We start from the raw sequence: 55770 nt of genomic DNA, 5'->3' as shown, positions 1-55770 counted from the left end.
GGCTCGAGTTTTCGCAGTTGGGCCAAAAATTGATAGCCATCCATGCCCGGCATCATGATGTCGGAGATGATCAACTGAGGCTGGGCCGTGCTGAGCAGTTGCAGAGCCTGCTGGGCGTTGGCCGCCGGGATCACCTCAAAGCCGCTGTCCTCGAGGTAGGCTTGCACCGCTTCCCGTAAGCCGGGTTCATCATCTACTAGCAGAATGCGGGCTGCTGGACTGGCAGCAGGGGGTTCGGGTTTGGCTGGGGGAGAAGAGGCCATCTGCAGCTCCTGGGTAGCGTTCAAGCGTTTGGCGGCACCTGCCATCCCATATCTCTACAATCTTCCTACTAACCTGTGGGCAATCTCAGGCGAAAACAGGAGCCTTGGGGGGAGCTTTCCACCTGGAGATCTCCGCCCATCCGGGTGGCCAGGTCGCGGCTAATGGCCAACCCCAGCCCCTGCCCTGGCTTAGAAAGATCTGCCCGAAAAAAGGGATCGAAGATCCGCTCCAGGTTCTCAGGGTGGATGCCGGGGCCATTGTCACAGACGGCAACGAACACTTCCCGTTGCGAAGCAGTTGAGGGATCTTCACCCAACTCCACCCTCAGCCGGATCTCACCTGGGGGCGGGGTGTACTTGCAAGCGTTGTCGATCAAGTTATCAAGCACCTGCCGCAGGGCACGCGGATCGGCTTGTACAGGGGGTAGGGAAGGGGGCAGGACGGCTTGAAAGTGGTGTCCCTGGGTTTCGGCCAAGGCTTGATAGATGGGAATCCACTCCCGCAGCAGGTCGGCCAAGGAGAGGGGCTGAAGCTGGAGGGGGGCCGGGATCCCGTCCAAACGCTCGAACTCCGCCAGCAGCTCCTGCAAATGCTTGCATTCCTGTTCAATGCTCAGGCCAATCCAGTGGTTGCGATCCTCGGGGGGCAAGCGTTTTTGCAATAACTTGGCCAGCGTGCTCAGGGCGGTGAGAGGATTGCGCATTTCGTGAAGCAAAGTGGAAAGCTGCTGGGCAGAAAGAGTGACCCCCTTGACCTTGGGTTCTCCGGCTCCGCAGACGGGTTCAGGCTCTGGATGGTGTTCAGCAACTTTTCTGGCTCTCGGCATGGATCCAATCTCTAGACTCTCCCGGCGCTGGCAGATCGATCCTAGCCCTACCTCCCCTGCAATCCGCCATATCAATCCTGAGACGCTATCGGGATCCCAACCGGGTGGCTTATAGCTGGCGGGGCAGGTAGATGTTGAGAATTTCCCCCCGACGGGCGCGATGGCGCACGGTGAGGTAGCCCCCCAAGGCGCGGAACAGAGTTTGGGTGACGGGAAGGCTGAGGCTTACTGCACCTGTGTCCGGCTGCACGACCAACAACTGCCCAATGGCCTGAGGGGATTTGGGCTCTGCGGCAGCAGCGACGTTGTTGTCCTCAGGGGTGTTGACCTGAAACTGGAGTTTGACCAGTTCCCCTGCGCTGACCAACTGGGCGCGAATGTGGCTGCCAGCCGGGGTGCTGCGGGCAATGCGGTCGACCATGCCGAACAGCACCGCTTCCAGCGCCTTGGGATCGCTGACCACATCCGGCAGCTCATCGGGAATCTCCAGCTCCAGTTGGGATCCCCGCCGTTCCACCTGCTCCTGCCAGCGAGGCAGATTTTGCCGCACCAAGTCCACCAACGCAATGGGCTCTAGCTGAAGCCGACGCCCCTCCTGTGGGGTAGCAGCGGGCATCACCGTTTCTGTAGCCTGGAAAAACAGCCCGAAGCGGTTGATTTGCTCAGTACATTCGCGGTCAATTTTCTCCACGTATTCCCGTACCCGCGACGGCAGATCGTGCCGCTTCAGGATGAGACTAACCAAGGTGCGGATGGTGCTGAGGGGCGTCTGGATCTCGTGGATGAGAGCCCGCAACAGTTCTGCCTCCGAAAGGCTGTTCTGTTGGCCTTGACCGGCAGGCTGGCCATGGGAAGGAGGAGACCGCCGCTTCTGCCAATCTTCTGGCCGGGTTGTGGGCGCAGGGGAGTTCTCGGCTCTGGCGGGGGGTAAGCGAGCGGGCGGGGATCCCGACTCGGCCAGGTTTCCCAGCAGAAGAAGGCTGCTGAAGCGGGCCAGCACCCGCACATGAGGCTCCATGAGGGGATGGTGCTTGATCAGCTCCTGCCAGAAGGGCAAGCGATCCGGCCTACCCTGTTGAACCCGCTGCTCTAGGATCTGCCAAGCCCGATGCACCACTTCCGGCTCAAAAGACACCATCATCCCCCTCTGCCGCGTGTGGGGGTGATGCCCTTGGGCGGCCACCACCGAAAAAACAGGGGTGAGCACCAGCAAAAAAGGCTCCTCCACCAGGGGATCCCGCGGCAGGAGAGGGATCACCGTCTGGCCAGGGGTCAGGATTGACTCAGGGGACAGATCGGGGGTAAACAGCCAGGGGGCTTCACGGGCCGGCTCCCGCAGCTTCAGGTTTGGCTCTGGAGCGTCGATGGGCGACGGCAGTTGGGGCAGCGGCTCCCGAACCACCCAGGGGGGCCACCAAGACACCGGCCCACCGATCACCACTCCAAACTGTCCAACCTCTTGCCAGAGCTGGAGCAGAGCTGCCACTGTCTGCTGCCACGAGCGCTCTCCTGCCCCCGGCAACCATTCCGGCAAGGGCAGATCGGCCCACAAAGCTTCCATCAAAGACAGAAATCGGCGGCTGTTCACGGATCCTGCTGACCCATCCTTCCCCTGTAGGGTAACGGCTGTGGCTCCTCTGCGGCAGGGGAAAACCTCACCTTTTCCAGGGCGGATCCCCGTCTTAGCCAGTGATAAGAATCCTCGTCTTGTGAGGCGGCGAGCCGGTCAAATCAGCCTATCCGTCCATCCAGCAGGGTTGCCCCGCGCAAATTGGCCCCGCTGAGGTTGGCTGTGCTCAGATCGGCTCGGGTTAGGATCGCGCTGCCGAGATCGGCATTTTCCAGATTGGTGCGGCCCAAATAGGCGTCCACCAGGTTGGCATACCGCAAATCGGCCCCGGCCAGATTGGCCCGACTGAGATCCGTCCGCGCCAGTTTGGCCGAGCACAAAGAACTCGCGGAAAGATCGGCCCCGGCCAGATCCGCCTCGCTTAAGTTGGCCTCTGTCAAATTCACCTGGCGAAGTATCGCCTCCTTCAAGTTGGCCCGCGCCATCTGCGCCCCTTGCAGGTCTGCCCCCAAAAAAGAAACCCCCCTCAGGTCGGTCTCGCTCAGGATGGCCCCTTGCAAACGGGCTTGCTGCAGATTGGCCCCTTGCAAGTTGGCTTTGATCAGACTGGCCTCTTTCAGGTTGGCCCCGCTCAGGTCGGCCCGCGTCAAATCCGCTCCCGACAGGTTGGCTCCGCTGAGATCGGCGCGGCTGAGGTTGGCGTTGCGCAGTACCGCTCCCCGGCGGCTATCGAAACGGAGATTGGCCCCCCGCAGGCAAGCCCCTCCCAAGTTGGCACTGGTGAGGTTGGCCCAACGCAAATCCGCATCCAGCAGGTTGGCATCGATCAACAGAGCCAGCGTCAGGTTGGCCCCATGCAAATCTGCCCCTTGTAGGGTGGTGCCGTGCAACTGGGCATCCCTGAGATCCGCCTCGCTCAAGTCCGCCTGGCTGAGGTTGGCCCCCCCGAGGTTAGCCCCGACGAGGTTGGCCTTCTGCAGCTTGGCCCGCCCCAAGAAGGCGAAGATCAAGTTGGCGCTGTGCAGGTCTGCTTGGGAGAGATCCACCCCGATCAAATCGGCCCGGCTCAGGTCGAGGGCGGCCAGGTTTTCGCCCGCAAAGTTGGTTCGTCCTGCCCGGTAAAGCCGGAGCAGATCCTTGGCGTCCATAGATGGAGGGGGGAGAGCTCAGAGAAGCGAGAGGGGATCCAAACTAGCGGCCATTCTAGAAGAAAATCAAGGCGTTTCCCCAACACTCGGCGCGGCTGATCGTGAGTGTTGAACGGGATCCCCGAACAGCGGGTTTGAGCTTCAAACCAGCCCGAACAGACGGCGCTCTGCCTCCTCCATGCGATCCAAGAAAGCAGCAAATTTGGTGGAGATCTCCCCCACTTCCTGCAAAAAGGCGCGTAGTGTTTGGTACTTGAGAACCAAGGCTTCCTCTAGGGTGCAGGTTTGGAACTGCTCATCCAACGCCTTGCCCAACTCGCTCAGGGCCTGTTCGATAGCAGCTTTGACAGAGCCGACGCTGCGCCGCACCAAGCGCATCACCTCCTGCTCCAACTGCGGCTTTTGCCGGGCCAGCTCGCTGCTGGCCAAGACTTGTCTCAGGGAAGCATAGGGATCCGCAAGGTTGGTGGGCACCTCAGTGATCGCCTCCGGCAAAGCGTATTCCCCACTGCTGACGTGAGGGGGCTGCACCAAGCGCCACTCCGATTGTTCTAGCTTTTTCAAGATCCCCATGAACATCGCAGCGGATCCCTCGACATCCCTCAAGAAGCCGCGCAGCACCTGATGTTTGAGCGTCAGATATTGGGCGGGATCCTCATCCTGTAGCCCTTCGTCCAGGGCATTGCCCAACTCGCTCAGGGTATTCTCGATGGCAACCATCAGGGATCCGGCGCTGCGATGGAGCAGTTGGCAGCAGGGCTCTGGGAGCTCCTGTTGCAGGTCAGAAGAGGGGGCGGGTGGTGTTGCCGGGGTCGCAAAAGCCGAAAGCTCTGCAGGCTCTTCCTCATCCTCTGGGATCCCAGCGTCAATCCAAGTCATGGAACCGGACAAGGACTCTGTCCTGCCGGCACGAACGGCATCTTCCGTATTCAGCCAATCCAGATCGGCAGAGGGGAGCTCGGCAGCCAACCCTCCAGCGGCGACCGTTTCCGGGGGCACCTCAACGTAAAGAGGCTTCAGCATCTGCAGCACGGCGTTGGCGGCTTGGCCATCCTGATCCGGCTCCTGCAACTGCTGCACCGCCTCCTTCAGCCGGGTTTCCAGTTCTTGGGGGGAGTGGCAGGCATCGTAAAGGGCTCTGAGCAGTTCGTCCAGGCTGTGGCGTCGCAGGGCGGCCAACCCTTGCAGGGTGGGCTCTATTTTGTGGTACAAAGCCGTGAACAGAACCAGCTTGGCCCGCAAAGGACTGGTTTGCCGCATCACCCCTGCCCGCAACTCGAAGGGATCATAGTCTTGCTTTTGCAGTTGCAGACCGCCATATTCCAAGGACAAAACAGGCGAGGGCGTAGCCCAAACTGAGGGATCCGCTTGAGGCTGTTGATACAGAGGCTGTAGCTTGTTCAGCAGCATCTTGGCGACGCGGGCATACTCGGCTTTTTTGTTGATGCGGCTGATGGCCTCTCGAAAGCGTTGGCCCAAAGCATCAAGGGTAGCGTGCTCACGGCAAAGCTGCTCCAGCAGGGCTTTCAGATCTATCTGGCTCAACTTGCTGACATCGCCTTCCCATGTGCTGGTGCAGGCAAAGTAAACCAGCTTTTTCACTCGGTCTGCGTACCCGCCCTGCTGCACTTCTTGCACAACAAGGCCAAAGGGATCCGAGACTACCATAGGGAGCTGCCAAGCAGGAGTAGGTGAATTTAAGAGGAACTTTGCGGTTTTTGAACAGGGACGGGTACCTTGCTGGGCAGAATAGCATATCCTTCCCAGGCAGAACCCACCTGATGTTTGCCCAGGGATCCCCCAGCCATCAAGTGGGATTTGGCGGATTTTGCGCCTTTCTTGATCCGGATTGAAGAGTAAGTGGGCTCGCCTTCACCCAAAAGATAGGTCTGTGTTGGCTGCAGTCGGTGTTGCCGGAAAAAGGCAGAGAGGTTGGAAGATCAGCAGCCTATTTTCTGCAGGGCTTTTTCCACCTGCACCACATGGCGGTTCAGTCCCAAGTTTTTCGCCGGGATCCCCAGGGCCAGGCCCACCAATTGTGGCAAATGCAGGATCGGGATCCCCAGCTTGCGCCCGATCACCTCTTCCACCTCCGGCTGCCGAGAGTCCAAGTTGAGGTGACACAGGGGACAGGGGGTGACCAAACAATCCGCTCCCGCCTCTATGGCCTCCAGAAGATGCCGGCCTGCCATCGAGAAAGACTGCTGCGGGGCATAGCTGGAAATGGGCCAGCCGCAACACTGGGTGCGCCCGCGATACCAAACAGGGGTGGCCCCCAAACGCTCGAAGAGATCCTCCATCAAACGGGGATCCCGTGCCACATCAAAGCGGGAGATGTCGTAGGCCCGCAACAGATAACACCCGTAGAAGGCAGCGCAGCGCAGCCCCAAGAGGGGCCGCTTGACCTGTTGGGCCAATCGCTCCAGGCCGTAGTCATGAACCAGCACCCACAGCAAATGGCGCACATCGCCTGTGCCCTGGTAACGGCTCTCACAGCCCCCTTTCTGGCACAGGGCTTGCACCTGGTGAAAGTACTCTGGATTCGCGGTTTTCGCAGCTTTTAACTTTTCATTCACGCGGCCCAACACCCCCTGACAGGTGCTGCAGTGGGTGAGCATCGGCAACCCCAGCGCCTCGGCCAAAGCCAGGTTGCGGGCATTTACCGTATCTTCCAGCAGCTCCGATTCTTCTTTGAAGGTGCCAGAACCACAGCAAGAAGCAGCCTCCAGCTCCACCAGTTCAATGCCCAGATGCCGCGCAATCTGGTCGGTGGAGTCGTACAGCTCACGACAGGCCCCTTGGGCCACACAGCCGGGGTAGTAGGCGTAGCGCAAAGGTGAAGGAACAACAGCGCCGACATTCTCCCTGCCCTAAATGGCAAGGATTCTTTCCCAGGTTGCAGGATGACTCCTACTTCCTGGGCTACACCACCTTTGCAAGTGGTGAGGGATGCTATGACCCCAACTACTGGGATGAACTCCCAGATACTTTCCCTGTTGACACTGCGCCATATTCAAGTTGGCGGAGTTCATTCAACACCATAGCACAAAGCCGACCTGGTTGCGTCAGCGGGCCGTAGGCCTTAGGGCGGGGCTGGCAACCCAGTTTTCTTGGTCAGCAGTGCAGTTTTTGACAGGGTGCCGTAGGCATAACGCTTTAGACAGCAGGGCTAGGCGCTGGCCGCCTTCTTCGGAGTGGGCTGGAGCTTCACCCCGTTGGGAATGCAGATTAAGTTTTGATCCAGCACCTGCACAAACCCTTTCGAGCGCAGGGATCCCAGAAGGCGAGTCACCGTCACACGAGTGGCCCCAATGGCATCCCCAATCTGGGCGTGGGTAAGGGGCCAGGGAAGATACATCCCCTGTTCACAGGGCTGCCCATACTCCTCGATCAACAGGCTCAAAAAGCCCTTGAGGCGGTCGATGGCGCGCCGTTGGCCCAAGTTTCCCAACCACAGCAGCTTCCGTTGCAGTTGCTGGCGAAAGTTTTCCTGGACTTTCTGGTGCAAGTAGGGCCACTGCTCCAGGTCTTGCCAGTAGAACCACATCACCGTGGTGCGGTCGGCGTGGGTGCAGGCTTTTAACTCAAAGCGCTCTGGGTTGCTCAGCTCAAAGGGAAACCCAGCCGTGATAAACCCAACAAAGACCTCCCGCCGCTCTGGAGTTTGGCTGACCAAGCGCACCACCCCCTCTTGGGTGATGTACACCAATCCCGGACGGGTGGGGATGCGCACGTCTTTGGGAAAGGTGCGACAGCGGTAGTGCTCCTCGGCCCACTGGCAAAGCTCACGCCATTCCTGAGCCTCTGTTGCCGATGTGATGGAAACAAGTGACATGAGATCAACTTCCTGTCGCTCGAGCGACCTGATGGGTTTTACAGACTCCCCAGCTTTGCCCCGCTGTTCGCTTTAGCGGGAAGGAGTCTCAAGGGGATATGGATGAGGAAACAGCAAGATGCAAACAAGAAGGCACAACAAAGAGGAAGGAAACCGCAGGGTTTACTTTACCTTAGCTTCATAATGGCACTTGACCTCATGGGGTGACATTGTGTTCCTACTGATATTGTTCGAAAGGCTACGTCCAATAATAACCTCAAGAGGCCGTGAATTTTCAGATTTCGTCGCTGAACTTGGCTACCTGAGGGATCAGAGCGGATCGTTGGGTCAGACTGGTGTATGTCTAAGGGCGGGTGTGGGGTGGCTGCGATGAACATTCTCATCAGCAACGATGATGGCATCCAGGCGGCGGGGGTACGTTGTCTGGCCGCTGCTCTGGCTCGGCTGGGCGCACATCGGATCACGGTGGTCTGTCCGGATCGGGAGCGCTCGGCCACCGGCCATGCCTTGACGTTGCACAAGCCGCTGCGGGTGGATCCGGTGCGGGAAGGATTTCCCCCAGGAGTGCAGGCCTGGGCCTGTTCGGGCACACCTTCCGACTGTGTCAAGTTAGGTCTGGACGGGCTATTGGATCATCCTCCCGATTGGGTGATTTCCGGCATCAATCAGGGAGCCAATCTGGGCACCGACGTGCTCTACTCCGGCACCGTATCGGCAGCGATGGAAGGGCTGCTGGAAGGGATCCCCAGTTTGGCGGTGAGCCTGGCCAGCTTTACCCATCAGGATTTTCAGCCGGCAGCGCAAGTGGTGCTGACGTTGCTGGAGAAACTGAGCTTGAAGCCCTTGGGGGAGCCCATGCTGTTGAATGTGAATGTGCCGCCATTGTCGGCTGCCGAGATGCGCGGCATGGTTCTAGCTCCTCTGGGCTGGCGCAAATACACCGATATCTACGAGAAGCGGGTGGATCCGCGCGGCAAGGCCTACTACTGGCTGGCAGGAGAGGTGGTGGAAGAGGGGGTGGATCCCCGCTCGGATGTGCGGGCCGTTGCGGAAGGCTATGTATCGATTACGCCCCTGCAGCCGGATCTGACGGCCTACGCGGCCTTTGATAGCTTACAGCGCTGGGGGCTCTCAGCTTTTGGCTCATGAATTGTGACATCCTCCCGACGCTGACCCTACGGGTACAGTGCGGGCTTCCTAACCTCGCGGTTAGGCATTCCTGCCCCACGCCACTTATCTAGGTCATAGACCCCCGACAGACCGACTTGGCAGGCGGTTTCCGTTCCCCAGAGTCCCTGGGTACTATACTGCATTGTTGCACAGGCCATGGCTGATGGTAAATACTTGTCTTATCCCATCGAGAGAATCGACAAGTGCGGGGAGTCCATGTATCCCGACGCTGATGCTTTGCATACAGCGCGGGACTTATAGCTCCCCGCGCCCCTCCTTTGTTAAGCCGGTGAGCTGGAGTCAGCGCCGAACAATGTCATCCCCTCCAAATTTTGGGTCGAACTCGGCGGGAAAGCGGGTGTTGGCACTGTAGATTGCCCCTTCCAGAAAAGCGCTCTTTAGGTTGTCCATCGACAGATTGGCCCCTCGCAAATCCGCCCCCGTTAGATCCGCCCCACTTAGGTCGGCGCCACGCAAATTGGCCCCACTCAGGTTGGCCTCGCCCATCATAGAGGAGACTGCGTAGAAACTCCCATCAGCGCCAGCAATCGTTTCGCCACCCCTTCGGCAACCGGCATGACCGACAGTCGCGTGCCCCGTCGTACTACTTCCAGCTCCTCTGGGGTGAAGGTGTCTCGCAATTCAGCCAAAGGGATCAATCGCCCAAAGGCTGAGACAAACCGCACTCGCACCGTATGCCAGCGGGGATCCTCGCGGGTAGATTTGGGATCATAGTAGGGGCTGGCAGGGTCGAATTGGCTGGGATCCACCACGTGGGTTTCCAGGATCTCCATCAAACCGGCAATTCCGGGTGGCTCGGCATTGGAATGGTAGAAAAAGGCGCGATCCCCAGGCTGCATTGCCTTCAGATAGTTGCGGGCTTGGTAGTTGCGCACGCCATCCCAAAGGGTTTGGCCCTCCCGCTGCAAATCCCAGATGCTATAGATGCTGGGCTCAGATTTCATCAGCCAATAGTTCATGGGGCACTAGGCTCTGGGAGCAGATAAGGGGGAACAACGGGCAACAAACTCGACAAAGTTGCGCAGCATCTTCAAGCCGTAGGGGCCGGACTTTTCTGGGTGAAATTGGGTAGCAAACAAGGTGCCGCGGGCAATAGCGGCTACACAGGTTTGGCTGCCGTGTTGGGTGGTAGCAGCCACCCAGGCTGGATCGCTGGGCACACCGTGATAGGAATGGACAAAATAGGCCCAGGTTTGATCGGGGATCCCTGCCCAGAGGGGAGAGTGGGCTTGGGTGAGTTGCAGTTGATTCCAGCCCATGTGAGGGATGCGCAGGCCCGCCTCTGGCCGAAAGCGCTGCACCCGTCCGGGCACGATGCCCAGCCCCGGTTCCACCCCCTCTTCGCTGCTCTCAAACAAAACCTGCAAACCAATGCAAATGCCCAAGAAGGGCTGCTGCCGCTGCACCGCCTCCCGGATGGGATCCACAAAGCCTCGCTCTCGCAACTGCTGCATGGCCGGATCAAAAGCCCCATCTCCCGGCAGGATGATCCCGTCGAAACGCTCCAGCCCGACCGGCTCTGTTACCAGATGCACCTCTGCCCCGGCACGCTCCAAGCCTTTGCAAGCCGAATGCAAGTTTCCGGCATCATAGTCGATTACCGCCAGGCGCACAGCTCCCATGGGATCCCTCCTCGTGAGGAGTTTCGGAGTCTATCAGTATAGTGGTTCTATCCCGTTTGAGCTGACCCATGGCTGTGGCAACGGCTTTGCACAATCCCACTCCGACCGATACTGCTCTGCAACCCTGTCGCGACCAGGTTGATTGGCCTGAAGCAGCTTACCTGCACATCCCTTTTTGTCGGCAGCGCTGCCACTACTGTGATTTTGCCACGGGCTTGGGCACCCGAGAGTTGATAGAAACTTACGTGCAAATGCTCTGCCGAGAGATCGGCAGCTCCTACCGCTACCGCCATCTGGCCGGGGATCCCAGACCGTTGACCAGCATTTTTTTCGGGGGTGGCACCCCTTCTCTGCTGACGGTGGAGCAAGTGGGGCGGATCTTGACTCAATTGAGGGAGAGGATCCCGTTTCATCCCGACTGCGAGATTTCTCTGGAGGCCAACCCCGGCACCCTGACGCGGGAGCAGTTGGCGGGCTACCGGGAGCTGGGGGTCAACCGCATCAGCCTAGGGGTACAGGCATTTCAGCCAGAGCTGCTGGCCGCTTGTGGTCGCCTGCATGGAGTGGAGGAAGTTTACGAAGCCGTGGCCGACTTGCAGGCGGCGGGCTTTGAGAATTTCAACCTGGATTTGATCTTTGGGCTGCCCTACCAGACTTTGGAACACTGGCAGCAGTCTCTACGAGCTGTTCTTGAGATTAACCCCACCCATGTCTCCGTCTATGATCTGACGATTGAGCCGGGAACCCGATTTGGCCGGATGTACCGACCGGGAGATGCGCCTTTGCCCACCGAGGAAACCACAGTTGCCATGTACCTAATGGCGCGGGAGCTGCTCACCGAAGCGGGCTACATCCACTACGAAATCTCCAATTTTGCCCGCCCCGGCTACGCCTGTCGCCACAACCGAGTGTACTGGGAAAATCGCCCTTACTTTGGCTTTGGCATGGGATCCGTCGGCTACGAGGGGGGACGGCGCATTCAGCAGCCCAAAACCCTTTACCACTACTTCGAGCAGGTGAAAGTCGGAGTCCACCCTCTCCCTCCTGAAGCATCCCCAGAGGAAGTTTGGATGGATACTTTGATGTTGGGGCTGCGTTTACAGGAAGGTCTGGATTTGGGCCATTTGCAAGAGCGTTTTGGCCACCCAAAGGTCGAGCAAGCTTTGGAGAAGCTGGATCCCTATTTTGAGAAGGGATGGGCCAGTTGTGAGGCAGGCCGGCTACGGCTGATTCCGCCCGATGGCTGGCTATTTTCCAATGAGATTCTCAGAGACTTGCTGGCTTGATTCCGACGGTTACTTTCACAAGATTTCTCACCAGAGCCCCCTATCCCAATTGGCCGAAAACTCAAGCTTTGAGGAGCGTAGGCCATCACCATTTCCAGCAGCCATTAAACCCAACATTTCACAGATCCTGAGATCTCTAATCTTGCAAGAGAGGTTGAGGGGAAAGATACGGAAGCCCAGAGGATCCCTATCGATAGTTGACAAATTGCAGCGCCACCGGGTAGTCCTGCTGCCTAAGCATTTGAATGACCGCCTGTAGCTCGTCTTTATCCTTGCCGGAAACGCGCACCAGATCCCCTTGAATGGCAGGCTGCACTTTCTTAAAGTTGTCGCGGATTTGCTTGGCAATCTGTTTGGCCAGTGTGGCATCAATGCCCTTTTTCAGGTGAACCACCTGGCGCACTCGGTTGCCGCCGGCGCTCTCTGGGGGTTGGAAGTCGAAGATCTTCAGGGATAGACCCCGCTTGGCCGCTTTGGTAAGAAGCAGATCCCGAATGGAGTTGAGGGCCATGTCGTTGGCGGTGGTGATGGTCAGGGATCCCTCCTCCAGCTCAATTTCCGTCTGAGTATCCTTGAGGTCGTAGCGCTGTTTGATCTCCCGCCGGGCTTGATCTACAGCGTTCACCAGTTCCTGCCGATCGAAATCGCTGACGATGTCAAATGAGTAGGTAGAGGCCATAAACCTTATCTTCGCTATCGTTCAGTATCTTAAGCCCTCAGCCAAGCAGGGATCCCTAACTCTCGGAGAAGCTACAACAGGTAGAGGGATCCCAGTCCAGATTTGCGGAGAAGCAGGATGGCCGATGTTGTTTTAATTACAGGCGCCTCTGAAGGCATCGGCAGAGCTACTGCCTTTACCTTTGCCCGTGGGGGTTACCGATTGGCGCTGGCTGCCCGCACTGCCGAAACCCTGAAGCAAACGGCCATCGACCTAGAGCAAAGCCTAAATGCCGAGGTCTTGGCCGTTCCCACCGATGTCACGCAGCCAGAACAGGTGCAAAACCTGGTGGAGAGAACCCTAGAACGCTATGGCCGCATCGACTGCCTGATCAACAACGCCGGCATCTGCATGAGTGGCCCTTTTTTGCAAACCACCCCGGAGCACTGGCAGGCTTTGATGGCGGTCAACTTTTGGGGCTACCTCCACACCATCCGAGCCGTGCTCCCCGACATGTTGAAGCGCAAAAAAGGTCAGATCATCAACGTGGGATCCATTGGCGGCAAAATGCCCCTGCCCCAGATGAGCGCCTATTGTGCCAGCAAGTACGCGGTCAGTGGGCTGACAGAAGCGCTGCGTCTGGAACTGCAACCCCAAGGGATCCAGGTGATCGGCGTCCATCCGGGCATCGTCAGCAGCAATTTCCTCAAGCGAGCCATTTTTCTGGATGAGGTGGGGCCAGCGTCCTCTCCCGACAGCCAAGCCCAAACCTCAGGTGGCAAAGCCCGTGAGCAAATGCAACAGGCGCTGGAGAGTTTTTGGGTCAGCCAGCCGGAAGAAGTTGCCGAAGCCATTTGGGATGCCGCTCGCCAGTCCAAGTCAGAGGTGGTGGTGGGCATGGCCCAATGGGCGGTAGGAGCTTACACCCTCTTCCCCGGATGGGTCGGCTCATTGCTCCAGAATGTTCCTCGCTAGCCCACTGGATCGGTCGAGAGTTCTGGGGCGCTGGATGAGCGATTCTGCAGACCCAGCGATAGCAGGAAGAAGGCTAAACTTCGGTATAGTTTGAGGTACGGTTAAACACTGGTATTGACAGCGGAAGTATGGTTGAATCTGTGCCTTCTCCTTCCGGTACCCACCAGCACATCTTGATCGTGGAAGACCGAGATGGCCGCCGTACCCAGGTGCTGGGATCCGCCAAATACTTCATCGGTCGGGACTTGGCGAACGACATCTGTCTCAACTCTCAGTATGCCTCCCGCTACCACGCCATGCTGCTGCGGATTCCCGCCGAGCGAGAGGGAGAATATTGCTACCGCATTTTGGATGGGGATCTGGAAGGTCGCCCCAGCACCAATGGCTTGTTGATCAACGGCCAGAAATTGACTACCCACCAGCTCAAGTCGGGGGATGTGATCACCTTTGGCCCCGATGCCAAAGCCACCTACAAAATTGTTAAGGCTCCCTAGGCCCAGATCTCTGCAGAGCGTGCAATCGCCCCCCAATCAACAGCAGCAAAGCCAGCACCAAGGCCATCTCCGACAGCAAGGTCGCTAGGGCCGCCCCCTGCCAACCCCACCTTGGGATCCAAACCGCATTCAAAAGCCCATTCAGCCCCAGAGCCATCAGTTGCAGACGGCTGCGGGGCTTTTGCAACCCTGCCCCGGTGAGCAGGTGAGACAGCAAAAGGTGGATCCCTTCCAGCAAAATGACCGGGCTGAGCCAGCGCAGGATGAGGGCCGTTTCCCGGTAAGCCGATCCCAGCACCCAAGGGATTCCGTAGGATCCCAGGGCCAGCCCCAGAGCAGCCAAACTGCCGTAGCCCACCACCCAAGGGGAAAGGTGACAGGCGTAGCGCCAGCCTTGCGGAAGGCCCTTCTGCCCTTGGCGGCACAGCTCGGCAAAATGGCTGGTGAGCAGGGCGATCATCGGCGTTTGCGAGAAGTTGATCACCCGATAGGCAGCGCTGTAAAGACCCCCCGCCGCTGCTGAGGCCAAACGGGGCAAGAGCAGCTTATCCAAATCGGTGAAGGTTTTCACCGCGGCCAGCCCCACCGCAAAGTCCCAGCCCGCTATCAGCCGTTCCCGCAGATCTCGCCAGCTCAGGGCCAAGGGGGGAGAAGGCTCGCTCCACCGCCCCATCCCCCTCGCGATCAGCAGCAGCACGACCAACACCATCAGGCCGTACAGAACAGCCCATTGCACCAGGGATCCCCAGCCCAAGGCCACCGCCAACAACACTGCCCCCAATCGCCCCAGCGCCATGCCCGTGTCGATGAGGGCTACCCCAGCAGCCTGCTCTCTCCCGATCAGGATCCCCCTGTACACCTCTGGCACCGCGATGAACAGCAGATCGCTCAAAAGCAATACCCCCACCACCGCTGCTGGCGTCCCGGCCAGCCAAACGCTCAAGAGGGGCCACAACACCAGCGCCATCCCCCCACAGCCCAATCCCGCCAACCATAAGCTGGGGCCAATCCCCTGGGTGCAAGTCGGGGATCCCTGCCGGCTGAGGCGCTGGATCAGCAGTTCCGATTGGCCCAAATAGCCAAACGGGGCGGCCAGGTTGCTGCAGGCCAAGATGGCAGAGAAAACCCCGAAGGCTTCCGGCCCCAACAGCCGCGCCAAGAGGATGAAATAGGCCCCGGACAACCCCAGGCGCAGGCCATTGCCCACCATCAGCCAGGCAGCCTGGCGCAGCCGTTGTTGTTCTGCTCTATCCACGCTGCCACTCCTGGACGAGGCTTGCCGCAGCCAGGGATACTGGATGGATGCTGAGACTGCCTGCCCGAGAGCGGGCATCTCCTCTCGATTTTGGGTGTATCGGTTGCAATTCTTCTGGCAATTTCATGGCCAAACTCTACCCCGTCAGCAACGCCGCGCGAAGCCCCCACACCTTGGCAGGACGGGATCCGCAAGCCCTGTTCTCCCCCCATTCCAGACCGCCTGCCCCCCGCCGGGTACTTCCCCCACCCCTGCCGGACGGCGGTAGCCCTCGCTGGCTGGGATCCGCATCGGCCAAAACGGTGGGGCAGGGCTATCGGGCCGTTGTCTTGCTCTTGCTGACCAGTCTGCTGCTGTTTGGAGGGCTGGGATCCCGTCTGGCCTACCTGCAGTTGGCGCGCACCCAGTATTACCGCCAGCTGGCCGATACCAACCGCATTCGCCTGTTGCCCCAGCCGCCAGAACGCGGACGCATTGTGGATCGCAACGGTGTATTGCTGGCGGGCAGCCGATTGTCCCACTCGGTCTTCCTCTGGCCTCTGGTGCAGTCGCGGCAGCGCTGGCAGGAGATGATCCCCAAGTTGGCAGACCACTTGAACATCGCCCCTGAGGAGATCGCCCAAAAGCTAGAACAGGCTGGATATCGTTCCCCGTTTCCCGTGCGCATCCTGCGCAACGCCAGCCCCCAGGTGGTCATTCAACTGGAGGAGATGAGCCGCGAGCTGCCGGGAGTGATGGTGGAGGCGGAGACGGTGCGGTTTTATCCCCACGGCGACTTGGCCGCTCATCTGCTGGGCTATACCGGCGAGATCTCGCAGGAACAACTGCGGGCGGATCCCAGCTATCGCCTGGGGGATATTGTCGGCCTGATGGGAGTGGAGGAATTGTTTGAGAGCCATCTGCGCGGCCAATGGGGAGGGCGACAGGTGGAGGTGGACGCTATGGGGGAAGTGCTGCGGGTGCTGGGAGAACAAGCGCCCCAACCGGGCAACACCCTGCAGCTCACTTTGGATGTGCGGCTGCAGCAGGCGGCAGAGCGAGCCCTCGGCCAGCAAAAAGGAGCGGTGATCGCCATGGATCCCAGCGATGGCTCGATCCTGGCCATGGCCAGCTATCCCACCTTTGATCCCAACCTCTTTTCCAGCCGCATCACCCAAGCCCAGTGGGAGAGCCTGCAGCAGCAGGATTTTCCCTTCCTCAACCGCGGCCTGCGGCCCTATCCCCCCGCCAGCACCTACAAAATCATCACCACCGCTGCCGGGATTGAGTCGGGAGCCTTTCCCCCGAATACGGTGCTGCAGACCGGCCCCTACATCCAGGTGGGAGGGTGGCGCTTTTGGGACTGGAACCGGGCCGGCTTCGGGCGGCTGAACTACCGGCAGGCGATGGCCTACAGCAGCGACACCTTTTTCTACCAAATCGCCCTCGGCACCAAGGCTGCCCCCTTGCAAGAATGGTCGCGCCGCTTTGGGTTGGGACAACTGACCGGGATTGGCCTCAAAGGGGAGGCTGCTGGCCTGGTGCCGGATGCTGAGTGGAAGCAGCGCCACTGGCGCGAGCCCTGGTATGTGGGCGACACGGTCAACATGTCCATCGGCCAGGGATTTATTACCGCTACGCCGCTGCAAATGGCGGTGGTAACGGCGGCAGTGGCCAATGGGGGCTGGCGGGTGCGCCCCTTGCTCTCGCACCAGGTGATCCCGGAAAGCCCTGTGCCGCTGCGCCAAAAGGTAGGTCTTTCCCCTGCCACCCTGGAGATCCTGCAGCAGGGGCTGCGAGATGTCGTGGTTTACGGCACTGGCGGCAACGCCAACCTGGGGCCAGGATTTCCCCCAACGGCTGGTAAAACCGGCACCGCAGAGGATCCGCCGCGGCGATCCCACGCTTGGTATGTTGGCTATGCTCCCTACGACCGGCCCGAATTGGTGGTCGTGGTCTTTCTGGAAAACAGCGGCGGTGGCGGTGGATCACGGGCCGCTCCCATCTTTCGAGAGGTGATGCGGGCCTACTTCCGACCCGAGTCGTGAGCCCTAGCTTTCTGTCGGATCCGAGCCAACTGGGTATATGCAGTCTCTTGTCTCCCAGAAAATTGCGTTAAGATCCCCTAAAACCCCTTGCCCAGCAGGCTTCTGCCCTAACTTAGCTGTAGAATATGTCAGTGATTTGGAGCTCAACTGCCACAATCCTGCCATTCGCGCCAGTGGCGCCTTGGCGCATTGCAGGGCAAGCCCCGCTCCCACACACTGAGAACACTCTGGGCCGTGGCCGCTCTGCAACGCCTGAGCGAATCCGCGATCCAGGGAACGCTCTAACTTTATTGCCTAACTCAAAAGGAGATCAGGATGAACAAGGCAGAACTTGTTGATGCCGTCGCTCATCGCGCCAATGTAACCAAAAAAGAAGCGGAGGCTGTCATTTCCGCCGCACTGGAGATCATTGTCGAAGAGGTCGCATCCCGCGATGAAAACGGTGAACCCAAGGGGAAGGTGACCCTGGTGGGCTTCGGCTCCTTTGAGGCTCGCAAGCGCAAAGAGCGGGAAGGTCGCAACCCGAAAACCAACCAAAAAATGGTGATCCCAGAGAGCATCGTCCCCACTTTTAGGGTGGGCAAGTCATTCCGCGAAGCAGTAGCAGGGGGGAAATCTTAATTTCGCCGGGTTGGGACAAGGACTCCGTCCCGCTGACGCGAACGGCTGCGGGGTAAGGCGTGGAGCAGCCTCGACATGGTGGCAATTGGGCTTGGGGAGCAGCAATCGCTGGCTGCTCTCCCCAGGAGATTCTGGATTTTTCGGCCAGCTTGAATCCGCTGGGCCCACCGGAATCGGTCTTGCAAGCTCTGACTCAGGCGCTGTCTGCAGCAGACCCGGTTGTAATCAGCCGCTACCCGGATCCCGACTATCGGGACTTGCGCATCTGTTTGGCCAACCATTGGGCCGTCGATCCTGAGTGGATCTTTGTGGGCAATGGGGCAGCGGAGTTGCTCACCTGGGCAGCCCGGGATGCGCAAGGGCGGGAGGTATGGCTGCCCCAGCCTGCTTTTGGGGATTATGCGCGGGCTCTGCGGGCAGCAGGAGCGACCATCAAGCCGCTGCCTTTTTTCCCCGGCCAGGGATCCGCCGGTTTTACCCTTCTGCAGGAACCCCTTCCGGTGGCAGGCAAGGGGAGCCGAGTGCTCTGGCTGAACAACCCCCACAACCCGACGGGCCAGCTCATCCCGCAGCAAGACATCCTGCCTCTCCTGCCCCAGTTCAACCAGGTGGTGGTGGACGAGGCTTTTATGGACTTTTTGCCGGGGGAGCCCACCCTGAGCTCAAACTCCAGCTCGTCGGCAATGCCCCGCAGCCAAACTTTGATCCCCTACCTGGCGGCTCATCCCAACACCATCGTCATCCGTTCCCTCACCAAGTTTTTCACCCTGCCCGGCTTGCGCATTGGCTTTGCGGTGGGGCACCCGGATCACTGGCAGCGCTGGCGGCAGTGGCGGGATCCCTGGAGCGTCAACGGATTGGCGGGAGTGGCAGTGGCGGCAGCTTTGGCCGATGAGGACTTCCGCCGGCGCACCTTGGCCTGGCTACCCGTGGCCCGAGAGCATTTGTTCAGGGGTTTGCAAGCACTGCCCGGCTGGGATCCCTGGCCTGGTCAAGCCAATTTTGTGTTGGTGCGCTGCCCTGGCTCTGCCACGCAAATTCAGCGGGCGCTGCTGCAGCGGCACCGGATTCTGGTGCGGGATTGCCTGAGTTTTCCCGAGCTGGGAGATCGCTACCTGCGCATTGGCCTGCGCACCCTGCCGGAGCAGGAGCAGTTGTTATCCGCCTGCCGGGAGATCCTGGAGAATAGCTAGGGATTTTTCTGCGGGAGAAATTCTCATGCCCGAAGCTACCGCCTTTTGGCCGGAATGCAACGCCCCTATCGTGCGGGGGGTGGCCCATTACAGCGATCTGGAGTTGCTGCGGGCCTTTCAACGGCAGCCGGAGGTGGCCCGCTACTTCATCAGCCTGTTTTGCCGCTACTGCCAGTGGGTGGACGGGATCCTTGCCGAACATCTGCCGCCCGAGCAGTGGGCTGCCTATCGAGAGCAGGTTTGGTTGCGGCTTTACCTGCGCCTACAGCGCCTAGATGTCCACAGCCTTGTGGAAGAAGCGGCTGGCGAAGGGGATCCTGTGCTGCGACCCTGGCTGGCGGAGCAAACCCGTGAGCTGATCCAATCCTTGGATGGGATCCCCACCCACCCTCAAGCTTCTCACGGCCTCAACTCCACCAGAGGCGGGGCAAAGTCCTCTCTTTCACCGGCACTGGCCTGTTATTTGACCGCCGGTTTGGATACCCTGCCGGGAGATCTGCGCTTCATTCTGCTGCTGCGGGATCGGTTTGGCTGGTCACCGGTTCGCATTGCCGACCAACTCAAGGCTGACGGATATTACCTCGCCCCAGAAGACGTGGATGCCATCGTTGCCTCTGCCCGCCAGATCTTGCTTCAGAACCTGCCGGCAGACGTGCGTGCCCTCTATCTGGAGGCAAAGCCCTAGAAGACTGCCATAGCCCTGTGGCATGGTGATTTATGGCAGGGTATAGAGCGCTGGCAATCCTTGTTCCCAAGGTGGGTTCTCCTGTTAGGCTGTTTCCGGCTGTAACAGTGGATCGGCATTGTTTGCTCTCCGACTTTACATCAAGTTGAGTGTGGGCTGTCTATGAGTCCTTCTCCGCTTCCCCCAGACCCTACCCAACCCCTGTCTCCGGCACAGCAGTCCCATTCACATCAAGTTCCTCAACCTGCTCTTCAGGAGGCGCTGAGCCATCTGCATTTGGATGTGCTGAAAGAACTGGAGCGATTCCGCCTCTGGCAGCGTTTGCAGCGCATGGACTCTGTCCCGCCGCCGCGAGCAGGTCAGCTTGGGAATACCAGCTCTGTACAGCGCCCTTCACCTGTGCTCATTCAAGAGGTGGTGGAAGACTTGGAAGAGGAAGAGATGCCGCGGCCCTCCGGGGCCTTTTCGCCCCTCTGGGTCTTGCTGCTGTGGGTGCTTTCCTGCGCGGGGATTGGCTTTGGGGTGCGCTGGCTGATCTGGCCGGAAGAACTGTCCCTGCCCCAAAGTGCTGCCAGCAGGGCGGAAGAAGGGATCCCTGCCCAGGTGGATCTGGCCCAGTTGCCCTTGATCCCAGTGGAACCGGTGGAAGGGCAGGTGGGAGAGGAGTTCTATTTCGGTGGCTTGGATCCGGATCGGCTGGCGCTGGGCTTGGCGGCCACCCCAGACTGGAAGGACTTGCAGGTGGATCCCCTTCAAGACGTTCCCAACCTGCTGGATAGCCTGCAGACCGACTTGGCCTTGGCTTCCGAGGAATCTGCTCCCCCCAGGTCACAAACGGTGGAGCAGTTGGCGGCCAGCCTGGAGCGCCCATCCCAACCTTCACCGCCTACCTCTGTGGGATCCCTGAACGTGGTGCCCCTAAGCGAAAACAACATAGACTCCCTGGGGCCGAACCGCGGCGAGGGAACCTTCTTGGTGCTCACCACCTACTCAGGGGCAGAGAGCTTGGCACGTGCTCGAGAAGTTTCTGATGGGGCCTTTGTCAAAGATGTGAATGGCCAGAAGTTTGTGCAGTTGGCAGCATTTGAGCAACTGGAGTATGCCCGCTATCATGCGGAAACCCTGAAAAGCAAGGGCTTTAACGTTACAATTGCTGAGCAGTAGCTTTGAGGACTACAGATCCCGAATCCAAGGGATCCGAGAGAGAGGTAGCCGCTGCCAGATCCCTTCGCTTCCTTCCGGATCGAGCAAACGCCAGGCCAGCAACCCGGTTGCCGAGAGGAAAACCAGGGCCAGCAACACCGCAAGGGCATTCTGTAGGCTTTTCAAAAAGGGCCAGAGGCGGGCTGTGCTCGGCCCCACCTGAGCAGCTCCAGACCGCTGCCGCGCCTGGGCGGGGGGGTTCCCGGAAGCTGGAGAGGAACTCAAGGGACGGGCAGGTGGAGCGAGGGTAGAGGACGTCAACTGGGCGGCAGGAATGGGTGGCCCTGGTAACCGATTCAAAGCCATAACCACAGCCTGAGGGCGCTGCTGCTGACGCATCCACCGGTTCAGCTCTGCCAGAGAGATGGCACAGAGGTTGTTGAGACCCAGACCCTGAATTCGCCCCACCAAAGGCCGGTCGTTGCTGACCAAAACCACCAGCGTTCCCGGCTGCTGCTGGGCCAGGGCATAGGCGCATTCGGCAATCGCTTCTTCCAAACGTACCCTCATGGACTGATCGCCGGCACCAGCACCACCCACCAGGGCACGGGCTTCTGAGACGGCAAACCCTAGACTGGGCCAGTGGCGCAAAAACTCGCGGGCTGTCGATTCTTCTTGGGGATCAATAGCCTGCCGGCTCAGGCGTTCTAGCTCGGCCATCACTGCCTGCGGCAGCACACACACCCCAAATCGAGCCCACTCTTGCCATAGAGCCAGACGACCGGCCAGGATCACGGGGCTGTCGAAGACGAGGAGAGGCGGGATCTCGGCCATAGAACATGCCAGCGCTGGACTTAACCTCAATTGTGCAGCTTCCCCGAAGACTTGGGTAGCAGGGATCCCTCTGCCAGGCAGAGGCGGATGGCCAGTGGGTAGAGGCGGTGCTCCTGGGCCTGGATGCGCCGGTAAAGGGATTCCACAGTATCTTCGGGCAGAACCGGCACGGCTGCTTGGGCCACGATGGGGCCACTGTCCATTTCCAGGGTGACCCGATGAACGGTGCAGCCGGCGATTTTCACACCGCACTTCAGGGCTTGTTCAACAGCACGCAGGCCCTTGAAACTGGGCAGCAGGCTGGGATGCAGGTTCAAGACGCGATCCGGGTAGGCAGACAACAACACCTGGGTAACCAGGCGCATCCACCCGGCCATGATCACCCATTCCACGTGATGCTGCCAGAGCACTTGGAGGATAGCTGCATCCAGGTCTTCGCGACGGGGGTAGTCTCGGTGGTCGAGCAAAACGCAAGGGATCCCTCGCTTTTGGGCCCGCTGCCGCACGTAGGCTTTGGGGTTGTTGGTGATGACCACAGCAATCTGGGCCTGCAGTTCCCCAGCCTCAATGGCTTGAGCAATAGCCTCGAAATTGCTGCCATTGCCGGAAGCCAAAATGCCGAGGATCCCCGGTTGAGAGGGCGCTGGGATCCCGTCGGGATCCGGCCAGAGTAAGCTGGGCGAGTTCATGAGCGTTTGGTGGGAAAGTCTGCAGCCCCGCTATTTTAAACCCAGACAGCCTCCCCTCTGGTTCTGGCCAGGTTGATCCAGAGAGGGATCCAAAAACTTGACCGTCGCCGGCTTTGACAGGCGCACCCGCGCCATCGAGCGCTGCACGGATCAAGCCCAAGAGAAGCTGCGGGAGATGCCTCAAGAAATGCGGAAAATGCAGCAGGAGATCCGCGATCTCTCAAGCTCCTCCAAAAATAGGCCAAGTCGATCAAGTCGATCCCAGCAGTTGAGGCCGGATCTTATGGACTCCGTCCCACTGTGGCGAGCGGCCACCTGATCTAGAGTGGGTCTAGAGTGGGAAAGCATGGGCATTGGGTGTGAGAGCATGGCTCCTTTGCAAGGACGACGCCGGCGGTTTTGGATTTGCAGCATGGTAGTCATCCTGGCCGGGTTTATGGGATCCCTGCTGGCGGGATCAGCGCAGAACCTGGGAGCACAAGCGCAGCAGAGCCTGACTCAAGCCCAACTGGAGCAAGCTCAATATGTGCGCAGTTGTGGCAGTTGCCATGTGGCGTTGCCCGCCCAAGTGTTGCCCACTGAAACCTGGCGACGGCTGCTGCAGGATCCCAACCACTATGGCCAGCAGATCCAGCCCCTGAGCGGTGTGGCTTTACAACTGGCCTGGGGCTATTTGCGGCCCAACTCCCGGCCCCTGCGACAGGGGGAACAGGTGCCCTATCGCTTGGCAGATTCTCGCTATTTCCGTGCCCTGCATCTGCAAGTGGAGTTTCCCACTCCTGTGCGGGTGAGCGCCTGTGTGGATTGTCACCCCAGGGCCAATGGGGGGGATTTTGCCAGCCTCTCTGCAGAATGGCAATCTTGAGGAGCGCAACTGAGGCAATGCAGGTGGATCTGGCCACCATTCTGGCAGGCTATGCCCAAGGCTACTTCCTGATGGCCGACGAAAAGGCGGGATCCCTGGCTTGGTACGGCACCGACCGGCACGCGGTGATCCCCCTCGATGAGCGATTCCACTGCCCCCGTTCATTGCGGCCCTTGGTGCGCAGCAATCGCTTTCAGGTGCGGCTGAACTGTGCTTTTGAGCAGGTGGTAGAGGGCTGTGCCGCTCGTCCCCAAACCTGGATCAGCCCTGAGCTGAAGCAGATTTACGCAGCTCTGCGCCAGGCCGGCTTTGCCCACAGCTTTGAAACCTGGCAGGGAGAGACCTTGGCAGGCGGGATCCTGGGTATTGCCCTTGGGGCGGCATTTATCGGCGAGTCCATGTTCTACCGCATTCGCAACGGCTCGAAGGTGGCCCTGGTGAAGTTGGTGGAGCACTTGCGAGAGCGGGGCTTTCGCCTCTTCGACGCTCAGTTGATGAACCCGCATCTGGCCCGTTTCGGCGCCTTTCTCATGGATGGACAAGAGTACCTGAAGCTATTGCAGCAGTGCCTGGGGATCCCTTGTCGGTTCGATTAGACCTGTGATGCTCAAAGCGACAGGCTTCCCAATAGCTGCTGTTAGATCATTGCAGCGGCTCTTGGTGGGAAACTTGGTGGAAAATGAGGGAGGACTCCACTCTGCTGCTGTGAGCGAATACATCCCGTGGTGGGCCAGCACATGGGATCCGCTCTGTTCCCGTCAGTGGCAGATGAGACTGGCTCGCAAACACCGTTCGTTGCCGTCTGTGCTCTTCTGCGCTCAGAACGAAGAACTATTATGCTCAGACCAAAGAACCATTAGATTAGATGGGCATTGTTATAAGGTGAGAGGAGTTCTCTACTGCTGTTGAGATTGTCATGAGCCAAAAGCTTCTGTTCGTCTGTCTGGGCAACATCTGTCGTTCTCCCACCGCTGAAGGCATCACCAATCACCTTTTGCGCAGCAGCGGCCTTTCGGAAGCGATTCTCTGCGACTCAGCAGGTACGGCAGCCTATCACATCGGCAGCCCCCCAGATCGGCGCATGCAACAAGCAGCCCGATGCTATGGCCTAGAGCTACAAGGCAAGGCCCGCCAGATTCGACCTGCCGACCTGCGCGAGTTCGACCTGATCCTGGCCATGGATCGACAAAATTACCGCGACATTCTCAGCTTGGATCCCCAGGGAAAATATGCCGAGAAAGTGCGCCTGATGTGCAGCTATTGCCGCTCCCATTCTGATGAGGAAGTTCCGGATCCCTACTACGGGGGTGAGGCCGGATTCCATTATGTAATCGAGCTGCTCTGGGATGCCTGTAGCGGCTTGCTGGAATCCCTGGTTCCCGGGATCCAATGCCCGCCGTTGCCCCCCCGTGCTTGAGAGATTATTCGTCAGATCTGTATTCTTGATGAAACTTGATGAAACTTGACAGATAAGTCTGGACAACGGGATCCCTTTTGGCTAACTTTGTGGGTGGGATCAGAGTAGCTCCTGAACAGCTTTGGAAAGTTGGTTTTCTTGCGGTTTGGCCTTATAGCTGTATAGATTCGAGGGTTGTCTCTGACACCAAAGAGACGCTGGAGACAAGTGAGTTGACATTCGCAAATATCAAAAAAATATGTGGGAGGGTCACGATGGATGAGCTTTTACCAGGGCTGATTGCCGTTGCCCTTGCGGAAAAACACCTGCCGTTGGTAGCGGCTGTGGAGATTGGCCCGGATGATGCCATCGGGCTTTACGCCTTCTTTAGCTACACCTTAATGGTGATTGGAGAGAAGCTAAACGTGCCGAATGCTTGGTTAGCTTGGATCCCGATTGCTAACATCTGGGTGATGTGTCGAGCTGCTGGTAAACCCGGCTGGTGGGTGATCCTCTTCTTCATTCCCCTAGTCAACTTGATCTTCGGTATCTGGGTGATCTTTGCCATTCCACCCCGCCTGAATAAATCCCGCTGGCTGGGTCTGCTGGTTTTCCTGCCTGTTTTTGGAGCTTTGCTCTACTCAGGCATTCTGGCCTTCACTTGAATTAGCCAGCCTTGCCTTGATACAAACTAAACAATCGAAAAAGTCTACCACTTGAGCAAGTTAAAGCTCTCCATATCAATAGTGGCGCGATTGCGATAGATCCCCAACACGATGGCCAAGCCCACAGCAGCCTCGGCAGCCGCCACGGTGATGACAAACACCGAGAACACTTGGCCACGAATCAGAGCTGAATCGACAAAGTTGGAGAAAGCCATAAAGTTCAGATTCACCGCATTGAGCATCAGCTCAATCGACATCAGCACGCGAATCGCATTGCGGCTGACGATCAGGCCGTAGATGCCAATACAAAAAAGAACCGCTGCCACCACCAAGAAAAACTGCAGTTGCAACATCGCGATAGGCTCCAGTAGATACGCAATGAGAAGGGCACTGGGAAAACTCTGGATTTTGTGATCGAGAGCAGGTAGCTTCAACGGGTGCTCACCAGCTCTGCTTGCCGTTCCGACTCCGATTCCAGCTGGGGTCGGGCCCGCTCCAGCAAGCTCAGATCCCCTTCTCCGGCTTGGGGAAGAACAAACTCCCGCCGCGCCAAGACAATGGCCCCAATCAACGCCATCAGCAGCAAAACAGAAGCCAGCTCAAAAGGCAGAAGATAATCGCTGAAGAAGTGGCCGCCGATCACCAACACACTGCTCAAAGGTTGGATCGGCTGCAGCGGCCAAGGGGTGTTCAAAGCCATCGCGGCTAGAAGGGCAAACAGACCCAAACAGACCACCGCCGTCACTCCGTTGCGCAGCCAGCCCAGCTTCAGAGGAGCAAAGTTGTAGCGCCGATTCACCAACATGATGGCAAACAGGATCAACACATTAACCGCGCCGACGTAGATCAGAACTTGGGCTGCGGCCACAAAATCGGCATTCAAGAGGAGATACAACCCGGCCATGCTCAGGAAAACGCCCCCGAGCAGAAAACCGGAATAGACAATGCTGGGGGCCCAAACCACGCCTAGCGCGAAGCCAATGGCCATCGCCGATAGCACCACAAACGTAACCAGTTGTACGCCTTCTCCGAGGGTCATGAGAGATCCGTCCTTAGCCAGTTTCTATTGCTGCTCCCTTACCACTGTACTGTCCTGGCGGATTTAAGAGAAGCCCGACTCCTTTTTCAGATCGATAGAGAAATCTCTAGAGTTGGGTCTCACCAACTGCCGCCCGCCCCGCCACCTCCGCTGCTACCGCCACCGAAGTCTGAATCTCCACCTGAATCTCCACCGAAGTCTGAATCTGTGTCTGTGTCGCTGAGCTCGGGGATGACCACCTCTCGCTCGCTGCGGTACCCGCAGATAGGACAGCTCAGGATTTCCAGCTTCAAGCCGCTAGAGGAATAGGTGGCTTCCCTGAGAACCTGTGTGGTGAGGTCGAGGGTGAGGGCTTGGCACCGAGGGCAGTAAAGGTGTCGGGAGAGCGTGCCTTCGCGCACAACCACAGCTATTCCTTGACAGGTAGGACAAAACCAGCCGTAGTAGCGAGCTCTGCCGCGGCTCCTGGCCAGGCGATGCTCTTGGGGAAGGTACTTATCCAGAAGCTGGGGCTGGATGAGTCGCATGGGTCGACCACAGGCTTGACAGACCACCGGCTGAAAAGGGATCCCACGCTTCCGGCCCAAGGTGCCGTCAGTGGCCATAGCAGCCACAACCGGCAGAGCGAACCCCAGCCAGTTGCCGCTGGACAATCCTAGGAACACGCCAAGGCAGAGGGATCCCGAATAGAGGAAGAGACGAATGGGGTCGCTCTGAACCGAAGAGAGCACAGCACCTATTCTTGGATCTCTGCGTGTCAGGGAGAGGACTTGTCTTCCCCCTCGCTCAGCCCTTAGAGAGACGGGCATGCGAGAGCGCTGCCACCCCAGTCCCAAAATGATGATCCCCAGCAGCAGCAGGATCCCTTCCACCAGGGAAGAATCAATGCCCTGGGCCACTGCCCCAGAAGAAGTTGCAATCGTTGAGGTGGTAACTCCAGAAGCTGCCGCAGGAACATTTGCAACGGGCTGGCCCTGCAACACCGAGGTCAACTGCCGCACCCCCGCCAGAGTGCCGCCATCAAAATCCCCATTGCGAAACCGAGGCAGGATCTGCTGGTCGATAATCTGCTGGACTCGGCCGTCGGGGAGGATAGCGACCAGGCCCCTGCCCGTTTCGATTTCCACCCGCCGATCCCCTACCGAGATGAGAAACAAAACCCCGTTGTTTTGGCCTGCCTTGCCGATCCCCCAGTAGTTAAATAGCTGCGTGGTGAAGTCTTTTGGTGTTGCATATCCCTGAGTATTCGGCACGGTAACCACTGCCATCTCGGCACTGGTGCGCTGCTCAAGCTGAGTGATAAGACGGTTGAGCTCGTTTTCGGTGCTGCTGCTGAGGATGTTGGCGGTATCGGAAACCCACCCTCCATACTGACGGCGGGGGTTGGGCACTTGTTCAAGGGTAATGGCCCAAGCGGGCTGCGGCAGCAGGGATACAACTAGCAAAACTGCCGCCCAAACTTTCGGCATGGCTTACCTGGCTGAGCGCTGCCTAGGTTCTAGCACAGCTGTCTCGGCTAGACTGGCAGTCCTTTTCCCAGGGAGAGAGGGGAGTTAGGGAACGGTTGAGACAAGCCGCTTCTTGTTGCTAGTAATTGTTAACAGCAACCGGCCCTCAGTCCGGCCAAGGGAGCCAGGCTTCTTCTTGCCATTCCACTTCAAAGCACTCCCGGGCGGCCTGGAGAAAATGTTCGATCAAAGCAGGGATCCCTGGCGCCGTGGGGCAAATGTCGTAGATACCAATCACCTGCGAGCCGGGCAGATACCGTTCCCACAGCTCTAGATTGGGTTGCAATAGGAGGGATCCCTGTTGCAGGATCCCCCAAGGTTGCCACAGTTGGGCGTTGCCCATCAGCTTTTTGCCCTGCCAGCTCAAGTCAGCGCGGGTACGAGAGGCGAAGCAACTGGTCTTGTTGCGGTAGCCGGGATCTTGGTGGCCTTGGCCGCGAGCAAAAGCAGGCCCATCTATGGCAATACCCAGCTCCGCCAACCCCTGCACCCAAAAGCGGCAACAGAAGTCGTACACCCAGGCCCGCTGCAAACTGGGCAACCTGGCTTGCAAGTAAGAAAGGGGCAACACCAAGCTGTAGGTCAGCTCTGCTGCATCCTCAGCCGCCTGATGGAGCACCGCCCTTCCCCCCGTGGGTCGGCGCACAATCGGGATCCCTGGCAGGGGATCTGGCCAAACCTGGTGCCGTCCCAGCGAGAGGGTAAGCTGATCCCAGCCATAAAAGCGCAGGCAGGGGTGAGGGTCATGGCGCAGCCGCTGCAGAAGCCAGGCATCCTGCTCCATTTGCCGGGCCCCAGAGGCCACGCGGTAGGGGAGCCAGTATCCCTGGGATCCCATCCTGGCAAAGCCAGACCTTAAACTTTGGGGAACTCCGCCTGGAGGGGCTCATCATATTCATCGGCCAAGCTGGCCACAATGGTGATGGCCCGGGAAATTTCGCCCGCTGTGATCCCTTCCAAGGTGCGGTAGTGGTTCAGCACCACCTGGTTGTTCCAGATGCAAAAGCGCGCCTCTAGGGTGTCGCTCCAATTCTTCTCCAGGAGCTTCTGCATCAGCTTGGCCGGTTCTGCCACCGGCAGAGAGAGAACGGGAGACCATACCAAAAGAGTGTCTTCTGGGGATTCGCCGCTCAGATGGACGAACACTTCTGCCGTGCCGTAGGTGAATTTCCAGGTGTGTCCCTGCTCATGGTTTTCGTAGGCCGCATCCTCTTTGAGGCTGGAAACCACCGCCGAGACAACCTCAACGCAGCGAAGGGGCTCTGGAAAAACCTCTGGCGAAGGGTTAAAGGTGCTCATGAGCGGCTCACTGTAGACCATGGTCTTCCCCCTATTCCCTATCCAACCACCTCAACTATACCGCTATACCGCCTAAGACTCCGACCTATCCGGTCATCGCTTTGGGATCCTCAACTCAGGCGAGAATGAAACCGTTGGCAATGGTTCACTAAGTGGCCGGACAGGTGAGGGCAAGCGATCCCCCCGCCAACTGGAGAGAGAGCCTGTTCAAAAGTCTTTCGAAGAACCTGAGGGAAGCTCTATGGAATCTCCATCTCATCTCCCCCAGAAAGCCATTGGTATTCTTGGAGCCCTGCCCGAGGAAGTGGCCATGCTCACCGCAGAAATGGAAACCTGCTCCATCCATACCCATCTGGGGCGACAGTTCCACCAGGGATCCCTGGCGGGGCAACCGGTGGTGGTGGTACAAGGTGGGGTGGGCAAGGTGCGGGCGGCAACCACGGCGGCTCTGTTGGTGGCCCATTTCCCTTTGCAGGGGATCATTTTTACCGGTGTGGCCGGGGCCTTGGCCGATCACCTGCACATGGGAGATGTGGTGCTGGCCCATGCGGCGATTGAGCACGACTTTGGCACCGGACGACCCGAGGGCTTTGTCTTGGGGATCGACTTTATCCCAGAGCTGCGCCACCCACTGGCCGAGGCCGATAGCGCCCTCTACGACCTGATTGTGGCCCATCCCGAGCGGATCCCTCTCCACCCCCTACAAGGCCGGGATCCCGTCATTCATCAAGGCTTGGTGGCCACCGGCGATGTGTTTGTGGCCGACGCAGACCTACGCCGACAAATCCGAGAACGCACCGGCGCTTTGGTGGTGGAGATGGAAGGGGCAGCCGTGGTGCGAGTAGCGCAAGAAGCCGGGATCCCTTGTTTGCTGGTGCGCTCGGTTAGCGATGCAGGGGACGATACGGATTTCTTGAGCTTTTTTCAAACGGCGGCGCTCAACTCAGCCGCAGTTGTCCGCACCATCCTGCAAAGTCTGCCCCCGTCCTTGCCTTAGCCCGACTGTGGGGATCCGGGGATCCCCTTTCCCAAGGAAGAGTTGGGCTGGATCGCGTTGGCGTCAGCTAGAAATCGCAGGAGCCCCGCACTGTACCCGTAGGGTCAGTGCCGGGAGGAATGTGCTTTGATGAAGTACAATGAACTTATGAGCCAAGTCCTGACCATATCCTGTAAGCTCAAGGTGTCCCCGTCGCAAGCCGCCAAATTGGACGCGACGATGGAGGCTTTTGGCCAAGCCTTGAACTGGGTCAACCAGAACACGCCGGAGAAGATCGTCAACGCGGTCAAACTGCAATCCCTTTGCTACTACGAGATTCGAGCCCGGTTCGGCTTGTCCAGTAACTTGGCTCAACAGGTGTGCAGACGGGTGGCAGGCGCTCGCAAAGTGGCGAGACAGCGCAACCGTCCGGTTAAAGAGTTCAAGCGTAGGTTCGTTACCTACGACGCACGTATCTTTTCATTCCGCGAGAAAGACTGGACGGTGTCGCTGACCACGGTGGAAGGGAGAGAACGCTTTGAACTGGCCATTGGCAACTACCAGCGTGGGATGCTGGCTGGTTCCAACCCCAAATCTGCCACCCTGGTCAAGCGCAAAGATGGCTCCTACTACATCCAGATTTGCGTAGAGAAAAAACCACCCAAGCAACAAGATACCGACAAGGTGATCGGGGTGGACTTTGGAAGGACAGATATTGCCCATACGTCAGAGGGGGACAACTGGAATGGACAGCAGTTGAACAGAGTCCGAGACCACTACTCCCGGTTGAGGGCGGTACTCCAACGCAAAGCCAGTAAGGGCACCCGCAGTTCGCGGCGCAGATGCAGAGAACTGTTGCAACGGCTGTCTGGCAAGGAGAGACGCTTTCAGGCGTGGGTCAATCATCGCATCTCCAAAGCTATTGTCTCTAGGGCAAAAGCTACCAACAGCGCTATTGCCCTGGAAGACCTGACAGGGATCCGGGAAAGGGTCAATCAACAGCCACGCAGCAAAGCCGAGCGGCGTAGGACCAACAGTTGGGCGTTCTACCAACTACGTCAGTTTCTGGAATACAAGGCGAGGGTTGCAGGGGTTTCTCTGGTTCTTGTGCCGCCCGCCTACACGTCGCAGACCTGCCACAAGTGTTTGCACATCCATCCCGACCCTGCGCAATCCTACCGCAGTGGCAAGTCGTTCAAGTGTGGGCACTGTGGATGGGAAGGGGATGCGGATTTGAATGGTGCAAACGTAATTGCGCTCTTGGGGGCTGTCGTAAACCAGCCTAGAGGTCCGGGCTTGTTTTCTCTGGTAGAGCAGAACAGGCTCAGGGCTACTGAAAGCCCGCTCCGTACCGCTTAGCGGTCGGAGCCGGGTAGTTTACTTGTTCATCTCCCGCTCCAGCTTGGCCATCGAGATCTGGCTTTCCAGGCGGGAAATGCCTTCGCGAAGGGTTGCCACCTGTGCTTCAACTTCATCCAAAGATTTGCGAACCGCTTCTGCTGCGCTCATGTGCTGGTTGCGCCGAACCAAAGCCTCGCGGGCAAGGTCATCCTGGTTCTGTTGGCTGGCTTTCTCAGCCCTGACAAACCAATCTTCGGCCTTTTGCAAAATTTCGTCGTACCGCCGTTCCAGTTGCTTGCGACTGGCCAGGGTTGTGGTGAGGCTGCGCTGCAATTGTTTCAGATCCCGCTCCATCTGCCGGATGCTCACCCTCTGTCGGCTGGGCTTTCTCCACAGCACCTTGCTCAGACCCACCATCACCACCGCAGTAGCAATCCCCACACCCGCAGCCGCCGCCGGATTTTCACGAATCAAAGAACCATCCAAAACATTGACCCCCGCAAAGGCCGAGGTTTGCGTGGCCGTCTCCCGAAACTCCCAAGGCATCACCGGATTGCGTTGCTGCCAGAAGCCTAACCGCGCCGCTTGGGCCGCCTCTTGGGCTTCTAGGTAGCGTTGCCGATTGGCCCCGTGCAAAAAGCGCTCGTAAACCACCGCCTGACCCTGGCGCAACATCTCCAAATTCACCAAACCATCGGCGTTGTACACCTGGGCAATGTGAAGCCCTTCCGGTGTGACATAGAGGGTATCCACCTGCACCAGGGATCCCGTCGGGAGCAAGTTTTGCAGAGCCTCTTGGGATAGCCGCCCCCAGCGCCCTTGGGTCAGCTCCGGCGCATCCACATAGGCCAGACGGAAACGGGTTGGCCTGCCGTTCAAGTCCGCCCAGAAGGTATCCCCATCCACCACCGACCGCACCCGGGCCGTCCCGGAAGATTGTGCTGCCGCCGGAAGAACAAGCCAACTGCCCGAAAGGACAGCCACAGTCATCAGAAGGGAAGTTCTTGAGGTCATGGGGGTCACTCCTATTGTGCAGAACAAGAACAAAAGTTAAGAAATAATAAGATAGGGAAGTTTGGGGGAACAAACTGGAATCCCAGAGCGTCCTTGGGGATTGCCGTGAGGCTGGCTGCTGCTCTTCCCTGGCAAAGGCAACAGAGCCAGCTGCTCCCTACGTCGGAAAAGCGAACCTCTCCCACGAAAAGCTGCGGCTCTCGAAGAGTCGGCTCGTGGGGTCGGCTTAATTTGGGTTAGAGTTTAGCTCACCTTTTGGGGCAACGTCACAGCCCTAAGGCGCAATCTTTGTCCCCCGGACCAAATCACAGGCGCAAGCGATAGGGTTCTTCGTCGGGGAAGTCGGGCAGAGGAGGGGGCAGGATCTCGATCTCCCCCGTAGGCAGCGTTTGCAGCACGGTACCCAATTGGGCCAGTTGTTCCAGGACGTACAGGCGGGTATCCCGGTCGGTGGTGGAGTTAAACACGCTCAGCCAAACATCGAATTGGGAACGGCGGCTGAGGGGGCTGCGGGCAATGTTATCCCCCAACTGGCGAAATTCATCTCCAGGCAGGCCCACCTGCTCTCGCCAGGCAGCGGCTTGGTAGTAGTCATTGCGGCCCGCTTCCGCATCCCCCAGAAACATAAAGTTAAGTAGGGCGCGATCCACATAAAGTCGCCAGGCGTCAGGGTTGTTTTGGGGGTTGAACTGCTGCAAGCCGCGATCCAAAATCTCGACGGCTTTTTCCGGCTGGCCAGCCCGATAGGCCAACACCAAACTGGAGAGCCGGTAGCCCAAGAAGAAACGGGGATCCAGCCGCAGCATGTGATCGAAGTAGTCGTAGGCCAGGCCATAGCCAGTCAGGGTGCGAGCCGGTGCATCCCCGTAGTACTGGATCAGCTCCAGCCACAGCCAGGAAGCCCCCAAGTTGCGGTAGCCCAGCCACCCCAGCGTATTGGCCAGGGTGATGTTGCGGTTTTTGCGGGCCTCGGCATTTTCCAATTCTCCCAGATTGATCCGCTCCAGCATCGGCAACTGCAGCCGCACCACCAGGATCCCACACAGAAACGCCCCCCCAACGGCGGCCAGAGTGCCTGCCAGGGAGAAGCGAGAGCGGCGACGGGGCAGGGAAGCAGTAGCCATGGCAAGTTTTTTGCGGATCCCTGAGGCTGTCGCGACCAGGGCTACACTCAATCATAAATTGAACCGTTGAGCCTTTCCCCTGCCTATGGCCAGCTCTGCCCTCTCCGCTTCGGAACGAGCCTTGAGCCTTTACGAGGCTCTGCCCTACCCTAATGTGCCCCTCTCGCAGACGGCTCGCAATGCCTTGCCGGAGATGTTTAAGATGAGCTACACCACGGCTCAGTACCTGCGCACCCATACCATCGTCCCGCCAGAGGGCAAGGTGTTGTTGAATGCCGGCTGTGGCTCCGGCTGGGAAACGTTGATGATGGCTGAGGCCAATCCAGGGGCCCAGATCGTTGCCTGTGATCTGTCTCCGGCTTCGGTCAAGCTTACCGAGGAACGCCTGCGCCACCACGGCTTCGCAGATGCCGAATTTTATGTCCTCAATCTGCTGGAGCTGGATCGCCTGGGGATCCAATTCGATTTCATCAGCCTCAATGATGTTTTGTATTTGCTGGAGGATCCCACCGAGGGCCTGCGGGCGATGAAAAATGTCCTCAAGCCCGATGGCATCATCCGGGCCAATCTCCACAGCCGCTACCAACGGCAGGTGTTTTTCCGCCTGCAAGAGGGGTTGCAAAAGGTGGGGCAATTTGACGTTCCGCCAGCAGTAGGGGCCAAGAATGTGCGGGAGTTTATGGGATCCCTTCGGGAAGAAGTGGCCCAGGCGGTGCTCTGGAACCCGGCCAACTATGCCGAAGATGCGGCCATTATGAATAATTACCTACTCTCCAACGACAAGGGGTTCACGATCCCCGACCTGTTTCGCATGTTGCAGCAGGCGGGGTTGAGCTTTTTGAGCTTGGTGGATAGGCCCGACTGGTCGGTGGAGTCTTTGTTTAAAGAGGTGCCTGAGTTTGTGCGGCAGCGGTTGGCAACCCTCAGCATCATGGAGCGGCTGCACCTCTATGAGCTCATCCGACCTGTCCATCGCCTCATCGACTTTTGGGCGGAGCATGCCGGCTCTTCGCCGGTGCTGCCTTGGAGTGACGAAGATTGGCTGTCGGGATCCGTACAATTCAATCCCCTGTTGATGGACAACCCCCGCTTTCGCCAGGAGTACAGCAAAGCCCTGCAAGAGAAGCGGCCCTACGAAATGCAGTGGACAGGGGCTACCCACGGGCGGATCAGCATCCCTGCCGAGAACGTGAGCTGGTTGGCGCCATTGCTTCAAGGGCCAACGCCGGTTCGGGAGCTGATTCAACAGGCCGTCCAGTTGGGATCCCCAGATGAAGAACGAACAACCGCTGAGGTGCTGACCTTCCTAACCAACCTAGAAGACTTTCTTTTTTTGATGCTGCAATAGGCAGCTCCCCAAGTTCTGGCTGCCCATACCTGTCTGTTGTTTGTAACCTATGAGTCAGATGTCTGCCCGGTCGGGATCTTACTGGCGCGCAACCCTGACGCGGTGGTTCCCACAGCCTCTGGATCGCTGGGTGGCCGGGATCACCCTCTGCAACCTGGCCATCGGGGTGATCCTGGTGGTGTTGGGCAACCACACAGCTCCTTACGTGCGGGACTTTAACTGGCAACAGCAACGGGTGGGGGCGCAAGAAGTGCAGATGGTGCTCACCTTCAACCGCCCGATGGATCCCGTCAGTGTTGAAGAGCATTTGGAGATCCAGCCCCCTCTGCCAGGCCGAATGCGCAAGCTGGGTCGCCGCTTTTTTTGGACGCTGACAGAACCAGCCCCTTACGGCCAGACCTACCGGGTGCGCCTGCAGGCAGCCGTGGATGAACGGGGCCAGCCCATGGCCCAGCCCTTTGAGGGGGAATTCCGCACACCGGATCGGCAGTTGCTGGGGATCAGCACCGAACCTGCCCAGCGAGGGCGAATGTTTCTGTTCAACCTGGAGACGGGAGCCGCTACTCTGCTGACTCCAGCTGGGGTCAAGGTAACCCAAATGCAGCCCAGTGCTGATGGCCGCTTCGTGTACTATTTCGCCACGGCCACCAACCCACAGCACCAGGATCTGTACCGGCTGGATCTGGAGGATCTGTCTTCGCGGTTGCTGCTGGATCATCAGGGTTACCAAAACCTGCGCTTCCAAGTCTCGCCGACGGGGGAACTGGTGGTGGCAGAGCGGATCCCGCTGCAACGGGATCCCATGGCTGCCGTCCAGACGGAGCTGTGGATCCAGAAAACGAGCCGGGATCCCTTTGAACGTCTAGAGCTGGATACGGCGGTGGGGGGAGACTTTTTCATCAGCCCTGATGAGAGCAGCCTGCTCATCTCGCAGGGACAGGGGGTGGGGATCGTACCCTTGCATCCACGGGCGGCAGCGGAGAGCTTTCTAGCCCAGTTCGGCCAAACCTTAGCCATCCGCCCCGATGGGGCTTTCGGGGCTTTGCTGCGCTTCAATCCCGACTACACCCGCAGCCTCTCCATCGTCAGCAATACCGGCAACAGCGAGGAGATTTTGAGAACCCAGGGATCCATCCTGAAAGGGGCTTTTTCCCCTCGGGCGCCCATCTTCTACGCCTTGGTCAGTGAGGTCTCTCACGTTAGCGGTGCGGAGCATGATTCTGTTGGCGAGGTCGCGATGGACTTCCCCAGCTACACCGAGTCGCCCCGCCTGCTGGCGATAACGCTCGGCACTGAAGCAGGCAACGTCGTAGAGGTAGCTCGAGCCGACTATCCCGTCGATCTGGACTTCAGCATTTCCCCGGATGGACGCATGCTGGCCTACACGCTCTTGGAACCCTTCCCGGGAGTGCCGGATGATCCCTTGGCTCCCCTTAGCCGTAGCGGGCAAGCCATCATGGCCTCGCAAGTGTGGTTGGTGGATTTGCAGGACGGGCTGCCCATTCCTGATGGACAAAGTGGTTCGCACCGCTGGCGGGAACGCCGCCTACCGCTGGGCAGCAGCACGCTGGCTTGGATCCCCTAGAGCGGGAAAGCCACTTGGGGAGCAAACCTGCCTAGAATCAAAACAGGGTGTGCGAGGAGAGGTGATATGCGGGTCATTGACGAACAGGGGCGGCTTTTGGGAAAAGTCAGCCTCTTGGATCTGGGAGCCCTGGCAATTGTGGTGGTGGCCATTGTTGCCGTCTTGTTTTTTCCGGGTCGGCAGGCGGGCAGTGTAGTCCAGGTGGGAGGTGGCCCCACGCTGCCGGTGGAAGTGGACATGATTGTGCGCGGGGTCAGCAGCCGCTCTATGGAACCTTTTCAGGCGGGGCAGAAGGCTGACCTGATCATCCGCAACCAGCCCTACGGCCAGGTGGAGGTGGTGCGAGTGGAAAATGTCAGCCGCACGGTGCCAGTGGTTTTCCCCGATGGGCGGGTGCAGAACTTGCCCGATCCCGAAGCCTATCGCCTCGATCTGGTGTTTACCTTGCGAGGGCGCGGCCAGCGGACGGAGAATGGCATCGTCCTGGGCAACAATCGCGTCAAAATCGGTGTTCCCCTAGAGCTAGAGACCTTTGGCTACAACTTGCGCGGCACCGTGATGGACGTGCGGATGCCGCAATCGTAGAGGATGTCAACCCCAATGCAGCTACAGGAGATTGCCCAAAAGTTGGGATGTGCCTACGAGGGGGATCCCACCCTGGAAATTCACAGCGTGGCCAGCCTGGCGGAGGCTCGCCCAGGGGAGCTGAGCTTTCTCAGCGAGGCCCGCTACCTACCTCTCTTGGAGCAAACCCAGGCCAGCGCCGTCATCGTGGAGGAAGGGCTGGCTTTGCCCTGTTCCATTGCCTGCTTGCGGGGCAGGGATCCCCGTCTGCTCTTTGCCCAGGCCATTGAGCTGTTCTACCAACCCTACCGCCTGCCCGTTGGCATCCACCCCACCGCTGTGATCGATCCCAGCGTCGAGCTGGGGGAGGGGGTGGCCATCGGGCCGCACGCAGTGGTGATGGAGGGAGTGAAAATTGGCGACCACACCCAAATTCACCCCAATGTCACCATCTATCCCCACGTGCGGATTGGATCCCGGTGTCAGCTTTTCGCCAACTGCGTTATTCACGAGCGCACGGAGATTGGGGATGATTGCCTCATCCACAGCGGCGCTGTCATTGGCGACGACGGCTTTGGCCACATTCCTCTGGCAGATGGCTCCTGGCGGCGCATGCTGCAGGCGGGCCGAGTGGTGCTGGAAGACAACGTGGAGGTAGGCAGCAACACCACCATCGACCGGGCCGCCGTTGGCGAGACCCGTATTGGCCGCGGCACCAAGATCGACAACCTGGTGCAAATTGGCCACGGCGTGCGCACCGGATCCCACTGCCTGATCGTGGCTCAGGTGGGCATTGCCGGCAGCACCCAGTTGGGCCACCATGTCATTTTGGCCGGGCAATGTGGCTTGGCCGGGCATCTTCACATCGGCGATGGCGTGCGTGTGGCCGCCCAAACAGGCGTCACCAGCGATATCCCTGCTGGTCAAACGGTGGCAGGCTACCCCCATCAACCCATTTCCGAATGGCGCAAGAGCATGGCCGTCCAGCGGCACTTGCCTGAGCTGCAACGTACCTTGCGCAAGCTGGAAGCCCGTGTGGCCAAGCTAGAACAGAGCAGGGAATCATGAGAGACGGCAAAAGATGCGGATCCCCATAAGTCCCCCGCCTTGTCCTGTTGGCCCTAGCCGTGCTTCAGCAACGACCGCAAAGTGTTCAGGTACTCGTTGATGTTGCGCCGGTTGCCGCCGAAATCATACTCCCCAACACGGCCTTCGGAAGTAATGTGTAGACGAGTATGGCCAGGATCCCCTTCTATTGGCGACAGCGAAACCGTTAGATCGTCCACGAACTTAAAAAAGTTGGTGCGGGAGATCCCCTTCACTTCCATCGCCTCAGCATCCACAGAGACCAGTTCCCCCCGCTTCCAAACTTGAAAGGCTTGCTCAGCCGCTTTTAACACCTGGTCTGGGCTAGCTGCAATCACAACTTCCTGTTGGGCGCGATTGTAGGGGGATCCACCCAGGGTGGCCGCTTGTAAGGTGGGGATCCCGCTTGCCAAGCCGAAAAGCAGCACCGCTATCACCACCAAAAGTTTCCAGAAAGACATGCGGACAAAAGGAGAAGTTTACATCTCTTATTATGCCTTTCAGTTAGTAGAACGCTCCTGTTATCACCCTGTCAGCCTGAAGCAGAGCACCTGCCGGCGGTTCTATCGATGGGTTAGCCTACAGCTAATTCACTTGCCCCGAGTGCAAAAATGCTGGCCCAAGAAAAACTCCAAGAGAAAGCCGAGGAAAAGATTACTCCCCTCACCCGCCAGCAACTGGCGGAGCTCATGCCCTCGGCCCAGGGGCTGCTCAGCGATGAACCCGAAATGGAACACTCCCTGCATGCCCTGCAGCTTTTGATTCTGGTCAGCTGCCTCGCCCGCCTCTGGCAAGACCGCAACGACTACTTCCTCGCCTGGAACCTCACCGTCTACTACAGCCGAGAGCAACTCAAAAATAAAGACTTCCGCGGGCCAGATCTGTTTTTGGTCAAAGGGGTAGAAAACCGCCCCCGCCCTTCTTGGGTGGTGTGGGAAGAAGGTGGCAAATACCCGGACTTGATCATCGAGCTGCTTTCGGAATCGACTGCCAAAGTGGATCGGGGTGAGAAGCGGGAGCTTTACGAAAGGATTTTCAGGACACCGGAGTACTTTTACTATTCTCCGGAGACGCAGGAGTTTATGGGTTTGCGACTGAGGGGGGAGAAGTACGAGGAGATTGAGCCAACGGAGCAGGGCTGGCGCTGGAGCGAGATGCTGGAGCTGTATCTGGGGATCCATAACCAACAACTGCGCTACTTTTTCCCCAATGGGGAGCTGGTGCCTACTCCTGAAGAAGCTGAGAGAATCGAGCGCCAACGTTCTGAGCAAGAGCGACAGCGAGCAGAGCGCCTGGCCCAGAAGCTGCGGGAGCTGGGGGTGGATCCCGATACCTTGTAAGGGTAAAGAGAGGAGAACTGGCAATGAGTGACATACTCCCGACCCCGACTGCTGGCAGTACGGAGCGGGCTTCTCGCTTCATCGGGGAGCCTACGCAAGAACCCTCCACGAGCAGACACGGAATGTCCTACCGCGTAGTTGCACCAGATTCCGGCAAAAGCCGTTTTGTGCAACTACTCCTATCATACACCATGTGCGGGTATCTGTATCCCGGCACTGACCCTACGGGTACAGTGCGGGGCCTTAGCTACCCCCACACCCCCATAAGCTAACCCAAACCCAATTACTGAGGTGCTGGATCCGGTTTATCTACCCGAGTTGCCCCCCACCCAAGACGAGCTCCCCTACGACGACAGCGAACCTATGGAAAGCTGGCGGCACAGGTGCCAGATGGACTTGCTCATCTCCACTACCCAAACCTGGCTGCAGCAGCGCCCTGATGGCTTTGTCGGTGGCAATATGTTTCTCTACTACAGCTTGGAGCAGACCAGCGGCCGCAATTTCAAAGGGCCGGATTATTTTGTGGTGTTGGGCGTGCCTAAAGGCGAGCGCAAAAGCTGGGTGATTTGGGAGCAGGGCAAAGGGCCGGACGTGGTGATTGAGCTTCTTTCTCCCAGCACTGCCCAGGAGGATAAAACAAGCAAAAAGCAACTTTATGAGCAGATTATCCGGGTGCCGGAGTACTTTTGGTTTGACCCGTTTGATCCAGAAGACTGGGCGGGGTTTCGGCTAAGGGGCGGCCGCTATGAGCCAATTCAAGAGGATGCCGAGGGTTGCTTGCCGAGCGAGGTTTTGGGATTGTACCTAGTGAAGTGGGAGGGCAGGTTTCGGGACATCGAGGCCACCTGGATTCGCTGGGCCACTGCTGCTGGGGAACTGGTACCCACCGAGGCCGAACTGGAGCGGCAAAGGGCTGAGCAGGCCGAACAACGGGCAGGGCGCCTGGCCCGGAAGCTACGAGAGCTAGGGGTAGATCCAGACGCCCTGTAGACAGCCAAGTAACTCAAGACAACAGATGGATCCCTAGGAGGCCAACAGCAACACAGGTAGCTTTTGAATAGCAGGCCGTAATCCCTTGGGAAAGCGCTCCCGCTTCAAGGGATAGCGATAGTTGAGTTGGGGAATCAGCCTCTCCCATTGATAGGGGTTCAAGCCAGCTACCACTGAACAGAACGGCTCTCTACCGAGCTCTAACCCCTCTTCCATGAGCCTGAGAGCTATGTTGCCTGCAGCTATCTCCAGAGTTTGATTGGCCAGTTGCGGATCCGGATCCCCTAGGAAGATCAGAGCATAGTCTTCTGGCTGAGGACTGCGCAGAATTGGCTCCAGCAAGCCCTCCAGTTCTTGGATAAGCTGCTCTGTCTCCATTTCCCAGTAGGGGAAAAGGCCCACGTTGATCTTGCTCAGGCGGATCCCTTGTGGTTTTGAGGTTTCTGTTATGCTATCTCTAACTCTAATCACTACCAGGTTTTCTGAAGGACTCAGCCAAACCCCTGTGTAATCGACGCTATGCAACCTGAAAAAGGCTCCGATTTCCTGCTCGAAGTCATGAACAGCTTTCCAACATCCTTGCCAGTGTCCGTAATCATCGATTTGGATGAATCCTTGGGAATGAACCTGATCATAGAAATGATGAAAAATATCCATCGTTGATTGATACCAGTCAGCATCTGCATGCAGCAGAGCAATCTCACCCACTTGCTCTCGATAGGTAGGCAAGGTGTCAGCAAACAGCCCTGGCACGGGGACAATGAGATCCCAAACTCCCAGTTCCTTGGCAACCACCTCTAAGTTCTCCGAAATGGGTGCTGCTAAGGCACCGGATCCAAAACCCGTATCGTTGGCAGCAACTCCTCGATAATCTCGATCCACCTCTGTTGGATCAGGCATACCTGAGAAGGTATCGAAAGCATATAGCCTGCGAGGTCGACGGCTGTAGTTCTTAATCACCCAGGCCAGCAAAGCTGAGCTTCCACCCCTGCAAACACCACATTCTACAAAGTTCCCAGGAATGTCTTCTTCACAAACCTGCTTAGCCAGTGAATAAAGGCTCCAAAGACGCTCAAAGCCCAGCAAGGTAAAAGATTTAACTTTCTCTAGCACCCTAGACAACTCAAGGTTACAGACCGGATAGTCCTTGAGGTGCTCTGGCAATGTCCAATTCACAGCAGGGTCTGGAATATGCTCAACGGGCTTGACATTGCCTCGCCAGGCCACTCCCATAATTTGCATGGTCTGGTAAATCATCGTGTTCCAGCCCCTGTCTCTCAAGTAATTCAAACCTTCAGCCACATCCGGCGAGGCTAGATTATGAAACAGAATCAAGGCATCCTCAGCAGCATAGCGCTCTGCCACTTGAGCATCCTGCAAGGGGGCTGGTGAGGTGTGGTCTCCATCGATGAAAATCAGAGACCAGCGACAATCCTCTTGCTGGGCAATCTCCTCCACCTTCCCTGGGCTATAGCCAGGGTAGAGATTGACATTAGAGCGAACTCCAGCCGAGCGAAGAGATTGATCCGCACTTCCATAAATCTGGGGATCGGCCAGAGCAGGATCTACCACATCGAGAATAACTCCTCCTGCCGCCAGGTGCGCAGTTGACCAACCTAGCCAACAGCCGATCTCTAGGGCGTTTTTTCCTTGTAGCTTAAGGGCAGTATTGTACAGAATATGAGCCTCGTCTCGACTAACAAAGCCGATAATAGGTTGACGCAAGTCCGCAGTCCAAAGGTGAGGAACTTCTTTCCGTAGATAAGGCCAGGGATGAGGCCCTGGATCGATAGCAGTCATTAGAGGGAAGCTGTAGTCGAGATATATTTTCTTTTGATTAGCTGATACATAGTCATACCTTCTGATTGGAGAAGAATGGCTTCTAGGATACCAAAGACTGGCTTCAACTTTGAAGCCATCAGTAGTATGAGCTACATGAGTTTTTCTATCCTTAGCTTTATAGGTAATGTGTAGAATCCCTAAAGGGATGTAAGGCTTCCAAGGCTCAACCCAGAGCTTTCTTTTTGGATCCCATAGAGGTAGTTTACTATGAACTGTCCAGTTACAAAACAATGGTAAAATTTCAACGTTATCTATCCCTAAGTCATTATGAATAGCCACGTTTAGAGAATACTGATCTGGAATTGCTGGAATTGAGGGTAGATCGAGGCTCTTAGAGAGAGCTTGGCTCAGTCTGTTTTTCCATGCTACCCAGTGAATACCGGAATTACTTCCAGAGAATACACCATCATTTAGAATTGGTCTTATGTATAGGTGGTTATATACATCTCCAAAGTACTTGATGTATCCCGAGAGGTGAAAAGCTTGATGCGAAAATGGATAGGGATCGAAGAGAGTATTTAGCAACTCAGGAACAACTGCAAGGTTTTTGTATCTTGCTCCCAGGGTAAGAAGCTCAATTGCAGACCAGTGTTGCACCCAAGCATCTGCATCAATCCAAATATAAACTTCATAGCCTGGAAAGTATTCAGGAAGGAAAGGCCTACAAACTAGTGCCTTGAGATACTTGGGTTGTCTATCAATGTCGGGAATATCATAGCCCCAATCTGGCTCAACAATGTGGTCAACGTACTGACCTATCCATTGCAACTGCTCCGGTGTACAGCCTACATCCAAGAATCCAATATCTACAGAGTGCCCCTGAGGTTTCTCTCGAATAGAGAGAATGGTCCCCTGAACCAATTCAAAAAACTTGCTGTCAGCGGCCGTAACGATAATGGTTGAGTTCATAACCTTAAGTCTCTCCTCCAAGGCTTGAATTGTTGTCGACAAAGCAAGCCCTGCTTAGATAGCAAAGGACTCCTCTTTGGCCTGCTACAATTTCTCCCTGCCAGAGGAGATGGGTAGGATCCAGCATCTGGTCAATCCGCTTGCGGTCTTGCTCAGAAGTAAACTCCACGTAAATCACCTTGATGTCCCTAAGCTGCGGCTGCAGGTTAGCCAATACCTCCACCTCATCCCCACCCGTAGCCACCCTGAGCACATCGATGGGCTCCAAACCCAGCTCCCTCAGAGCTGTCCTTGCCCCCCGGAGAGGGAGCACCTGTTCTACTCCCCACTCTGTCTCGATGTCTTCTGGCCAGAGGCGACGAGTCCTGCAGCTATCCTGCCCTGCCAAGCCCACTGAGTGCACAAAGCAGTTGCCCAAACCAAGAGCATTCTGCTGCAGCAGGTGCAAAGCCAAGGGATCCACCTCAAAGCAGTGGATGACTGCTTCAGGGCAGAAACCCCGAAAACAAACGCTCGCAAGGCCTACTCCAGCTCCAATGTCAGTAATCGTCTTTACCTTAAGGACGAACAGAGGAAAGCTAAGGTAGACTCTTCCGTAAAAAACTGTATCTTTGTAAAGCTTTACCGAAAACTTAAGTCCGTTTACAGCCAACTCAGGCATTGGAGTTTCCATCAACTTGCCAGCGTTAGCAAACAAAAGCTGGCCATCTTCTGCCAGGACAAAGGCGAAGTTGGCCTTTAGTGGCTGCCCCAGCCGCTGCAAGTCTCCCACCGTGCACACCACCGCATCAAAGCTGGGCCAACTGCTCGGCTCCCCTCTCACCTCATGAACTCGCTCGGGCACTCCCTTCTGCTGCAGCAGACCACAGGGATCCCCAAACCCCTCTTCCACATACAGCTCCAGCCGCGGCAAGTCCAGCAAGTCCGCAGCTATCACCCCAGGACAGCCTCGGCCAACAAATACCCTCAGTCGCTCCTGCACGCGATGCAGCTCTTGAATGGGCTCGTAGATTCCTAGTCGTGTGTCTATCCAGGCAGAGCTGGCCGTGCTGACAAAGTAGCGCACATCAGAGCGGGGCGAGTAACGAAAGGGCTCCGGCAGCTCTCCCCCAAACACCCAGTCCAGCAGGTTCTGAATGCGGTGGCGGGGATGCCAGTGTTGGTCGAAAGTGTGATAAGCGCGGCGGGCAATTTGAATGGCCTCCTGGGGATGGTCTAGGTAGTAGCGGATTTTCTCCAGGAGTTGGGCTTCGGAGTTGTAGGTGTCGCAGTAGGTGCCGGGCGCCAAAAGTTCGTCCAATCCTGAGGCGAAGGAGAGCTGGTCAGTAAGCAGAAAGCCCCCTGCAGAAATCACTTCCAGGTTCCTTAAGTTCAGATCCCCATTTTGGCTGCAGTTAAAGGAAATCAGAGAATGGGCAAACCATTTGGCTGCCTCTTGGCGGTTGGCTGTTTTGGTGAGGATGGGCAAATCTGCATTCTTTATGGCTTGAACCAGCCGGCAACGCCTGGGATGGCGGGATCCCTGTTGGCCGATAAAGACCACTTGATTTTCTCGAGTTTCCACCCAATCGTGGGTAACAGTGCGCATGGAGATAAGAGGCAACCAGGCAAGATTCTCAGCGCCTGCTGCGGCAAACCAGTGCAAATGCTGGAAGTTATAGGCAGTAGCGACGTAATCAAAGCCTTCAGTAGCCCAGTAGGCCAAGAGATGGTTGATGGGAAACTCCCAGTGGTGGGTGTCTCCAGCCAGTAAAACAGTTGGACAGCCAAACTTTTTGGTATTAAGAGGATTGCTGTAGTCGAAGCTCGAAGTCCAAACAACAACTAGGTCAAACTCCTTATTTGTAATTTGCTCAGACTGCTGCACAAAGTCATAGAGGTCATAGTCTTCCTCTGGGCACTCCACCAATTCTTTAGAGAGATTGACAAAGTTTAGTCCAAAGCCCTTGGCTCTCCTCTTGGGGCAAAGACTGACCTGCCGATCTGAAAGCTGCGGGGGCGGGATATAGTCTGGCGGAGTTGGCCAATTGAGGAGAATTCGCGGAGCATTGGCCTTGATGTCTTGCATTTCTCGACTCCCCAAGTTGAGCGGCAGGTTCTTCTAGCTCCTACAGGCTACTAGGATTGGACACAACAACAAGGGATCTCTGTTGCCCTGGAAAACGATAAGCCGAGCATAGGTTATAAGCAACCCCATGGATCCCTGTCTGCAAGAGCCGAATCCAGTTTACCTGCCTGGATGGCCCCTACCCAAGACGAGCTCTCCTACGACAATGGCATACCCATGGAAAGCTGGCGGCACACGTGCCAGATGGACTTGCTCATCTCCACCACCCATGCCGAGCGAGGTTTTGAGGCTGTACCCAGCGAAGTGGGAGGGTAGGAGGCCACCTGGATTCTGTGGGCCACTGCCGCTGGGGAACTGATGCCTGCCAAGGCTGAACTGGAGCAGCAAAGGGCTGAGCGCCTGGCCTAAAAGTTGTGAGAACTGGGGGTGGATCCGGGTACATTAAGCTAGAGCAGACGTCAGGGATCCCTCCCCATGGATTGCCAAGACCTTGCTCAGGATCTTCTCCTAGAACTGGAGCAAGCTCAGAGTCTCACCCAGCTCTTAGATTGGGCTTTAGCCTGCCTTCCTAGCCAGCAAATCTTCTGCCAGATTGGCTGGGAAGAGTCCGCAGCTGTTTTGCAGGCAATGCTTCGCTATCCTGAAAAGTTAGCAGTGATTCTACGGAATCCCCTACAGAGCTCATCCGAAAAGTCAATCAGCACAGAAGATATCCAAACCCAAATTTCTCAGTTGGGATTAGAAGAACGGGTTCTACTCCTAGAAGGCCCCATTCCTGCCCTTTTGGCAGATCTCGGTCAATGTTTCCCAGAGACCCAGATTGGCGTTTGTTTCTGGACTGAACTCACGGACTACCGTACCTGTCTGCTTCAGTCTTTGCTACTGCGGGATTACTTGGCCGACTCAGCCCTATACTTGGTCAACCATTGCCGCTACGGAGCCATAGCCCAAGCCAACCTAGATTTGATGGGGATAGATCCCAGTTTTCATCTGCAGAAGGTTTTGCCCAATCTAGGCCAAGGGATCCATCTCCTCACTTGGGATCCCCAGCACAAAGGGTTAACCGAGCAGGATCTCGCTCACATCCAAGCAATTGGCCCTGGATCACTGCTGGCAGCTAACCCGGTATTCCTGACTTTTACCCAGCCGGATCCCTCAGAACCCAACCGGTTTTACCCCTGTAAATACATCAAGCTGGATAACTTCCTGCCTCAAGAGCTCAACCAAGCCATTCTCCAACATGCCATTACCCACCAAGACAAGTTTATCCCTTCCAAGAGCTACAGCAAGAGCAACACCGAGGCAGAGTCACTAAAATTTCGCCGCTCCCTGAGGCTGGACTTCGCTTACTTTCAGGAGCATGGATCCCTGCTGCGAGAAAAAATTGCGGCTGTTGCTCCCCAGATTTTTGCTGAGCTAGACATTGAGAACTTTGACATTCAAATCTTTGAGATGGAGATGATTGCCAGCCATGATGGCTGCTTCTTTACCGCCCACACCGATAACTCCTACCCACAAACTGCCTTCCGCCAGGTGAGCTGCGTATATTACTTTCACAAAGAGCCAAAGCCTTATCGAGGAGGTGAGCTGCGCATCTACGATACCCAAAGGCAAAAACCTCATCCACCAATCCTGCACGGGGCATACGATGAGGTAACCCCTACAAATAACAGCATCGTCTTCTTCTCCAGCAGTTGCCTACATGAAATCCTGCCGGTATTTAGCCCTAGCCAAGCCTTTGCCGATAGCCGCTTCACTATCAATACTTGGCTAGGAGCCAAGCAATTCACCTAAAGGCTTGCAGCTCCACCATGGCCAGAGTTTGCATAATTACCACTGTTCGGGATCCAGGCGTGTGCTTGGAGTCGTTCATTCGCTATCACCTTGCCCTTGGAATTGCCCATATTTATATCTTCTTTGACGATCCAGAGGATCCCGCTATTCAGGTGGCACTTCAGTTTTCCGATGTAACGGCTATTCCCAACGATGAAGCTTTGCAAGTCCAACAAGCATTGGGGAATGTTCTCTACCCAAAATATGGCCCTCATGTTGGCTATGAGGTCATGGCTCGTCAGATCCTTAACGTAGAAACGGCTATACAACTTGCCCTGGATCAGGGCATGGACTGGATTCTTCATATTGATGGAGATGAGCTTTTTTATCCTGGCCAGATGATGGCTTTGGATTGGTTTGATCAAGTAAGCGACGATATATTCCAGGTTACGTTCCTAAACCACGAAGCAGCTCCTGAAGTATTTGAAGTCGAGGACTATTTTCGCGATGTCACTCTATTTAAGAAAAACCCTGCTGCCTTAGAGCCAGGACTCCGTACTGAGTTTCAGAGAGTTTCCGGCAAGAGTCAATACTTTTTAGCTTATCAAAATGGAAAGTCAGCAGCTCGGATCCATCCCACTCTCTTACCCAATAGCGTACATAGCTTTGATATTCCAGAATGTCATACCTTGGTAACATCATTCCCCTCTATTTTACACTACTTAAACTGCGGCTTTCAAAACTACTATAAAAAGTATGCTCAACTGGGAAACTTTCCCGACTACTGGTGGCGCTCAAAGTCTAATCCTATTCGGGTTCCCTTTCACTTGGCCTCACGGGACGCTTATTGCTCAGGAGATAGAACTTGCATGGCAGCTCTTTATCAAGAGTTCATACTTTACAGCAGTCCTGAAACCAACCAGAACCTCATCGAAAAGGGTATTCTTACTCGCATCTCCTACCCATCACAGTTACTGTCCTCGCTCTAGTTCACTGGTTTAGCCTAGAGCCCTTGCCTACTCTTGAGGGAGACTGGAGCAACTGAAATAAAAAAGCTCCCCACAGGGAGCCACGGAGTACATAAAGTAGAGATAGAAACTAGTCAAAGACGTTGCAGCTCTTACCAACAAAGGTAGCCGCAGTAGCCACAGCTGTCTCCTGTGATCCCAGCCCAATGGTGCACTGAATAGGTTGACCAGAAGCGTTAACGTAGCGGCTTGCACCCGTGACAGCAGTGGTGTCCCAGCGCATCCCCTGAGGCGCAGTAGAAGAAGTAACGGTGGCCACTGGTGTCTGGTAGTTGGGAGCGCTCCACGGGTCATTCATAAACTTATCGCCCCTAGCGCCGCAGGAATCAGCCCCACTAGTGGTAGGACATCCGAACTGAATTCTGGTGTAGGTGTTCGGGTACACGCCAACATCTAGGCGATAGACTTCAGAACCACGACCCACTGCCGTGAGAGCTGCTTGAGCTTCAGCAGTGCGGGAGCGGCGCACTTGGTTTAAGAACTGCGGGATTGCCACTGCAGACAGCACACCCACAATTACAATCACCACCAACAGCTCAATCAGGGTGAAGCCCTTGGCTTTGGAGAGAATTTGCTGAGCCAGTTTGGCCCGCAACAGAGACTGACGAGACTTTGCGCTCATGAGTACCAGATCCTTTAGCAAACTAGAGAGTTAACTGTGCAGCTCACCTGCTAGTGCTAACTTACCCCGCTCAAGGGCGATTCATAACAGCCTGCTCCCTGGCGCAATTGCGGATTTTTGCCAGATGAGCCTGACACAGGTCAGTGGTTTAGCTGAGCCGGCCTCAGCATGGCAGACTAAGACTAGCACTCTTCCTTCAACCTATGAACCCTACGCTGCAAGCCCGGATCCTGGAAGCCAAGCAACTGTTTCAGCAGTCTCCCGATACCTTTGCGGAGTGGTTGGTGGCTTTTTACCGAGAGCAAGGCGCAAAGGATTGGCAGGAGTTCCTGTGGGGTTTCTTTGATCTCTCCCCATCTTCATTGGCCAATGAGCCAGCCTTCCCCTCTGAGCCAGAGGCAATTACCCTATCGGCGCTGGAGCAGGCCTTGGCTGCTGGCCAGCTGAGCCTTGCTTACCAGCTCTACACGCCTCTGGTGAGGGCAGGGATCCTGTCCCAGGAGAAAGTCTTGGATTTGTTGCTATCCCTCGCAGGCCGTCTAGAAAATAGCCCCACGCAGGATCCACAGCAGCGTCTCCAGGTTTGTCTGAAGCTGCGGGAGATGGCCTTTGAGCTGGATCCAAGCCGGCGGGACAACACCCAAGTTTTGCTGATGCGGGCCCTGCAAGCTCAGGATGAGCTGGCAGTTGGCTTTTATGGGCAAGCCCTACTGGAGAGCCTAGGCGGCGAGAAGAGCCTCGATATTACTCAGGAGCCACTCCTTACTGAATTGCTCGCGCGGCTATGGGACGATGGCTACCTGAGCTTGTTTTTTGAGGTGGCCACAGCTTTACAAGCTCGTCTTTTGGAGGACCAGAAATCCGGATTTGCTGCTTTGCTGGCCCAGCTAGCCAATGCGGTGGATCCCGAGCAGGCGAAGCGCTATGAAGGTTTGTGGACGATAGAGGACTTAATCGGTGACTTTTTTCAGAGGGCAGCCCGCGCCTTCTTCCAGAACTCTACCAGTGATGGCTATTCCATTTTAGGAGAAGCTCTCATCACGGCGGCCGAGAGCTCACAGGTGCAAGAGAACTTTACTCTTCGTCTATCCCTTCTATCAGAATCGCTGGAAAAGTTGATCCATGCTGCCCAGCCAGAACGGATAAACCTTGTTATCCAGAAAATTATAGACTTAATTTTATCGAGGGAAGCCGACTTAGGATCACTAAGAATTAACGATGAAAATCTACTCGAGAGTCTAACGATTGCTAAAGCCATTCTGTTTCGAGTTTGCTTTTGTTGGAGTTATCTAACTGACGATCGCTCTCTGATTCGTCATTACCAACAAATTGGTGGTAGAATCTTTAACGACTGCCTAAGCTTAATGGCTTCTCAGCGAGACTTTCTTTGGTCGGAATATTGGCAGAAGAATCAGCAAGACTACTGCGGATCTGGCAGAACTAAGCGAAAGCTGAGGGTAGGCTTTCTGGGTAACTGCTTTCAGCGACATTCGGTTGGCTTTCTCAGTGAGGCTACTCTCAGGAACCTATCTCGCGATCTTCTGGACGTTGTCTACTACTACTACCAGGGGTGGAAAAATGAAGATATGGCCAGTCATGACAATATGTATCAAAAGTTTCGCTCTCACGAAAATCTCCATTTTCGCTTTTTTCCAGGAGAAACCAAGCCGCCTCAAGTAGCTGCTCAAGCGCGTGAGGATCGCATCGATATCATGGTTTTTATGGACTCCCTTACCAGTCACGATGCCAGCATCGTAGCAGCTTTGCGGGCCGCTCCTATCCAAATTGGTTGGCTTGGCGGAGATGCTGTCGGTTTGCCAGAATTTGATTACTTTTTCGCCGATCCCTATATCCTTCCTGAAGACGCCCAAGCCGATTACCATGAAAAAATTATCCGCCTGCCTAGCTACTGTGCTGTTGAGTATCTGGACATTACTCCTGCAGATGAGGTGAATTTCAAAAACAAGCTGAGAATAGGCCCGCAAGATATTGTTTTCCTAACTGCGGCCAGTGCTTACAAGCGTACCCCCGAATGTATTGATGCCCATCTGCAAATCCTGAAAGCTGTTCCCAAGGGGATCTTGATCGTCAAAGGCTCGGGGGAAATTGCCACGGTTATCAGGCGTTACCAGGAAAGAGCTAAGGAATTGGATGTTTTGGATCGCGTCCGTTTTCTATCTCAAGCAAGCAGCGTGGAAGAGCACCGGGGCCAACTAGCTTTGGTGGATCTTGTTCTCGATACCTTTCCCTACACAGGCGCAACCCACACTATGGAAGCCCTCTACATGGGCGTGCCAGTTCTCACCTTGGTAGGTCGCCATTACTATGGTCGAATGAGCTATAGCTTACTTAGGAATATAGGTCTTGATGACTGTATTACCTGGTCAGTTGAAGAATTTATTGAGCGAGGAATCCAGCTGGCTAACAATCCAGAGCGACTGGCCAAGGCCAAACAGACTATTCGAGAGTCCTACAGTAAGTCGATCATCTGGGATCCAAAACGTTTGGCTATGGCTATTGAAAAAACCTATTTTGATCTGGCTCATAAACATCAGATTATCGACCAGGTTCCTCCTCTAGACGGGGGTGAACCTAGACTCCAGGTCAGTCAGCGTATCCGCCTTCATATAGGGGGAAAAGATCCCCATCCAGACTGGAAGATCCTAGACATCCAACCAAGAGAGTACGTGGATTACGTTGGCAACGCTATGGATCTCAGTCAATTTGAAGACAACTCCGTAGAAGCCATCTACGCCTCCCACGTTCTGGAGCACTTCGACTATGTGCGAGAATTGCCTGTTGTTCTCAAAGAGTGGCATCGAGTTTTACATTTCGGTGGCCAGTTAATGATTAGTGTTCCTGACTTACCTACTCTTTGTCACCTTTATATAGAGGAAGGAGCTTCCGCCGAGCAGCGATTTAGTATTATGCGCATGATGTTTGGTGGACAGACAGATGAGTATGACTATCACAAAGTTGGTCTCTCGTGGGAATATCTGTTCATGTTGCTGACTCAGGCAGGCTTTCGGATTATCCGCAAGGTAGATCGGTTCGGCTTATTTAATGACTGTAGTGAAATGGTTGTTTTCGGTAAACCTGTTAGTCTAAACATAATTGCGACCAAGTAAATTAAATTAAAATAAAAAAAGTTGTCTGGTTCTAGGCAATTCCTATCTCCCTAACTATCTTTTGGTATGAAATCAGTAGTTATTATCACCGCAGCCGACTCCAAGTTCTTCGATCTAGTGCAGGGAACTGTTCTTTCCATCCGAGGTAAGGAGCAGGGTAAATCTGTTGAGATAGGCTTCTTCGATTTGGGCTGTACCCCTGAGCAAGTAGACTGGCTTTCAAAACACGTCAATTACATTGTTGAGCCGGATTGGAACTATAACTTTGCTGGAGTTGAGAGTGTGCCTTCTTATCTGCGGGGATTACTAGCTCGGCCCCGGCTACGTAGGTACTTTCCAGACTATGAAGTTTATATTTGGATTGACGCAGATGCTTGGGTTCAGGATTGGTTCGGGATTGACTTGCTCATCCAGCGAAGCAAAAAGCGAGGGCTAGCTATTGTTCCGGAGATTGACCGAGGGAATAGATTACTCTATGGCCCAAAAGATTACCTAATTGATCTTAGTGAAGCTTACAGATACCACTTTCCCAGTCTGAGTGTCGAGGACTTACATACGTACCCCCTCCTTAATGCTGGTGTTTTTGCAATGTCCTATACTGCCAAGCACTGGGATCTTTGGGACTTTCGGCTTTCTCAAGCTTTAGCTAGAAGACCTTCTATCATAACCGATCAACTCGCTCTAAATGTAGCGGTCTATCTAGATGGGCTACTTAAGGAAACAGAACTTCTACCTGCCTATTGCAATTGGACTTGTCACTACGGACTGCCAAAATGGGATCCAAGGCAAAACCTACTTGTTGAGCCTTACCTACCTCACACTCCTATTTCTATCATACACCTAACCAGCCATAGTAAAAGAGAGGGAAGGCATGTACTATTGACCACTGAAGATGAGAAAATTGAAATGAGCTTAAAGTTTAGCGATGCCTCGCTGGAACACCAGAAGCAAAGCTTGACGCCTGCTTCCGCAGAGCAACTGAGTTTTACTACTTTAGGGATTTATCTAAGCCAGATTAATCTAGCTCTTTTTCCCGATTGGGATCCAAATCTTCGGGAATCAGTTACTGCAAGCTTGGAGCCTTTACTAAAGTCTATTCTGCTTAGTTCCAATCCTCAGCATTACGCTTTGATCGTGTCTGCAGAGCCAGACTACGGGATGGCGGAGTCAGTTCTGGAAGCCGCAGCAGCTAACGTTACTATCGAGCTTATGGATTTGGGACACGAGTTAAGTGTTGAGCCGTCTATTTCTTTGGTTAAAACTCTTAACTCTGAGCAGTGGAAGCGACTACTGGCTCGGGTTGATTACTACTACCCCCTTACTCACGAGCGAATCCCCGCAGGGATCCAGCCTGCCCTGGATAAGCTGCCCCGCTTCGAGTTTCCTACTGGTTAGAGCCCTGAGGTGATAAAGAAAAGTTAACCGGAAGAGCGTAGCAACTGCATCAGCTGCTGAGGCGTCATCTGCTCGTAGGGCTCAAAGGGCTGGTGGATCCAAGGGTTATCCGGCAAATAGTCCACATAGTAGTCGGGTTGATAGACGGAGGCGGCCTTGTACCACAGTACGCCGGTGCGGATCTCCTCGATGTAGAAGCCGTAGTGGTGCTTGAGCCAGTGGACAGAGCGCTTTAGGGTCATGCCAGAGTCTGCCAGATCGTCCACCAACAGCACGTGGCTGCCCAGGTTGGCGGTGGTCATGGCTAGATCCCGCGAGAAGGTCAGTTGCCCCCGCTGGCGGTTACCAGGCCCAGAGTAGGAAGAGGCTGAGAGAATAGCCAGGGGCAGGTCGAAAAGACGGGCCAAGGTATCGCCGATGCGCAGCCCCCCCTTGGCAATACAGACGATTTGGTTAAATTCCCACCCGCTTTCGTAAACTTTGACGGCCAACTCCTCGATTTTGCGGTGGTAGTCGGCCCAGGTAATGGAAATTTCGTGCAAGGGATCCCCCTCTACCCATCTAGAGTGCTCAGTTTAATAATGACGCTTCTCCCCTCGACTAGGGACTAGCTTTCTTTCAGAGGGATCACCTTCACCCAATGGGCATAGACGGGATCCCGATTTTCGGTAATTGCCGTCAGCTTCTGCCGCAACTGCTCGGTGATGGGGCGGGAGGGGGGCAGGACGTACTGCTCGATCTGGCGGATGGGCGTAATCTTGGCAGCAGTGCCAGTCAGGAAAGCTTCATCGGCAATCAACAGCTCCGACTTATCGACAGGCCGTTCTTGGGTAGGGATCCCCAGATCACGGGCCAGGGTGAGGACACTGTCGCGGGTGATCCCTTCCAAGATATCTTGGTCGAAGCTGGGGGTAATCAGCACGCCATTGCGCACGATGAAGATGTTCATGCCCGAGGCTTCGCTCACTTTGCCCTGGGAGTTCATCAAAATGGCCTCGTCATAGCCAGCCTGCGCCGCCTCGGTTTTGGCCAAAGAGGAAGTGATGTAGGCGCCGGTGATCTTGCCCCGCAATGGTAGGCTGCGATCCTCTTGCCGGGCCCAAGAGCTGATGCGGCAACTGACTCCCTCTGGCGAGAGGTAGTCCCCCAGTTCCAAGCCGTACACGAAAAAGTCTTTCTCAATGTTGTGCAGCCGCGGCGAGATGCCTAGGTCGGAGGTGTACACCAAGGGGCGGATGTAGAAAGACGTGGAGGGACGGTTTTTTCGGATCAGCTCGACGATCACCTGCTCAATCCGTTCAGCAGGGAGATCAAAACAGAGCAGGCGGGCGCTTTGACTCAGTCGTCGGCAATGGCGATCCAGACGGAACACCAGAACTTGATCCGGGTTTTGCGGATCAGGGATCCCGCGTAGGCCGCCGAACGCCGCTGTCCCGTAGTGCAGAGCATGGGTGGCAATGGAGATCTTCGCCTCAGCAAAGGGGACAATCTGGCCCTGAAAGTAGGCGTAGGGCAGAAAATCTGGCATGGTCGGCACCCACCGGGGTAGGAATGAGGGGTAGGAATATTATCACCGATTCGTGCAGTGCCGGGAGCTCCAACGTCAGCATGACTTCCCTGCCTGTAGTAGCAGCACGCGGGATAGGCGTAGAGGTATTCCTCCCCCGCAGCAGCGTTGTTTAGCCAGTCAGTTTCCGAGAGGGTTGGATTGGAGAAGCAAACAGTTCGTAGCTGAAGAGGGGCCGAGCAGCTACACCCTATGACGCAAAGGGGGTGAACTCCTTGTGAAGGCAGCAATGCTCCTTGTGGCAAGGCTTCTTTGGTCTCAGGGTGGTAGGCTAAGGAGGTGGTTGCTCAAGCAGCTGTAAATAAAGCCTGCAAAACTTTCGATTGCTGCCTTACTTTTGCTTGGCATTTTGTCCCCCGCTAGCCCGATGCTGTCGACGGGTGGGAGCCGGAGGGCTGCTTTTGCCCAATCTTTCGCTCCAGATATCCCCATTGAGGAAGCCATTCGGATCGCTCGATCTGCCGTGCCCAATGCTGTGATCAAAGAAGTTGAGTTGGAGCGCGAAGATAGACGCCTAGTTTGGGAAGTAAACTACCCGGCACCCGCGCTATGCGCAGGGTGCGGGCTTTATCCCAATCCCTAGCGGCCCCAGAGGGCAGCTAAGTTTCGGAATTTCGGGCGAGTTTACAGTCGCCCCAAGAAGAGAGATCACCCGAGCAGCGTTATGGTCAGCGTCCCCTTCCCAGCCACAATGTCCACACTTGAACGACTTGCCGCTTCGGTAGGACTTGCCCTGCTCAGGGTGGATGTGCAGGCAGTTATGACAGGTCTGACTGGTATAGGCGGGCGGAACCAGTACCACAGGCACTCCAGCAATGGCAGCCTTGTAGGTCACAAACATCCTGAGCTGGTAGAACGCCCAGTTATTGGTTCTACGGCGTTCAGCTTTACTCCGAGGCTTCTGATTCAAGCGCTCTCGGATGCCTGTCAAGTCCTCAAAAGCCAGTGCTGCACCAATAGCCTGGGCATCCCTGACCAAGGT

General features: G+C 56.6%; 56 protein-coding genes (1 of these 56 only partly in view). 28 read left to right on the top strand and 28 right to left on the bottom strand.

Annotated features, from left to right (window positions below):
• The 7 genes from ACVWZ1_RS03350 to ACVWZ1_RS03320 all read right to left on the bottom strand — a co-directional run.
• Positions 1-263, bottom strand: partial view of a response regulator transcription factor gene (locus ACVWZ1_RS03350; protein ID WP_011432966.1) — the beginning only. It extends 481 nt beyond the left edge of the window; 263 of the gene's 744 nt are visible here — the first part of the coding sequence; its start codon is at positions 261-263; the stop codon falls past the left edge of the window.
• A gap of 68 nt (positions 264-331) precedes the next feature.
• Complete coding sequence (locus ACVWZ1_RS03345; protein ID WP_414351954.1) at positions 332-1090, bottom strand: sensor histidine kinase; 759 nt, start codon at positions 1088-1090, stop codon at positions 332-334.
• 109 nt (positions 1091-1199) lie between these two features.
• Complete coding sequence (locus ACVWZ1_RS03340) at positions 1200-2651, bottom strand: sensor histidine kinase (protein WP_457502518.1); 1452 nt, start codon at positions 2649-2651, stop codon at positions 1200-1202.
• A 170-nt stretch (positions 2652-2821) separates the two neighbouring features.
• Positions 2822-3808, bottom strand: coding sequence for a pentapeptide repeat-containing protein (locus ACVWZ1_RS03335; protein ID WP_457502517.1), 987 nt, complete (start codon positions 3806-3808; stop codon positions 2822-2824).
• 141 nt (positions 3809-3949) lie between these two features.
• A complete protein-coding gene (locus tag ACVWZ1_RS03330) occupies positions 3950-5476 on the bottom strand; it encodes a hypothetical protein (protein WP_457502516.1) in 1527 nt (508 codons plus the stop codon).
• A gap of 272 nt (positions 5477-5748) precedes the next feature.
• Entirely contained in the window at positions 5749-6642 is an 894-nt protein-coding gene (locus ACVWZ1_RS03325; RefSeq protein ID WP_414356497.1) for a CoB--CoM heterodisulfide reductase iron-sulfur subunit B family protein, read from the bottom strand.
• Positions 6643-6977: 335 nt separating this feature from the next.
• Positions 6978-7643 carry a Crp/Fnr family transcriptional regulator gene (locus ACVWZ1_RS03320; RefSeq protein WP_414356496.1) on the bottom strand — a complete coding sequence of 222 codons (666 nt, stop codon included), beginning with the start codon at positions 7641-7643 and terminating at the stop codon, positions 6978-6980.
• Positions 7644-8012: 369 nt separating this feature from the next.
• On the opposite strand from ACVWZ1_RS03320, the gene surE reads away from it, so the two are divergent.
• Positions 8013-8792, top strand: coding sequence for a 5'/3'-nucleotidase SurE (gene surE / locus ACVWZ1_RS03315; protein WP_457502515.1), 780 nt, complete (start codon positions 8013-8015; stop codon positions 8790-8792).
• Between the two features lie 321 nt (positions 8793-9113).
• Here surE and ACVWZ1_RS03310 read toward each other — a convergent pair whose 3' ends face one another.
• From ACVWZ1_RS03310 to hisH, 3 genes are read right to left on the bottom strand one after another with little or no spacing between them, the layout of a single operon-like run.
• A complete protein-coding gene (locus tag ACVWZ1_RS03310; RefSeq protein ID WP_414328915.1) occupies positions 9114-9323 on the bottom strand; it encodes a pentapeptide repeat-containing protein in 210 nt (69 codons plus the stop codon).
• A complete protein-coding gene (locus ACVWZ1_RS03305) occupies positions 9320-9793 on the bottom strand; it encodes an EVE domain-containing protein (protein ID WP_457502514.1) in 474 nt (157 codons plus the stop codon). Before ACVWZ1_RS03305 ends, ACVWZ1_RS03310 begins: the two co-directional genes overlap by 4 nt.
• Before the next feature lie 6 nt (positions 9794-9799).
• Positions 9800-10456: an imidazole glycerol phosphate synthase subunit HisH gene (gene hisH, locus ACVWZ1_RS03300; protein WP_414356491.1), complete on the bottom strand. Its 657-nt coding sequence runs from the start codon at positions 10454-10456 to the stop codon at positions 9800-9802.
• Positions 10457-10524: 68 nt separating this feature from the next.
• Between hisH and hemW the strand changes: the two genes are divergently transcribed.
• Complete coding sequence (gene hemW, locus ACVWZ1_RS03295; protein WP_457502513.1) at positions 10525-11742, top strand: radical SAM family heme chaperone HemW; 1218 nt, start codon at positions 10525-10527, stop codon at positions 11740-11742.
• 187 nt (positions 11743-11929) lie between these two features.
• On the opposite strand, the gene ACVWZ1_RS03290 is transcribed toward hemW, so the two are convergent.
• Positions 11930-12421 (bottom strand): YajQ family cyclic di-GMP-binding protein, encoded by a 492-nt coding sequence (locus tag ACVWZ1_RS03290; RefSeq protein WP_011432526.1) that lies wholly within the window; start codon positions 12419-12421, stop codon positions 11930-11932.
• A gap of 117 nt (positions 12422-12538) precedes the next feature.
• Between ACVWZ1_RS03290 and ACVWZ1_RS03285 the strand changes: the two genes are divergently transcribed.
• Both ACVWZ1_RS03285 and ACVWZ1_RS03280 read left to right on the top strand, forming a co-directional pair.
• Positions 12539-13375, top strand: coding sequence for an SDR family oxidoreductase (locus ACVWZ1_RS03285; RefSeq protein ID WP_414388524.1), 837 nt, complete (start codon positions 12539-12541; stop codon positions 13373-13375).
• A 140-nt stretch (positions 13376-13515) separates the two neighbouring features.
• Complete coding sequence (locus ACVWZ1_RS03280; RefSeq protein WP_457502512.1) at positions 13516-13869, top strand: FHA domain-containing protein; 354 nt, start codon at positions 13516-13518, stop codon at positions 13867-13869.
• Here the strand turns inward: ACVWZ1_RS03280 and ACVWZ1_RS03275 are convergent.
• The gene (locus ACVWZ1_RS03275) at positions 13856-15124 is read right to left on the bottom strand and encodes a lipopolysaccharide biosynthesis protein (protein WP_457502511.1); all 1269 of its coding nucleotides are present in this window, start codon (positions 15122-15124) and stop codon (positions 13856-13858) included. The genes ACVWZ1_RS03280 and ACVWZ1_RS03275 overlap by 14 nt on opposite strands.
• Before the next feature lie 125 nt (positions 15125-15249).
• On the opposite strand from ACVWZ1_RS03275, the gene mrdA reads away from it, so the two are divergent.
• From mrdA to ACVWZ1_RS03250, 5 genes are all read left to right on the top strand, one after another.
• On the top strand, positions 15250-17151 hold the full coding sequence (gene mrdA / locus ACVWZ1_RS03270; protein ID WP_457502510.1) for a penicillin-binding protein 2: 1902 nt from the start codon (positions 15250-15252) through the stop codon (positions 17149-17151).
• A 315-nt stretch (positions 17152-17466) separates the two neighbouring features.
• Positions 17467-17772 (top strand): HU family DNA-binding protein, encoded by a 306-nt coding sequence (locus tag ACVWZ1_RS03265; RefSeq protein ID WP_414352206.1) that lies wholly within the window; start codon positions 17467-17469, stop codon positions 17770-17772.
• Positions 17773-17831: 59 nt separating this feature from the next.
• A complete protein-coding gene (gene cobD / locus ACVWZ1_RS03260) occupies positions 17832-18965 on the top strand; it encodes a threonine-phosphate decarboxylase CobD (protein WP_457502509.1) in 1134 nt (377 codons plus the stop codon).
• Positions 18966-18990: 25 nt separating this feature from the next.
• A complete protein-coding gene (locus tag ACVWZ1_RS03255; RefSeq protein WP_414373293.1) occupies positions 18991-19650 on the top strand; it encodes a hypothetical protein in 660 nt (219 codons plus the stop codon).
• A gap of 162 nt (positions 19651-19812) precedes the next feature.
• Positions 19813-20814, top strand: a complete 1002-nt coding sequence (locus tag ACVWZ1_RS03250) for a hypothetical protein (protein WP_457502508.1) — start codon at positions 19813-19815, stop codon at positions 20812-20814.
• A 9-nt stretch (positions 20815-20823) separates the two neighbouring features.
• Here the strand turns inward: ACVWZ1_RS03250 and ACVWZ1_RS03245 are convergent, their stop codons facing one another.
• Both ACVWZ1_RS03245 and purN read right to left on the bottom strand, forming a co-directional pair.
• Positions 20824-21627 carry a PIN domain-containing protein gene (locus ACVWZ1_RS03245; protein ID WP_457502507.1) on the bottom strand — a complete coding sequence of 268 codons (804 nt, stop codon included), beginning with the start codon at positions 21625-21627 and terminating at the stop codon, positions 20824-20826.
• Between the two features lie 26 nt (positions 21628-21653).
• The gene (gene purN, locus ACVWZ1_RS03240) at positions 21654-22316 is read right to left on the bottom strand and encodes a phosphoribosylglycinamide formyltransferase (RefSeq protein WP_457384876.1); all 663 of its coding nucleotides are present in this window, start codon (positions 22314-22316) and stop codon (positions 21654-21656) included.
• A 97-nt stretch (positions 22317-22413) separates the two neighbouring features.
• Here purN and ACVWZ1_RS03235 point away from each other — a divergent pair, with 97 nt between their 5' ends.
• The 5 genes from ACVWZ1_RS03235 (at position 22414) to ACVWZ1_RS03215 (ending at position 25242) form a co-directional block, all read left to right on the top strand.
• Positions 22414-22635 carry a hypothetical protein gene (locus ACVWZ1_RS03235; RefSeq protein WP_457502506.1) on the top strand — a complete coding sequence of 74 codons (222 nt, stop codon included), beginning with the start codon at positions 22414-22416 and terminating at the stop codon, positions 22633-22635.
• Between the two features lie 48 nt (positions 22636-22683).
• Positions 22684-23181 (top strand): hypothetical protein, encoded by a 498-nt coding sequence (locus ACVWZ1_RS03230; RefSeq protein ID WP_457502505.1) that lies wholly within the window; start codon positions 22684-22686, stop codon positions 23179-23181.
• 17 nt (positions 23182-23198) lie between these two features.
• The gene (aat, locus tag ACVWZ1_RS03225; protein ID WP_457502540.1) at positions 23199-23777 is read left to right on the top strand and encodes a leucyl/phenylalanyl-tRNA--protein transferase; all 579 of its coding nucleotides are present in this window, start codon (positions 23199-23201) and stop codon (positions 23775-23777) included.
• Between the two features lie 320 nt (positions 23778-24097).
• Entirely contained in the window at positions 24098-24598 is a 501-nt protein-coding gene (locus tag ACVWZ1_RS03220; RefSeq protein ID WP_414398925.1) for a low molecular weight protein-tyrosine-phosphatase, read from the top strand.
• 77 nt (positions 24599-24675) lie between these two features.
• Positions 24676-25242, top strand: a complete 567-nt coding sequence (locus ACVWZ1_RS03215; RefSeq protein ID WP_457502504.1) for a DUF5684 domain-containing protein — start codon at positions 24676-24678, stop codon at positions 25240-25242.
• Positions 25243-25286: 44 nt separating this feature from the next.
• Here ACVWZ1_RS03215 and nuoK read toward each other — a convergent pair whose 3' ends face one another.
• From nuoK to ACVWZ1_RS03190, 5 genes are all read right to left on the bottom strand, one after another.
• Positions 25287-25592 (bottom strand): NADH-quinone oxidoreductase subunit NuoK, encoded by a 306-nt coding sequence (gene nuoK, locus ACVWZ1_RS03210; protein ID WP_457502539.1) that lies wholly within the window; start codon positions 25590-25592, stop codon positions 25287-25289.
• An 80-nt stretch (positions 25593-25672) separates the two neighbouring features.
• A complete protein-coding gene (locus ACVWZ1_RS03205; protein WP_457502503.1) occupies positions 25673-26281 on the bottom strand; it encodes an NADH-quinone oxidoreductase subunit J in 609 nt (202 codons plus the stop codon).
• Between the two features lie 119 nt (positions 26282-26400).
• Entirely contained in the window at positions 26401-27750 is a 1350-nt protein-coding gene (locus ACVWZ1_RS03200) for a TPM domain-containing protein (RefSeq protein WP_457502502.1), read from the bottom strand.
• A 145-nt stretch (positions 27751-27895) separates the two neighbouring features.
• Positions 27896-28594 (bottom strand): lipoyl protein ligase domain-containing protein, encoded by a 699-nt coding sequence (locus ACVWZ1_RS03195; RefSeq protein WP_457502501.1) that lies wholly within the window; start codon positions 28592-28594, stop codon positions 27896-27898.
• Between the two features lie 50 nt (positions 28595-28644).
• A complete protein-coding gene (locus ACVWZ1_RS03190; protein ID WP_414328810.1) occupies positions 28645-29109 on the bottom strand; it encodes a YbjN domain-containing protein in 465 nt (154 codons plus the stop codon).
• 220 nt (positions 29110-29329) lie between these two features.
• On the opposite strand from ACVWZ1_RS03190, the gene ACVWZ1_RS03185 reads away from it, so the two are divergent.
• Together ACVWZ1_RS03185 and ACVWZ1_RS03180 are read left to right on the top strand one after the other, a co-directional pair.
• A complete protein-coding gene (locus tag ACVWZ1_RS03185) occupies positions 29330-30085 on the top strand; it encodes a 5'-methylthioadenosine/adenosylhomocysteine nucleosidase (protein ID WP_457502500.1) in 756 nt (251 codons plus the stop codon).
• A gap of 147 nt (positions 30086-30232) precedes the next feature.
• Positions 30233-31423 carry an RNA-guided endonuclease InsQ/TnpB family protein gene (locus ACVWZ1_RS03180; RefSeq protein ID WP_457502499.1) on the top strand — a complete coding sequence of 397 codons (1191 nt, stop codon included), beginning with the start codon at positions 30233-30235 and terminating at the stop codon, positions 31421-31423.
• Positions 31424-31441: 18 nt separating this feature from the next.
• On the opposite strand, the gene ACVWZ1_RS03175 is transcribed toward ACVWZ1_RS03180, so the two are convergent.
• Entirely contained in the window at positions 31442-32395 is a 954-nt protein-coding gene (locus ACVWZ1_RS03175) for a PspA/IM30 family protein (RefSeq protein WP_457502498.1), read from the bottom strand.
• Positions 32396-32724: 329 nt separating this feature from the next.
• Positions 32725-33543 carry a hypothetical protein gene (locus tag ACVWZ1_RS03170; RefSeq protein WP_457502497.1) on the bottom strand — a complete coding sequence of 273 codons (819 nt, stop codon included), beginning with the start codon at positions 33541-33543 and terminating at the stop codon, positions 32725-32727.
• 85 nt (positions 33544-33628) lie between these two features.
• Here ACVWZ1_RS03170 and ACVWZ1_RS03165 point away from each other — a divergent pair, with 85 nt between their 5' ends.
• The 4 genes from ACVWZ1_RS03165 to lpxD all read left to right on the top strand — a co-directional run bounded on the left by ACVWZ1_RS03165 (position 33629) and on the right by lpxD (position 38108).
• Positions 33629-34891 carry a class I SAM-dependent methyltransferase gene (locus ACVWZ1_RS03165; protein WP_457502496.1) on the top strand — a complete coding sequence of 421 codons (1263 nt, stop codon included), beginning with the start codon at positions 33629-33631 and terminating at the stop codon, positions 34889-34891.
• Positions 34892-34940: 49 nt separating this feature from the next.
• Positions 34941-36476, top strand: a complete 1536-nt coding sequence (locus tag ACVWZ1_RS03160) for a hypothetical protein (RefSeq protein ID WP_457502495.1) — start codon at positions 34941-34943, stop codon at positions 36474-36476.
• A gap of 66 nt (positions 36477-36542) precedes the next feature.
• Positions 36543-37061, top strand: coding sequence for a DUF4330 domain-containing protein (locus ACVWZ1_RS03155; protein ID WP_457502494.1), 519 nt, complete (start codon positions 36543-36545; stop codon positions 37059-37061).
• A 15-nt stretch (positions 37062-37076) separates the two neighbouring features.
• Entirely contained in the window at positions 37077-38108 is a 1032-nt protein-coding gene (gene lpxD / locus ACVWZ1_RS03150) for a UDP-3-O-(3-hydroxymyristoyl)glucosamine N-acyltransferase (RefSeq protein WP_414417262.1), read from the top strand.
• A gap of 53 nt (positions 38109-38161) precedes the next feature.
• On the opposite strand, the gene ACVWZ1_RS03145 is transcribed toward lpxD, so the two are convergent.
• On the bottom strand, positions 38162-38587 hold the full coding sequence (locus ACVWZ1_RS03145) for a DUF1499 domain-containing protein (protein ID WP_457502493.1): 426 nt from the start codon (positions 38585-38587) through the stop codon (positions 38162-38164).
• Between the two features lie 150 nt (positions 38588-38737).
• Between ACVWZ1_RS03145 and ACVWZ1_RS03140 the strand changes: the two genes are divergently transcribed.
• Both ACVWZ1_RS03140 and ACVWZ1_RS03135 read left to right on the top strand, forming a co-directional pair.
• On the top strand, positions 38738-39466 hold the full coding sequence (locus ACVWZ1_RS03140; RefSeq protein WP_457502492.1) for a Uma2 family endonuclease: 729 nt from the start codon (positions 38738-38740) through the stop codon (positions 39464-39466).
• Between the two features lie 291 nt (positions 39467-39757).
• Positions 39758-40456, top strand: coding sequence for a Uma2 family endonuclease (locus tag ACVWZ1_RS03135; RefSeq protein ID WP_457502491.1), 699 nt, complete (start codon positions 39758-39760; stop codon positions 40454-40456).
• A 33-nt stretch (positions 40457-40489) separates the two neighbouring features.
• Here the strand turns inward: ACVWZ1_RS03135 and ACVWZ1_RS03130 are convergent, their stop codons facing one another.
• Together ACVWZ1_RS03130 and ACVWZ1_RS03125 are read right to left on the bottom strand one after the other, a co-directional pair.
• Positions 40490-43207 (bottom strand): TylF/MycF/NovP-related O-methyltransferase, encoded by a 2718-nt coding sequence (locus ACVWZ1_RS03130; RefSeq protein ID WP_457502490.1) that lies wholly within the window; start codon positions 43205-43207, stop codon positions 40490-40492.
• Positions 43208-43211: 4 nt separating this feature from the next.
• Positions 43212-45275: a glycosyltransferase family protein gene (locus tag ACVWZ1_RS03125; RefSeq protein WP_457502489.1), complete on the bottom strand. Its 2064-nt coding sequence runs from the start codon at positions 45273-45275 to the stop codon at positions 43212-43214.
• Positions 45276-45446: 171 nt separating this feature from the next.
• Here ACVWZ1_RS03125 and ACVWZ1_RS03120 point away from each other — a divergent pair, with 171 nt between their 5' ends.
• From ACVWZ1_RS03120 to ACVWZ1_RS03110, 3 genes are all read left to right on the top strand, one after another.
• Positions 45447-45590, top strand: a complete 144-nt coding sequence (locus tag ACVWZ1_RS03120) for a hypothetical protein (protein WP_011432125.1) — start codon at positions 45447-45449, stop codon at positions 45588-45590.
• Positions 45591-46169: 579 nt separating this feature from the next.
• A complete protein-coding gene (locus ACVWZ1_RS03115; protein ID WP_457502488.1) occupies positions 46170-47069 on the top strand; it encodes a 2OG-Fe(II) oxygenase in 900 nt (299 codons plus the stop codon).
• A gap of 17 nt (positions 47070-47086) precedes the next feature.
• A complete protein-coding gene (locus tag ACVWZ1_RS03110) occupies positions 47087-48037 on the top strand; it encodes a glycosyltransferase family 2 protein (protein WP_457502487.1) in 951 nt (316 codons plus the stop codon).
• A 109-nt stretch (positions 48038-48146) separates the two neighbouring features.
• On the opposite strand, the gene ACVWZ1_RS03105 is transcribed toward ACVWZ1_RS03110, so the two are convergent.
• Entirely contained in the window at positions 48147-48698 is a 552-nt protein-coding gene (locus tag ACVWZ1_RS03105) for a type IV pilin protein (protein ID WP_457467374.1), read from the bottom strand.
• Positions 48699-48901: 203 nt separating this feature from the next.
• Between ACVWZ1_RS03105 and ACVWZ1_RS03100 the strand changes: the two genes are divergently transcribed.
• Positions 48902-51826, top strand: a complete 2925-nt coding sequence (locus tag ACVWZ1_RS03100) for an O-linked N-acetylglucosamine transferase family protein (RefSeq protein ID WP_457502486.1) — start codon at positions 48902-48904, stop codon at positions 51824-51826.
• 66 nt (positions 51827-51892) lie between these two features.
• A complete protein-coding gene (locus ACVWZ1_RS03095; protein WP_414329087.1) occupies positions 51893-53221 on the top strand; it encodes a hypothetical protein in 1329 nt (442 codons plus the stop codon).
• A gap of 23 nt (positions 53222-53244) precedes the next feature.
• On the opposite strand, the gene ACVWZ1_RS03090 is transcribed toward ACVWZ1_RS03095, so the two are convergent.
• The gene (locus tag ACVWZ1_RS03090) at positions 53245-53763 is read right to left on the bottom strand and encodes a phosphoribosyltransferase (protein ID WP_414329088.1); all 519 of its coding nucleotides are present in this window, start codon (positions 53761-53763) and stop codon (positions 53245-53247) included.
• 65 nt (positions 53764-53828) lie between these two features.
• A complete protein-coding gene (locus ACVWZ1_RS03085) occupies positions 53829-54749 on the bottom strand; it encodes a branched-chain amino acid transaminase (protein ID WP_011432133.1) in 921 nt (306 codons plus the stop codon).
• Between the two features lie 406 nt (positions 54750-55155).
• Between ACVWZ1_RS03085 and ACVWZ1_RS03080 the strand changes: the two genes are divergently transcribed.
• A complete protein-coding gene (locus ACVWZ1_RS03080; RefSeq protein WP_457502538.1) occupies positions 55156-55371 on the top strand; it encodes a PepSY domain-containing protein in 216 nt (71 codons plus the stop codon).
• Here the strand turns inward: ACVWZ1_RS03080 and ACVWZ1_RS03075 are convergent.
• The coding region (locus ACVWZ1_RS03075; RefSeq protein WP_457502485.1) for a zinc ribbon domain-containing protein at positions 55336-55770 on the bottom strand (435 nt) is incomplete at its 5' end. The two genes, ACVWZ1_RS03080 and ACVWZ1_RS03075, sit on opposite strands and share 36 nt — an antisense overlap.

It is taken from the genome of Thermostichus sp. MS-CIW-25, assembly GCF_054060015.1.
Note: the sequence above shows the minus strand (reverse complement) of the source record. Positions and strands in the feature narration are given on the sequence as shown.

What these genes read in the sequence shown, in the direction of transcription:
- ACVWZ1_RS03345 (WP_414351954.1), bottom strand. Translation starts at nt 1,090, where the DNA reads ATGCCGAGAGCCAGAAAAGTTGCTGAACACCATCCAGAGCCTGAACCC.
- ACVWZ1_RS03340 (WP_457502518.1), bottom strand. Translation starts at nt 2,651, where the DNA reads ATGGAAGCTTTGTGGGCCGATCTGCCCTTGCCGGAATGGTTGCCGGGG.
- ACVWZ1_RS03335 (WP_457502517.1), bottom strand. Translation starts at nt 3,808, where the DNA reads ATGGACGCCAAGGATCTGCTCCGGCTTTACCGGGCAGGACGAACCAAC.
- ACVWZ1_RS03330 (WP_457502516.1), bottom strand. Translation starts at nt 5,476, where the DNA reads ATGGTAGTCTCGGATCCCTTTGGCCTTGTTGTGCAAGAAGTGCAGCAG.
- ACVWZ1_RS03320 (WP_414356496.1), bottom strand. Translation starts at nt 7,643, where the DNA reads ATGTCACTTGTTTCCATCACATCGGCAACAGAGGCTCAGGAATGGCGT.
- surE (WP_457502515.1), top strand. Translation starts at nt 8,013, where the DNA reads ATGAACATTCTCATCAGCAACGATGATGGCATCCAGGCGGCGGGGGTA.
- ACVWZ1_RS03310 (WP_414328915.1), bottom strand. Translation starts at nt 9,323, where the DNA reads ATGATGGGCGAGGCCAACCTGAGTGGGGCCAATTTGCGTGGCGCCGAC.
- ACVWZ1_RS03305 (WP_457502514.1), bottom strand. Translation starts at nt 9,793, where the DNA reads ATGAACTATTGGCTGATGAAATCTGAGCCCAGCATCTATAGCATCTGG.
- hisH (WP_414356491.1), bottom strand. Translation starts at nt 10,456, where the DNA reads ATGGGAGCTGTGCGCCTGGCGGTAATCGACTATGATGCCGGAAACTTG.
- hemW (WP_457502513.1), top strand. Translation starts at nt 10,525, where the DNA reads ATGGCTGTGGCAACGGCTTTGCACAATCCCACTCCGACCGATACTGCT.
- ACVWZ1_RS03290 (WP_011432526.1), bottom strand. Translation starts at nt 12,421, where the DNA reads ATGGCCTCTACCTACTCATTTGACATCGTCAGCGATTTCGATCGGCAG.
- ACVWZ1_RS03285 (WP_414388524.1), top strand. Translation starts at nt 12,539, where the DNA reads ATGGCCGATGTTGTTTTAATTACAGGCGCCTCTGAAGGCATCGGCAGA.
- mrdA (WP_457502510.1), top strand. Translation starts at nt 15,250, where the DNA reads ATGGCCAAACTCTACCCCGTCAGCAACGCCGCGCGAAGCCCCCACACC.
- ACVWZ1_RS03265 (WP_414352206.1), top strand. Translation starts at nt 17,467, where the DNA reads ATGAACAAGGCAGAACTTGTTGATGCCGTCGCTCATCGCGCCAATGTA.
- ACVWZ1_RS03255 (WP_414373293.1), top strand. Translation starts at nt 18,991, where the DNA reads ATGCCCGAAGCTACCGCCTTTTGGCCGGAATGCAACGCCCCTATCGTG.
- ACVWZ1_RS03250 (WP_457502508.1), top strand. Translation starts at nt 19,813, where the DNA reads ATGAGTCCTTCTCCGCTTCCCCCAGACCCTACCCAACCCCTGTCTCCG.
- ACVWZ1_RS03245 (WP_457502507.1), bottom strand. Translation starts at nt 21,627, where the DNA reads ATGGCCGAGATCCCGCCTCTCCTCGTCTTCGACAGCCCCGTGATCCTG.
- purN (WP_457384876.1), bottom strand. Translation starts at nt 22,316, where the DNA reads ATGAACTCGCCCAGCTTACTCTGGCCGGATCCCGACGGGATCCCAGCG.
- ACVWZ1_RS03230 (WP_457502505.1), top strand. Translation starts at nt 22,684, where the DNA reads ATGGCTCCTTTGCAAGGACGACGCCGGCGGTTTTGGATTTGCAGCATG.
- aat (WP_457502540.1), top strand. Translation starts at nt 23,199, where the DNA reads ATGCAGGTGGATCTGGCCACCATTCTGGCAGGCTATGCCCAAGGCTAC.
- ACVWZ1_RS03220 (WP_414398925.1), top strand. Translation starts at nt 24,098, where the DNA reads ATGAGCCAAAAGCTTCTGTTCGTCTGTCTGGGCAACATCTGTCGTTCT.
- ACVWZ1_RS03205 (WP_457502503.1), bottom strand. Translation starts at nt 26,281, where the DNA reads ATGACCCTCGGAGAAGGCGTACAACTGGTTACGTTTGTGGTGCTATCG.
- ACVWZ1_RS03200 (WP_457502502.1), bottom strand. Translation starts at nt 27,750, where the DNA reads ATGCCGAAAGTTTGGGCGGCAGTTTTGCTAGTTGTATCCCTGCTGCCG.
- ACVWZ1_RS03190 (WP_414328810.1), bottom strand. Translation starts at nt 29,109, where the DNA reads ATGGTCTACAGTGAGCCGCTCATGAGCACCTTTAACCCTTCGCCAGAG.
- ACVWZ1_RS03185 (WP_457502500.1), top strand. Translation starts at nt 29,330, where the DNA reads ATGGAATCTCCATCTCATCTCCCCCAGAAAGCCATTGGTATTCTTGGA.
- ACVWZ1_RS03180 (WP_457502499.1), top strand. Translation starts at nt 30,233, where the DNA reads ATGAGCCAAGTCCTGACCATATCCTGTAAGCTCAAGGTGTCCCCGTCG.
- ACVWZ1_RS03175 (WP_457502498.1), bottom strand. Translation starts at nt 32,395, where the DNA reads ATGACTGTGGCTGTCCTTTCGGGCAGTTGGCTTGTTCTTCCGGCGGCA.
- ACVWZ1_RS03170 (WP_457502497.1), bottom strand. Translation starts at nt 33,543, where the DNA reads ATGGCTACTGCTTCCCTGCCCCGTCGCCGCTCTCGCTTCTCCCTGGCA.
- ACVWZ1_RS03165 (WP_457502496.1), top strand. Translation starts at nt 33,629, where the DNA reads ATGGCCAGCTCTGCCCTCTCCGCTTCGGAACGAGCCTTGAGCCTTTAC.
- ACVWZ1_RS03160 (WP_457502495.1), top strand. Translation starts at nt 34,941, where the DNA reads ATGAGTCAGATGTCTGCCCGGTCGGGATCTTACTGGCGCGCAACCCTG.
- ACVWZ1_RS03155 (WP_457502494.1), top strand. Translation starts at nt 36,543, where the DNA reads ATGCGGGTCATTGACGAACAGGGGCGGCTTTTGGGAAAAGTCAGCCTC.
- lpxD (WP_414417262.1), top strand. Translation starts at nt 37,077, where the DNA reads ATGCAGCTACAGGAGATTGCCCAAAAGTTGGGATGTGCCTACGAGGGG.
- ACVWZ1_RS03145 (WP_457502493.1), bottom strand. Translation starts at nt 38,587, where the DNA reads ATGTCTTTCTGGAAACTTTTGGTGGTGATAGCGGTGCTGCTTTTCGGC.
- ACVWZ1_RS03140 (WP_457502492.1), top strand. Translation starts at nt 38,738, where the DNA reads ATGCTGGCCCAAGAAAAACTCCAAGAGAAAGCCGAGGAAAAGATTACT.
- ACVWZ1_RS03130 (WP_457502490.1), bottom strand. Translation starts at nt 43,207, where the DNA reads ATGAACTCAACCATTATCGTTACGGCCGCTGACAGCAAGTTTTTTGAA.
- ACVWZ1_RS03125 (WP_457502489.1), bottom strand. Translation starts at nt 45,275, where the DNA reads ATGCAAGACATCAAGGCCAATGCTCCGCGAATTCTCCTCAATTGGCCA.
- ACVWZ1_RS03120 (WP_011432125.1), top strand. Translation starts at nt 45,447, where the DNA reads ATGGCCCCTACCCAAGACGAGCTCTCCTACGACAATGGCATACCCATG.
- ACVWZ1_RS03110 (WP_457502487.1), top strand. Translation starts at nt 47,087, where the DNA reads ATGGCCAGAGTTTGCATAATTACCACTGTTCGGGATCCAGGCGTGTGC.
- ACVWZ1_RS03105 (WP_457467374.1), bottom strand. Translation starts at nt 48,698, where the DNA reads ATGAGCGCAAAGTCTCGTCAGTCTCTGTTGCGGGCCAAACTGGCTCAG.
- ACVWZ1_RS03100 (WP_457502486.1), top strand. Translation starts at nt 48,902, where the DNA reads ATGAACCCTACGCTGCAAGCCCGGATCCTGGAAGCCAAGCAACTGTTT.
- ACVWZ1_RS03095 (WP_414329087.1), top strand. Translation starts at nt 51,893, where the DNA reads ATGAAATCAGTAGTTATTATCACCGCAGCCGACTCCAAGTTCTTCGAT.
- ACVWZ1_RS03085 (WP_011432133.1), bottom strand. Translation starts at nt 54,749, where the DNA reads ATGCCAGATTTTCTGCCCTACGCCTACTTTCAGGGCCAGATTGTCCCC.
- ACVWZ1_RS03080 (WP_457502538.1), top strand. Translation starts at nt 55,156, where the DNA reads ATGCTGTCGACGGGTGGGAGCCGGAGGGCTGCTTTTGCCCAATCTTTC.